The 57,671-nt window shown below is 34.6% G+C and carries 41 protein-coding genes, 1 tRNA gene and 5 pseudogenes (1 of these 47 running past the window's edge); 24 read left to right on the plus strand and 23 right to left on the minus strand.

Going from position 1 to position 57,671, the window contains the following annotated elements; all coding sequences use genetic code 11:
* Window positions 1-745 precede the first annotated feature (745 nt).
* A pseudogene (locus GGR08_RS04615) lies at window positions 746-1,150 on the plus strand (Arm DNA-binding domain-containing protein); the annotation flags it as partial.
* Window positions 1,151-1,648: 498 nt separating this feature from the next.
* Here GGR08_RS04615 and tldD read toward each other — a convergent pair.
* Together tldD and GGR08_RS04625 are read right to left on the minus strand one after the other, a co-directional pair.
* Window positions 1,649-3,073: a metalloprotease TldD gene (gene tldD / locus GGR08_RS04620; protein WP_183194214.1), complete on the minus strand. Its 1,425-nt coding sequence runs from the start codon at window positions 3,071-3,073 to the stop codon at window positions 1,649-1,651.
* A gap of 109 nt (window positions 3,074-3,182) precedes the next feature.
* Window positions 3,183-3,725 carry an invasion associated locus B family protein gene (locus GGR08_RS04625; RefSeq protein ID WP_343050768.1) on the minus strand — a complete coding sequence of 181 codons (543 nt, stop codon included), beginning with the start codon at window positions 3,723-3,725 and terminating at the stop codon, window positions 3,183-3,185.
* A 422-nt stretch (window positions 3,726-4,147) separates the two neighbouring features.
* Between GGR08_RS04625 and GGR08_RS04630 the strand changes: the two genes are divergently transcribed.
* The 4 genes from GGR08_RS04630 (at window position 4,148) to rnhA (ending at window position 7,743) form a co-directional block, all read left to right on the plus strand.
* Window positions 4,148-5,068 carry a heme o synthase gene (locus GGR08_RS04630; RefSeq protein ID WP_183194216.1) on the plus strand — a complete coding sequence of 307 codons (921 nt, stop codon included), beginning with the start codon at window positions 4,148-4,150 and terminating at the stop codon, window positions 5,066-5,068.
* Window positions 5,069-5,248: 180 nt separating this feature from the next.
* Window positions 5,249-6,304: a 4-hydroxy-3-methylbut-2-enyl diphosphate reductase gene (ispH, locus tag GGR08_RS04635; protein ID WP_183194217.1), complete on the plus strand. Its 1,056-nt coding sequence runs from the start codon at window positions 5,249-5,251 to the stop codon at window positions 6,302-6,304.
* A 6-nt stretch (window positions 6,305-6,310) separates the two neighbouring features.
* Window positions 6,311-7,270, plus strand: coding sequence for a homoserine kinase (locus GGR08_RS04640; protein ID WP_183194218.1), 960 nt, complete (start codon window positions 6,311-6,313; stop codon window positions 7,268-7,270).
* 5 nt (window positions 7,271-7,275) lie between these two features.
* Window positions 7,276-7,743: a ribonuclease HI gene (gene rnhA / locus GGR08_RS04645; protein ID WP_183194219.1), complete on the plus strand. Its 468-nt coding sequence runs from the start codon at window positions 7,276-7,278 to the stop codon at window positions 7,741-7,743.
* Between the two features lie 26 nt (window positions 7,744-7,769).
* Here rnhA and GGR08_RS04650 read toward each other — a convergent pair whose 3' ends face one another.
* The gene (locus tag GGR08_RS04650) at window positions 7,770-8,648 is read right to left on the minus strand and encodes a protein-disulfide reductase DsbD domain-containing protein (RefSeq protein WP_183194220.1); all 879 of its coding nucleotides are present in this window, start codon (window positions 8,646-8,648) and stop codon (window positions 7,770-7,772) included.
* A 71-nt stretch (window positions 8,649-8,719) separates the two neighbouring features.
* Between GGR08_RS04650 and GGR08_RS04655 the strand changes: the two genes are divergently transcribed.
* Window positions 8,720-9,304, plus strand: coding sequence for a YqgE/AlgH family protein (locus tag GGR08_RS04655; protein ID WP_183194221.1), 585 nt, complete (start codon window positions 8,720-8,722; stop codon window positions 9,302-9,304).
* Window positions 9,305-9,352: 48 nt separating this feature from the next.
* On the opposite strand, the gene GGR08_RS04660 is transcribed toward GGR08_RS04655, so the two are convergent.
* From GGR08_RS04660 to GGR08_RS04680, 5 genes are all read right to left on the minus strand, one after another.
* Complete coding sequence (locus tag GGR08_RS04660; RefSeq protein WP_183194222.1) at window positions 9,353-12,238, minus strand: EAL domain-containing protein; 2,886 nt, start codon at window positions 12,236-12,238, stop codon at window positions 9,353-9,355.
* A gap of 403 nt (window positions 12,239-12,641) precedes the next feature.
* Window positions 12,642-13,916: a M16 family metallopeptidase gene (locus GGR08_RS04665; protein ID WP_183194223.1), complete on the minus strand. Its 1,275-nt coding sequence runs from the start codon at window positions 13,914-13,916 to the stop codon at window positions 12,642-12,644.
* Window positions 13,917-14,000: 84 nt separating this feature from the next.
* Entirely contained in the window at window positions 14,001-15,398 is a 1,398-nt protein-coding gene (gene thrC, locus GGR08_RS04670) for a threonine synthase (protein WP_183194224.1), read from the minus strand.
* A 1,143-nt stretch (window positions 15,399-16,541) separates the two neighbouring features.
* The gene (locus GGR08_RS04675; RefSeq protein WP_183194225.1) at window positions 16,542-16,886 is read right to left on the minus strand and encodes a hypothetical protein; all 345 of its coding nucleotides are present in this window, start codon (window positions 16,884-16,886) and stop codon (window positions 16,542-16,544) included.
* Window positions 16,887-18,689: 1,803 nt separating this feature from the next.
* On the minus strand, window positions 18,690-19,385 hold the full coding sequence (locus tag GGR08_RS04680; RefSeq protein ID WP_183194226.1) for an HAD family hydrolase: 696 nt from the start codon (window positions 19,383-19,385) through the stop codon (window positions 18,690-18,692).
* 374 nt (window positions 19,386-19,759) lie between these two features.
* On the opposite strand from GGR08_RS04680, the gene GGR08_RS04685 reads away from it, so the two are divergent.
* The gene (locus GGR08_RS04685) at window positions 19,760-20,848 is read left to right on the plus strand and encodes a site-specific DNA-methyltransferase (RefSeq protein ID WP_425485752.1); all 1,089 of its coding nucleotides are present in this window, start codon (window positions 19,760-19,762) and stop codon (window positions 20,846-20,848) included.
* Between the two features lie 4 nt (window positions 20,849-20,852).
* Here GGR08_RS04685 and GGR08_RS08560 read toward each other — a convergent pair.
* From GGR08_RS08560 to GGR08_RS04700, 4 genes and pseudogenes are all read right to left on the minus strand, one after another.
* Window positions 20,853-20,978: pseudogene (locus tag GGR08_RS08560) on the minus strand (integrase); the annotation flags it as partial.
* A gap of 1,405 nt (window positions 20,979-22,383) precedes the next feature.
* Entirely contained in the window at window positions 22,384-25,053 is a 2,670-nt protein-coding gene (ppdK, locus tag GGR08_RS04690) for a pyruvate, phosphate dikinase (protein WP_183194228.1), read from the minus strand.
* Window positions 25,054-25,228: 175 nt separating this feature from the next.
* A complete protein-coding gene (locus GGR08_RS04695) occupies window positions 25,229-25,885 on the minus strand; it encodes a DsbA family protein (protein ID WP_183194229.1) in 657 nt (218 codons plus the stop codon).
* Between the two features lie 80 nt (window positions 25,886-25,965).
* Window positions 25,966-26,466, minus strand: coding sequence for a DUF721 domain-containing protein (locus GGR08_RS04700; protein ID WP_183194230.1), 501 nt, complete (start codon window positions 26,464-26,466; stop codon window positions 25,966-25,968).
* 209 nt (window positions 26,467-26,675) lie between these two features.
* On the opposite strand from GGR08_RS04700, the gene mutY reads away from it, so the two are divergent.
* Together mutY and GGR08_RS08255 are read left to right on the plus strand one after the other, a co-directional pair.
* Window positions 26,676-27,734 carry an A/G-specific adenine glycosylase gene (mutY, locus tag GGR08_RS04705; RefSeq protein ID WP_183194231.1) on the plus strand — a complete coding sequence of 353 codons (1,059 nt, stop codon included), beginning with the start codon at window positions 26,676-26,678 and terminating at the stop codon, window positions 27,732-27,734.
* 675 nt (window positions 27,735-28,409) lie between these two features.
* Window positions 28,410-28,957 (plus strand): annotated as a pseudogene (locus tag GGR08_RS08255) (Arm DNA-binding domain-containing protein); the annotation flags it as partial.
* Window positions 28,958-29,108: 151 nt separating this feature from the next.
* Here the strand turns inward: GGR08_RS08255 and GGR08_RS04720 are convergent.
* Entirely contained in the window at window positions 29,109-29,948 is an 840-nt protein-coding gene (locus GGR08_RS04720; protein WP_183194232.1) for a peptidoglycan-binding domain-containing protein, read from the minus strand.
* A gap of 1,074 nt (window positions 29,949-31,022) precedes the next feature.
* On the opposite strand from GGR08_RS04720, the gene GGR08_RS04725 reads away from it, so the two are divergent.
* Both GGR08_RS04725 and GGR08_RS04730 read left to right on the plus strand, forming a co-directional pair.
* Window positions 31,023-31,397: a DUF5330 domain-containing protein gene (locus GGR08_RS04725; RefSeq protein ID WP_183194233.1), complete on the plus strand. Its 375-nt coding sequence runs from the start codon at window positions 31,023-31,025 to the stop codon at window positions 31,395-31,397.
* 104 nt (window positions 31,398-31,501) lie between these two features.
* Window positions 31,502-31,912: a SufE family protein gene (locus GGR08_RS04730; RefSeq protein ID WP_183194253.1), complete on the plus strand. Its 411-nt coding sequence runs from the start codon at window positions 31,502-31,504 to the stop codon at window positions 31,910-31,912.
* Window positions 31,913-32,009: 97 nt separating this feature from the next.
* On the opposite strand, the gene GGR08_RS04735 is transcribed toward GGR08_RS04730, so the two are convergent.
* Window positions 32,010-32,447 carry a Ros/MucR family transcriptional regulator gene (locus GGR08_RS04735; protein WP_183194234.1) on the minus strand — a complete coding sequence of 146 codons (438 nt, stop codon included), beginning with the start codon at window positions 32,445-32,447 and terminating at the stop codon, window positions 32,010-32,012.
* Between the two features lie 781 nt (window positions 32,448-33,228).
* On the opposite strand from GGR08_RS04735, the gene GGR08_RS04740 reads away from it, so the two are divergent.
* On the plus strand, window positions 33,229-35,328 hold the full coding sequence (locus GGR08_RS04740) for a S9 family peptidase (protein WP_183194235.1): 2,100 nt from the start codon (window positions 33,229-33,231) through the stop codon (window positions 35,326-35,328).
* Window positions 35,329-35,402: 74 nt separating this feature from the next.
* On the opposite strand, the gene GGR08_RS04745 is transcribed toward GGR08_RS04740, so the two are convergent.
* Window positions 35,403-36,005, minus strand: coding sequence for a superoxide dismutase (locus GGR08_RS04745; protein WP_183194236.1), 603 nt, complete (start codon window positions 36,003-36,005; stop codon window positions 35,403-35,405).
* 695 nt (window positions 36,006-36,700) lie between these two features.
* Here GGR08_RS04745 and GGR08_RS04750 point away from each other — a divergent pair.
* Window positions 36,701-36,775, plus strand: a tRNA-Gln gene (locus GGR08_RS04750).
* Between the two features lie 301 nt (window positions 36,776-37,076).
* On the opposite strand, the gene GGR08_RS08260 is transcribed toward GGR08_RS04750, so the two are convergent.
* The 7 genes and pseudogenes from GGR08_RS08260 to GGR08_RS04785 all read right to left on the minus strand — a co-directional run bounded on the left by GGR08_RS08260 (window position 37,077) and on the right by GGR08_RS04785 (window position 45,456).
* A complete protein-coding gene (locus GGR08_RS08260; RefSeq protein ID WP_246350128.1) occupies window positions 37,077-37,193 on the minus strand; it encodes a toxin-activating lysine-acyltransferase in 117 nt (38 codons plus the stop codon).
* 993 nt (window positions 37,194-38,186) lie between these two features.
* Entirely contained in the window at window positions 38,187-38,327 is a 141-nt protein-coding gene (locus GGR08_RS08270; RefSeq protein ID WP_246350130.1) for a hypothetical protein, read from the minus strand.
* 462 nt (window positions 38,328-38,789) lie between these two features.
* Window positions 38,790-39,530 carry an ATP-binding cassette domain-containing protein gene (locus GGR08_RS08275; protein WP_246350132.1) on the minus strand — a complete coding sequence of 247 codons (741 nt, stop codon included), beginning with the start codon at window positions 39,528-39,530 and terminating at the stop codon, window positions 38,790-38,792.
* Window positions 39,531-40,745: 1,215 nt separating this feature from the next.
* On the minus strand, window positions 40,746-41,531 hold the full coding sequence (locus GGR08_RS04770; RefSeq protein WP_183194237.1) for a DUF1499 domain-containing protein: 786 nt from the start codon (window positions 41,529-41,531) through the stop codon (window positions 40,746-40,748).
* 629 nt (window positions 41,532-42,160) lie between these two features.
* Window positions 42,161-42,700 (minus strand): hypothetical protein, encoded by a 540-nt coding sequence (locus GGR08_RS04775; protein WP_183194238.1) that lies wholly within the window; start codon window positions 42,698-42,700, stop codon window positions 42,161-42,163.
* Window positions 42,693-43,289, minus strand: coding sequence for a DUF1214 domain-containing protein (locus GGR08_RS04780; protein ID WP_183194239.1), 597 nt, complete (start codon window positions 43,287-43,289; stop codon window positions 42,693-42,695). The genes GGR08_RS04775 and GGR08_RS04780 overlap by 8 nt, the downstream gene beginning before the upstream one ends.
* A gap of 17 nt (window positions 43,290-43,306) precedes the next feature.
* A pseudogene (locus GGR08_RS04785) lies at window positions 43,307-45,456 on the minus strand (transglycosylase domain-containing protein).
* 342 nt (window positions 45,457-45,798) lie between these two features.
* Between GGR08_RS04785 and GGR08_RS04790 the strand changes: the two are divergent.
* The 10 genes from GGR08_RS04790 to GGR08_RS04835 all read left to right on the plus strand — a co-directional run bounded on the left by GGR08_RS04790 (window position 45,799) and on the right by GGR08_RS04835 (window position 56,255).
* Window positions 45,799-46,035 carry a hypothetical protein gene (locus GGR08_RS04790; RefSeq protein WP_183194241.1) on the plus strand — a complete coding sequence of 79 codons (237 nt, stop codon included), beginning with the start codon at window positions 45,799-45,801 and terminating at the stop codon, window positions 46,033-46,035.
* A gap of 21 nt (window positions 46,036-46,056) precedes the next feature.
* Window positions 46,057-46,722: a response regulator transcription factor gene (locus tag GGR08_RS04795; protein WP_183194242.1), complete on the plus strand. Its 666-nt coding sequence runs from the start codon at window positions 46,057-46,059 to the stop codon at window positions 46,720-46,722.
* Complete coding sequence (locus tag GGR08_RS04800) at window positions 46,722-48,140, plus strand: ATP-binding protein (RefSeq protein ID WP_183194243.1); 1,419 nt, start codon at window positions 46,722-46,724, stop codon at window positions 48,138-48,140. Before GGR08_RS04795 ends, GGR08_RS04800 begins: the two co-directional genes overlap by 1 nt.
* A 447-nt stretch (window positions 48,141-48,587) precedes the next feature.
* Window positions 48,588-49,187, plus strand: a complete 600-nt coding sequence (locus GGR08_RS04805) for a tetratricopeptide repeat protein (RefSeq protein WP_183194244.1) — start codon at window positions 48,588-48,590, stop codon at window positions 49,185-49,187.
* 326 nt (window positions 49,188-49,513) lie between these two features.
* A complete protein-coding gene (gene ccmE / locus GGR08_RS04810) occupies window positions 49,514-49,993 on the plus strand; it encodes a cytochrome c maturation protein CcmE (protein ID WP_183194245.1) in 480 nt (159 codons plus the stop codon).
* 7 nt (window positions 49,994-50,000) lie between these two features.
* Complete coding sequence (locus GGR08_RS04815) at window positions 50,001-51,980, plus strand: heme lyase NrfEFG subunit NrfE (RefSeq protein WP_183194246.1); 1,980 nt, start codon at window positions 50,001-50,003, stop codon at window positions 51,978-51,980.
* A gap of 1 nt (window position 51,981) precedes the next feature.
* The gene (locus GGR08_RS04820) at window positions 51,982-52,413 is read left to right on the plus strand and encodes a cytochrome c-type biogenesis protein (RefSeq protein ID WP_183194247.1); all 432 of its coding nucleotides are present in this window, start codon (window positions 51,982-51,984) and stop codon (window positions 52,411-52,413) included.
* A 192-nt stretch (window positions 52,414-52,605) separates the two neighbouring features.
* Window positions 52,606-54,117 (plus strand): Do family serine endopeptidase, encoded by a 1,512-nt coding sequence (locus GGR08_RS04825; protein ID WP_183194248.1) that lies wholly within the window; start codon window positions 52,606-52,608, stop codon window positions 54,115-54,117.
* Between the two features lie 72 nt (window positions 54,118-54,189).
* Window positions 54,190-54,876 carry a response regulator transcription factor gene (locus GGR08_RS04830; RefSeq protein WP_183194249.1) on the plus strand — a complete coding sequence of 229 codons (687 nt, stop codon included), beginning with the start codon at window positions 54,190-54,192 and terminating at the stop codon, window positions 54,874-54,876.
* Window positions 54,873-56,255, plus strand: coding sequence for a sensor histidine kinase (locus GGR08_RS04835; protein WP_183194250.1), 1,383 nt, complete (start codon window positions 54,873-54,875; stop codon window positions 56,253-56,255). The genes GGR08_RS04830 and GGR08_RS04835 overlap by 4 nt, the downstream gene beginning before the upstream one ends.
* A 198-nt stretch (window positions 56,256-56,453) precedes the next feature.
* On the opposite strand, the pseudogene GGR08_RS04840 reads toward GGR08_RS04835, so the two are convergent.
* Window positions 56,454-56,611, minus strand: a pseudogene (locus GGR08_RS04840) (integrase); the annotation flags it as partial.
* Between the two features lie 552 nt (window positions 56,612-57,163).
* On the opposite strand from GGR08_RS04840, the gene GGR08_RS04845 reads away from it, so the two are divergent.
* Window positions 57,164-57,671: the beginning of an MFS transporter gene (locus GGR08_RS04845; protein WP_246350134.1), read on the plus strand. The gene runs 659 nt beyond the window's last position; the window shows 508 of its 1,167 coding nt (coding positions 1-508); it begins with the start codon at window positions 57,164-57,166; its stop codon lies off the right edge, out of view.

Genomic DNA, 57,671 nt, shown 5'->3' on the forward strand with positions numbered 1-57,671 from the left:
ATTTGCAAAAAAGTTATGTTTGAGTGCAAAATAAAAAGACACTTATGAGAACCTCTTTAAATGCACGTTTAAACGTTTGAAACATAAAATGAGATGATTTTAAGAAACGTTTGAAACTAATGTTTATAAAAGTTTTTAAAGCCTTGCATTTGATAAAAGCGGTTGTTTGTTGTCTTTATGAGAGCTTGTTTTAAAAGCCAACATTTGCAACTGTAAAAAACGGGTTTTGTTAAAGCTATCAAGCGTTTTGATTTGTTTGATAGGTTTGATTTTAGACAATGTGTTCTTTGAATTCACTCAGCTCGAATTTGAGCTTAGTATATTGGAACGATTTAAAAGGAGCATTTTGATCAAGGGCTTTGTTTTATATGAATCTCTTTAAAGATAAAGACGTTATAATTGATAAGTTTTCATATCTTTAAATAAAGTTCTTGCAATAGATACGTTTTGTATATACGCGTTCATTACTCCATGTTGGGTAAGATTATTTTTATCATTAGAATAGCTATTTGAAAGCCGCGTCATATCACTTGGCACGGTTTTCTTTTATGATGTGGTTATCCTATTAGATAAAACATTGATTTATAATGATAATTTAGCATTATTCATATTGAATGAGAGTCCCGAATAACCTAAGATTCTTTCATTTCAAATCTGTTTATCTTGAATCAATCAAAACCACACATTTGCACATCACAAGTAGGATGAGTGTGTGGATCAAATTTATATAAGAAAGGAGTAAAAAATGGCTCTTATGAACCGTCTTAATGCAAGATCTGTCGCAACATTGGGGGCTGGCAAATATAATAATGGTGCCGGCTTGATTCTTCATAAGCGTAAAGATGGAGGTGCTCAATGGATTTTACGGTATACCCTTCATGGGTGCCGTCGTGAAATGGGATTGGGTGCTTTAAGAGATGTTTCTTTAAAACAAGCCCGTGAATTGGCAAACCAATGGCGTGCTGTTTTACGTGAAGGGCGTGATCCCATTAAAGAACGTGAGAAACAAAAGCGTGAGGCAATACGCAATCTTCATTATTTAAAAGATATTGCCGTGGATGCTTTTGAAAGTCGTAAAGCTGAATTAAAAGGTAACGGTAAAGATGGACATTGGTTTTTACCATTACGCCTTCATATTCTCCCTAAATTAGAGAGAAAAGATTGGAAGTTTTAGCTTGAAAATTTCTTTACGCAGTTCATTTGAGTATTATTATAAAATCTCTCCAAAATTTATCTATAATAATAACCTTTTTATTATTATATAAATACAGCTACTCCATCCAAAGACTAATGTATCATGCAAAAGGCATGTTTAAGAGAGGTTACACCACCGTTATATTTGTCAACTCCCAATGTCATTTCAGCTCTTAACATTTGAAACGGTTCATTATAGACATTTTCAGTCTTTTCTTGTACAGTTTTTATTCATATAATCATTTCCCTGTTTGTAATGTACAAACGAAAGATTTTGATTGATTCAACATACACGGATTCGAAATGAGAGAACTTTACAGTATTCAAGATTCTAATTTAGTATGAATTAATCTAGGTTATCTTTATAAATCAATGTACTGTAGAAAATATTTTCCTTTCACAAAACCGTTTCAATAGATGAGAAGGGGAAAATATTAGGAAAAAATGAGCAAGCTTACTCCTTTATAAGTGTAGTTCCACCAATTGTCATATTATTGATTCGTAGATGAGGTTGTCCAACACCAACAGGAACGTTTTGTCCTGCTTTTCCGCACATTCCAATTCCATTATCCAGTTTACTATCATTTCCAATCATTGTGATACGTTTCATAGCATCAGGTCCATTTCCAATAAGAGTTGCACCTTTGATTGGTGCTACAATTTTACCATTTTCTATTCGGTATGCTTCAGTACATTCAAAGACAAATTTACCAGAAGTAATATCAACTTGCCCTCCACCAAATGAAACAGCGTAGATGCCGCGTTTAAGTGAAAAAAGGATTTCTTCAGGTGTTTTATCTCCTCCTAGCATGATTGTATTGGTCATTCGTGGCATTGGGGCATACGCATAGGATTCCCGCCGTCCATTTCCAGTTGATTTACTCCTCATAAGTCGTGCATTAAGTCTATCTTGCATAAAACCAACGAGTTTTCCATCGTCAATGAGAATGTTATATCTTGAAGGGGTTCCTTCATCATCGATAGTGAGAGAGCCTCGGCATTGTGGAATTGTTCCATCATCAACAACAGTAACACCTTTTGCTGCAATTTGTTGTCCTAAAAGTCCAGAAAAGGCAGATGTTTTTTTGCGGTTAAAGTCACCTTCTAAACCATGACCTACAGCTTCATGGAGCATAACGCCAGGCCATCCATTGGCTAAAACAACATCAAAAGATCCTGCTGGTGCTGCTTCTGCTTCTAAATTTGTTAAAGCCATACGCAAGGCTTCATCGGCAGCTTTTTTCCAATTGTCTTCAGAAATAAATTGGTTAAATGTTTGTCGTCCCCCACATCCATAGAAGCCATTTTCACGTCGATTGCCTTCAGCTGCGACTACAGATATAGAAAGTTGCACAAGCGGACGAATATCACGAACTAAAGATCCATCTGCACGTAAAATTTCAACATGTTGTAGCGAGCCGGAAAGAGAAACAGTCACTTGATGCAGTTTATTATTTTTTGTACGTAAATAGGCATCAATTTTTTGCAAAAGAGCACTTTTTTCTTCAAATGATGGAGTATCAAGGGGATTATACGGTTGATAAAGCCTCTTATTTGTTTGTTGAGGTGCTATACTATAAGGCCCTGCATGATTATTATAGGTAACAGCTTTAGCTGCCTCACTAGCACGTTTGAGTGCAGCAGCTGATAGTTCGCTAGAATGTGCATATCCGGTAGCTTCTCCAGCAACGACACGCAAACCAAACCCCATATCTTGATGGAAAGAGCCGTTTTTAAGTTGCCCATTGTCAAATAAAAGAGCTTCGCTTTCTGTATATTCGAGGTAAAGTTCTCCATCATCAGCATGATGGAGCGTTTCCTGTACAAGTGATTGCACTTTGGAAGAAGCAATATCAAAATGATCAATCAGCGATTTCATAAAAAATTATCCTATTTTCATGGAAGCCTAAGAAGATTTTTAGATCTAATTTAGAGAGCTCTCAAAATACACAATGAAATTTTAATCACCTAATATGTGTCAATTTCATTCATGTCGGTAAGGTTGCATAGGCATCGCCAAGACCATGAAGATCAACGAGACCTCCAATTTCTTGCTCGGGGGTTGTAAAGACAAAATAGGTTGCCATTTTTCCTTTTAAAAAGATTTGTAATATGTCTTCTTTAAGAAGGGCTTCAGCAACACAATTATCACCAAGACAACGACGATATTCCATTCTACCCATATTTTTATCGTCAATTTTAATTCCGACACCAGGACGTAATTCAACGCGAATCGGAACAAAAACACGCATCAAAGCACCTTGCTTTTGAGGGAGCTTATAAAATGTAACGCGGAGGTTAATATCATGACGACCTTGTGTATGGACGTTTTGAACAACTTCACACTGTATGTTAGGTGTACCTGGTGGTAAAGCACAAACTTTTGTCCATGCACCATAGGTTTGTGGAGTAGGAACATTTTGCGCATAGGGTGTTTGTGCAAAAGCATGATTAATAAAAAAGCCACTATAAAGTGTGTGAAGAACAGCACCAATAAAAAAAGTTTTTTTGAATAATTTATAAAGTATCACAGAAAATCCTATCCGACTCAACATATACGATCATACATAGATTTGCATAAAAAATAAATTCTCCCTATAAAAATTATATCACGAAACCAGCATTTACCCAATAATATTAATTCATATGCAAAGAAATTAAAGGAAAATGAGAAACAATAGCATTTTATGTAGGAAATAAATTTTAGCATGGTTTTATGATGTTTAGTAGGCTACATTTTTATGGTACAAAAGTACATTTGTAATCTTAAGAGAGAATGTTGATTAAAAAAATGTATTTTTATTTGCAAATGTTTCTATCTATTTTTAGGGGATATATACAAGGGATAGCCCATATTTTTTCAAAAAAATATGATTAGTGTTAATTGATCATTCCCATATGCTAGATGATCTTGGTTTGTGAATGACAGAAATGAAAAAGGGCTTTGAGTGGAATGTCTGCTTCAGGAGAGTTATCGGTTGTGAATGGTAAATCAACGCCACCACAAGCCAATATTGGTGATTATATCACATTATTAAAACCACGTGTTATGTCTCTTGTGGTCTTTACGGCTCTAGTTGGTTTAATAGTATCTCCGGTTCCTATCAATCCTTTAGATGGTTTTTTAGCAATTTTATGTATTGCTGCTGGTGGTGGAGGTGCAGGGGCACTGAATATGTGGTATGATGCTGACATTGATGCCGCAATGGAACGAACCAAAAAGCGTCCCATTCCTATGGGTAAAATCAGCTCCCGAAAGGCATTTATTTTTGGCATGGTTTTGTCTATCTTTTCGGTATTGATTATGGGGAGTTTTATTAATTGGTTTGCGGCGTTTTTTCTTGCTTTCACAATCTTCTTTTATGTTGTTATATATACAATTTGGCTAAAGCGTATCACACCACAAAATATTGTTATTGGTGGTGCTGCTGGGGCTTTCCCACCAATGATTGGATGGGCTGTGACAACAGGGACTGTGAGTATTGATAGCTTTTTATTATTTTTAATCATTTTTATGTGGACTCCCCCTCACTTTTGGGCTCTTTCTCTCTTTTCATCTCTTGATTATGAGGTTGCAGGTGTTCCTATGATGCCTAATGTACGAGGCGAATACTCAACAAAAAAACAGATCTTATTTTATACTATTTTGATGATATTATGCGCTGCCTTTCCTTATTTTACTGGTCTTGGCGGAATTTTTTATGGTATTTTTTCGACAATTTTAAGCATTATCTTTGTTTATTTTTCCTATCGTTTGTGGAAAGCAGATACATATGATGCAACTGTTTTGATGGCAAAAAAACTGTTTTTCTTTTCGTTACTTTATTTGGCTGGTATTTTTGGAGTTCTTTTGATCGAATCTTTTGTCTGGTAGTTTATCGACTTTGAGTCGCGTGAAATATAAAGAGCTTTTCTGCAAAAAAATGTTGTAAGAAGATACTATAAAGTGTGTGCCTTTATGCAAAAATAGTATTGTCAGTTTTTTTACATTACTTATTCATGTATAATGATTGTTTAAATATGAAACTAAATCTATAGAGATTGAGGATGATTTATGTCTGGGCTTCCCCCTTTAACGATCCGTCTTTGTGGACCACGTGGATTTTGTGCAGGGGTTGATCGTGCAATCCAGATTGTTCTTCTTGCATTAAAAAAATATGGTGTTCCAGTGTATGTTCGTCATGAAATTGTACATAACCGCTATGTAGTTGAGGGTTTGCAACAACGGGGGGCTGTTTTTGTTGAAGAACTTAATGAGATCCCAGAGGAATATCGTAGTCAACCGGTTGTTTTTTCTGCCCATGGTGTACCAAAATCTGTATCAGAAGAGGCACGACGCTATAGGTTGTTTTATCTCGATGCAACCTGTCCATTGGTTTCAAAAGTTCACAAACAAGCGATACGGCATCAACGTCATGGTCGTCATGTTATATTGATTGGTCATGCTGGTCATCCTGAGGTGATAGGAACGATGGGGCAGCTTGAAGAAGGGGCTGTGACGCTCATTGAAACGGTCGATGAAGCTTTACATTATCAACCAAATGATCCAGATAAATTAGGATTTGTTACACAAACAACGCTTTCTGTTGAAGATACAGCAGGAATTCTTGATGTATTACAACGGCGTTTTCCTGCATTGGCGGCACCAGCGGCTGAGTCAATTTGTTATGCTACAACGAATCGACAAGATGCAGTTAAGGCTGCAGCAAAGGGTAGCGATCTGTTTTTGATTGTTGGAGCACCAAATTCTTCTAATTCACGACGTTTAGTAGAGGTTGCTGAAAAGTTTGGTGCGCAGCAAGCTATTTTAGTGCAGCGTGCTGATGAAATTAATTTTGAAAACTTAAAAGCTCTTTCTGTTGTCAGTCTTTCCGCAGGAGCTTCGGCTCCTGAAATTATTATTGATGAAATTATTTCAGCGTTTCGTGAGCGTTATGATGTGACAATAGAATTGGCTGAAACAGTGGTAGAAACGGAGAGATTTTTAGTGAGTCGCGAATTACGTGATGTCATTTTAACATCTCAAGATATGGCTTTTGTTAATGGTCAAGAAAATAATGCAAAAAATGAAAATCAAGATACAGCCATGTCTAAAACAAAAGAAGAATGAGGAATAATGGCAGTTTATACAAATATTCATCCAAATGATTTAAAAGCCTTCTTAACACGTTACGCAATAGGTTCACTTTTGTCTTATCAAGGCATCGAGGAGGGAATTGAAAATTCTAATTTTATGTTGGAGACAACACAAGGACGATTTATTCTAACACTTTATGAAAAGCGTATTTCAAAAGATGATTTACCCTTTTTTTGTAATTTGATGCAGCATTTAAGACGGCATGGAATTCCTTGTCCTCAACCCGTTATTCAAAATGATGGAATGATGAGCAGTGAATTAGCAGGACGTCCTGCCGCTATTACTACTTTTCTGAAAGGAATGTGGATTCAACAGCCCGACATGGATCATTGTGGCGAAGTGGGTACAGGGTTGGCTCGATTGCATTTAGCAGGACAGGATTTTACACTCAGTCGTAAAAATACTCTTTCTGTTATGGACTGGCAGTTATTATGGAAACGTTGTCAAACCAGAGAAGATGCATTACTAAAAAAATTTAGACAAAAAATTAAGTGGGAATTGGCTTTTTTACAAGAAAATTGGCCATCAAATTTACCTACAGGTATTATTCATGCGGATTTATTTAAGGATAACGTCTTTTTTGTGAATCATCGTCTTTCTGGTATGATAGACTTCTATTTTGCTTGTAATGATTTTTGGGCTTATGATTTAGCAATTTGTTTAAATGCTTGGTGCTTTGAGCCTGATCATTCCTATAATCTTATCAAAGCACGTAGGTTATTGGAAAATTATCAAAAAATAAGACCGTTGATACCTTTAGAATTGGACAAAATTATTTTATTGACTCGTGGTGCGTCTTTACGTTTTTTACTTACACGCCTTTATGATTGGTTTAATACACCGCTTGATAGCTTTGTTATTAAGAAAGATCCATGGGAGTATTGGCACAAGCTTTGTTTTTTCAGTAATGTAAATTCGCTGAGTGAATTAGGTTTTTAAATTTTATGGCAAATCAACAAAAAGTCGTTGAAATTTATACAGATGGTGCTTGCTCAGGGAATCCTGGAGTTGGAGGTTGGGGAGCAATTTTGCGCTGGAATGGCCATGAACGTGAGCTTTATGGAGGTCAAGTGCATACAACAAATAATCAAATGGAACTTATGGCAGCAATTTGTGCATTAAAGGCGCTTAAAGAGCCTTGTTTGGTCGATCTTTATACAGACTCAGTTTATGTACGTAACGGTATATCTAAGTGGATTAACGATTGGAAAAAGAATAATTGGCGCACTGCATCAAAAAATCTTGTGAAAAATATGGAGCTATGGAAAGCTCTTGAAGGTGCTAGTTCTTGCCATACAGTCAGATGGCATTGGATAAAAGGCCATGCAGGACATTTAGAGAATGAACGTGCCGATGCGCTTGCTCGTAAAGCAATTACTCAATATCGCGAAAATGGATATTTCCCAGCATAATTGCTGCTTGAGAACCTTTCTCTTTATCACGGAGTTGCAAGAGGAGGAAGCTGCGTTTGAAATGTGAATGTTCCACTTAAGGCGTAATCTTTAAAAGAAACTGTATAAAAAATTTTTTGATTTGTTTTCTCTGGTACGAAATAGAGTGGAGCACTAAAGAGTGTATATTCTGCATTATCACTGACTTTTTTTGCTACTCCAATTTGCATTTCTCCTCCATCTAAAAAAAGAGAGGCAGGAGTGTTTTTATTATTATTTTGTATTTTTATAAGGAGGGTATTGTTATTTTTTTCGGCGCTTATTTTTAGTGCATTCTGCATCATACGAGGCAAAGAATCTTGGGCATTTTTTAAGAAGGAAGCAGGAAGTTGTTTGTTTTTAAAAGCAGATGGTGAAAAATCAAAGTTCATAGTAAATGGAATACAGATTTTATTACAGAATCCAAGAGTGAAAGCGCCACGTAAATTTTTTCTTGAACCAAAAAGATTGAAGGGTAATATTACTTTATCTTTATAGCCTAATGACCAATTATTTTCCGTTTCAAAAGCTTGTGGAGTAGGATAAAAGATTTCGTAAGAAACCTGTTGGTTGAAATTAAAAAATGGTGCCATGCCAGAACTACCTGGGTTACGCCAGTAAGTTTTCCATCCCGGTTTAAGCATAATTTCAATAATACCTTGGCTTATTTCAGAAGGAGAAGGTTCAGTGATTGCTAATCGGATACGACCACCATCTGATTCATGCCAAGGTGTTGCGAAAAGCAGGAGTTTTTGTTCTCTTTGAGCATTTACAGGAATGTTAAGTAATTCTAAAATTAGGAATGTTAAGCTTAAAGTAACTAAAAGCTTTTTATAAAAGAAAGCTGCGATATTTTGTAAATTTGTAAATATGTGACTTTTTTTCATTGGAGTTTTATTTTCCTAGTGTACTAAATGAACAAACTTTTATTATGTAAATTATGGAGAATAACAGATTAATGAAGCAGTGTAATGGGTTTTTAGGTGGACAATTGCTCATAGCAATGCCTGGAATGAATGATAAACGCTTTATTCGCTCTGTTATTTATATTTGCGCACATTCTGATGCTGGTGCGATGGGCATTATTCTCAATCAATTACACCATATTGATTTTCCTGAGCTTTTGCTTCATCTTGGAGTAATAGACAGTGGCAAAAAAAAATGTCTTTCTGAATCAATAAAAAAATTTCCAGTCCGTTATGGTGGTCCTGTTGATCCTTCACGTGGTTTTGTCCTTCATTCAGATGATTATGCTTGTGAAGAAACTGTTTTTATTGCAGATAAGGTTTGTTTTACTGCGACAATTGATATATTAAAAGCGATCAGTTGTGAACAAGGTCCACAGCATGCATTGGTCGCATTAGGCTATGCTGGATGGAAAGCAGGGCAACTTGAGGCTGAAATTTCTACGAATGGTTGGTTAATCAGTTCTACATCACCTGGTTTTCTTTTTGAAAGCGATTTAAGCCGCAAGTATGATGAAAGCTTAACACGTATGGGGATCAATCCGACCTTTCTTGCTTCTGAAATGGGACATGCGTAGAGCTCTATTATTTTCTGAGTTTTTGAATTTTACACGTTATTCTATCCATTATGTTTTTATTTTATAAGGGAAATGACTTTGAACAAGAGTGATTAATTCTTCTATGGAAATTGGTTTAGTTACAAGTGTACTTTGAACATATTTACACCCTTCTTGGCGGAGGAAGATAGCTTCTTTTTCATTTTCAACACCTTCTGCGATAATTTGCAAGTTAAGATCTGTTGCCATATTAATGATAGACTTAAGAACAAGTTTCTTTTTAAGAGAATCAATTGAGATAAGTGAACGATCGAGTTTGACCATATCAAATGGATAACGCACAAGATAGGTAAGTGACGAATAACCTGTTCCAAAGTTATCGAGAGCGAGGTTCAGTCCAAGTATTTTAATTTGTTCGAGAAAGTGTGCTGATTGTTCAGGATTTTTTCTTAAGACAAACTCAGATATTTCAATCATCAAGTGCCCTTTGTGAAGCGGATGGCGAATCAAAGCGGCACGTAACTGGCTGATAAAACGAGGATGCAGCATTTCTGCGCTTGGTAAATTAATTGAAATAAAGAAAGCCTGTTGGGAAAACTTTTCTTGTACATTTATAAGATCGATAATGACATTATCGATAATAAATTGTGATAAATCCATAACAATTTGTTCGTTTTCTACGATCTTTATGAAATCAGAGACATTTAAATTTCCATAAGTCGGATGATGCCATTCTACAATTGTTTCAAAACCAATAATATGTCCGTCTGATAAATTAAGAATAGGATGATAGAGGATTTTCATCTCATTACGTCTTACGGCGTAACGAATATCTTTCTCTAGCGTATTATGTTCGAGACCCAAAGTGCGAAAATTAGGGCGAAAAGGTTCAATATGGTTTCCACCCATTTGTTTTGCACGAATCATCGCTAATTCACTATCATTAAAAATGTCTTTAGCAGTTGATCGACTTTCACTCCATGTAACCAATCCGATAGACGTTGAAAGGATTATTTTGTTTTCTGAAAGTGAAATAGGTGCTGAAATTGTTTTGTGCAAATGATCTGCAAATGCTGCAATTTTTTGTGGTTCAGTTTCACTGAGTAAAATAATTGCAAAACGGTCTGCTGAAAGACGTGATAAGGTATCTTGAAAGTTAATGAGACGATTTAAACGACGTGCGATTATAAGGAGTACAGTATCTCCAACAGCTATGCCTAATTTGCGATTAATTTGGCGAAAATTATCAAAATCAATCATGAAGACAGTTGGTCTAATTTTGATATTTGCTTTAGCCAAAGCGGTATAGTTTTGTAGTCTATCAAAGAAAATTTGTTGATTAGGAAGACCGGTTAAGCTGTCGTGGATTGCATCATGCAATAAGCGTTCTTCGGATTTTTTATGATTTGTGATATTGACAATGGTTCCAATAATACGTGTGATTTTCCCATCTTTTTGCATGGCTGGACGTGCGCGAAGAGAAAACCAATGATAATATCCTCCCCCAGAAGAAAGTCGAAAAATTTGATCAACGCGCCCTTTTTTGTTTTTAAGAATGATATCCAAGACGGCTTGAAAGCGCTCACGATCATCATGGTGCAAGGCTGAAATCCAGTTGTGCATAGATCCATTAAGATTATGAATTTCATTTCCAAAAAGGGTTGCCATGTTTGGATGTACAGTAATGCGGTCACGTTCAATATTCCAATCCCAAATAATATTTCCGGCTCCCTTTGCAGCGAGTACTTGTTGTTCAAGATCTGAAAATATTCCTTCATGGAAAGCGCCATTAGAAAAAGTTTGTTGCAAGACAGTAAAGCTGATAAGAAGAACAATGAGCACTAATCCTCCTGCTAATGCTGGATGGATAATATCGTTGTTTAAATGTCCTGCTATGCAGGCATAGGCGCCAATACACCAAAAGCTAATGAGTAACCATGTTGGAATGAGCATAATTGCGCGGTCATAGCTTCTAATTGAAAAATAGATAATTAATATTATACCAAGCACAACGGTAAGGCCAAAAGATAAACGTGCAATTCCAGCTGCTCTAATTGGATCATAAATAGAAAAGGCTCCTAGACTACAAAAGGCTATAGTCCAGGCGATAGCACCATAACTAAAACGATAATGCCAGTGGTTAAGGTTGAGGTAGGTAAAAAGAAAAATGAAGAGTGTAGCAGTAAGTGCTACTTCTGTACCAGCACGCCAGATTGGTTGTGTTGTAAGAGTAACTGCAAAGAATTTATTTAAAAAGTTGAAGTCAATACCAATATAAAAAAGCACCGCCCAAGCGACAGCAGCTGTTGCAGGAAATAGGCCTGTTCCACGGACGACGAAGAGAACAGTTACCAAAAGTGCTAAGAGACCTGATATACCAAGAAGAATCCCATTATAAAGCGTATAAGAATTAATTGCATCCTTATAAGCTTCAGGTTGCCATAAATAGATTTGCGGTAGATTCGCAGAATTAAGTTCAGCCACAAATGTAACAACAGCCCTAGGATTAAGGGTAATACGAAAGATATCAGAGTTTGCACTAGGTTGACGATCAAGAGAAAAACCTTCACTTGGTGTTATGGATTGAACCCTTGCTGATCCGAGGTCTGGCCAAAAAAATCCAGAACGCACCATGCGGTAATGGGGGGCAACAATGAGACGATCGATCTGTTCATCTGTTGGATTTGCAAGAGAAAAAACTGCCCAGTTTCCGGAAAAATTTTCACTTTTCGCCTGCACTTCAATCCGCCATACAATACCATCTGCTCCTGGCGCTGTACTTGTTTGAAAAATAGAGTTCTTTGTCTGATGAATTTCAATTGCTTTTGAGAGATCAAGAGCAGCATCCTGAGAAGAAATTTTAACAGGTTCAATCGCTTGTGCTGATGTAAGATGGATAAAAAAACTAATGATTACAATGGAAATGATGTTAATTATTTTACGCAAACTCTTCACTATGTCCCACTCTCAATATTTTAGGATATTTAATTTTCATTTAGATTTTTGAGAAAAAACGTCCACCTTTCATAATTTATTTATATAATAAATTGTTATTATTTTTTCTTAAGCCATATAATTTTTATATACAAATAGCCCACCTATCCACTTTGTTTCAATGAAGCTTGAAGTAGACGAAATTTTATATTTCAAAAGGGCAAGGCGAAACCATGAAATTCCAGATTTCACAGATATACCTTTACTAATTAGAACCTTTATCACATGAAGTCTGAAGTGGGTAGTTTTTTACACCTTTTTGCCCAATATTTCCAAAACTTATTTAATACGAAGAACCTTTGTGGTAAACACTTTATGGTAAAATGTATGCATGTTATTGTGATGTTGTTTTGAAAAGCATTTTTTATTTTAGCTTATATGAAAGAGTTGATGTTAAGTCATCAAAATTCATGAGGGATCCTACAGGACCGACAGCAGTTAGTGTTGGGGTAGAGTTTGTAAAAAGACGATGCGCTAAATCAGTTAATCTTTTAGGTGTGATAAGATTAAGGCGTTCAATTGTTTCCGATATGGGAATTGGTCGACCGTAAAGGAGCATTTGGCGAGCAATGAGGTGTGCTTGACTAGAGGGACTTTCTTGTGACATTATGAGATTAGCACGATATTGTGTTTGTGCTCGTTGAAGTTCATTGGGGTGAATATTTTTACTGATCTTGGAAAGTTCATCAAGAATCACAGGGAGAAGTTTTTTGAGCCCTTTTTGTCCGGTAGCTGCATGAATACCAAAAAGTCCAGTATCTGAAAATCCCCAATGGAAAGCATAAATAGAATAACATAAGCCATGTTTCTCTCTTACTTCTTGAAAAAGACGTGAGGACATACCACCACCAAGAATGATTGAAAGAATTTGAGCTGTATAAAAATCACGCGCGTGATAAGCACGCCCTTCAAACCCTAGAACAACTTGTGTATCCATTAAATCGCGATATTCACGAAAGTCACCACCGACATAATTTGCAAGATTAGTAAGAGGTGCGGTTGAATAGGAGCGAAAAGTGCCAAGACGCCTTTCAACTTCTTGCAGAAAATTTTCGTGCTTTACAGCTCCTGCTGCAACAACAATCATACGATCTGCACTATATTGTTTATTGATGAACTCATGGAGATCAGCAGATGTAAATGATTGAATAGTTTTAGCTGTTCCTAAAATAGAGCGGCCAAGGGCTTGATGGCGAAAGGCTGTTTCTGTGAAGTGATCAAAAACAATATCATCAGGAGTGTCATGGGCGGCACCAATTTCTTGAAAAATTACTTGTTTTTCTCGTTCTAGTTCATCTTTGTCAAATCTTGAATGCATCAAGATATCAGCTAAAATATCTATAGCAAGCGGGATATCGTTTTTAAGTACACGTGCAACATAAGCTGTTGTTTCAATACTGGTTGTGGCATTGATTTCACCACCAACATCCTCAATATCGGTTGCAATCTGAAAAGCGGTACGGTTTTGGGTTCCTTTAAAAGCCATATGCTCAAGCAGATGAGCAATACCATGCTGTGTGGATGTTTCATTGCGTGAGCCTACTTTAACCCATATCCCAAGAGCGACACTATCAATTTGTTGCATTGTATGTGTAGCGATAGTCAAACCATTACTAAGGCGACAGATATCTACATCCATGTATTTACAACTCCATTAAAAAGCCAAATACCTCATTATTAAGGGTATTAGAATATTTCTGATTTAAATTAAATGCAGCTAACTTTAATAAGATGCACGAGATTTTAAAGAAATATAATCTTTTACTATTTTTTCATCATTAGCAAGACCTATAAAGTGTTCTTCGCGTTCCATTACAGCCTTAAGATGAGATGGGCATGAGACATGAAGTCCACAAGCACTTTTGATAGTTTCAGGAAATTTAGCAGGATGCGCTGTGGCAAGAACGATCATTGGAATATGCGGTTTTTTGTTTTCACGCGCTACTTTTAGGGCGACGGCTGTATGTGGATCAGCAAGATAACCACTTTCCTTATAGATCCTATCAATTGTCTGTGCTGTTTCAGCTATGTTGCTTTTCCCAGCGACAAATAAGGCACGAATATTTTTAAGTTGCTTTTCATCAAGAGTAAAGAAACCTGTTTTTTTTAAGTTTTCCATTGCATTGCGAATCCACATTGGATCACGATTGCTACTTTCAAAAAGTAAACGTTCAAAATTAGAAGAGACTTGAATATCCATAGAAGGTGATGTTGTATGGATTATTGGTTGTATTTCGTAAGTACCGCTGGTCAATGTCCGTGTAAGGATGTCATTATCATTCGTTGCAATGACTAATTGAGCAATGGGTAACCCCATGCGAGCAGCGACATAACCTGCAAAAATATCACCGAAATTTCCAGTAGGAACAGTAAAGGAAACAGCTCTATCAGGAGCACCTAAGGAAAGCGCGGATGAAAAATAGTAAACAGTTTGCGCCATGATACGCGCCCAATTTATAGAATTAACACCTGAAAGTGCTCTTTTTTTACGAAAATTATGATCATTAAACATTGCTTTGACAAGAGCTTGACAATCATCAAAATTTCCTTCAATGGCAATGGCATGAACATTCGTACTTTGATTGGTTGTCATTTGTCGTTGTTGAATAGGTGATACATGTCCTTTAGGAAATAAAATAAAAATATCTGAATGCTCTTTTTGAGCAAAGGCTTGTATCGCTGCCCCTCCTGTATCACCAGATGTTGCAGCTATAATCGTTGCGCATCTATTTTGTTTAGTCAAAATATAATCCATCAGTCGAGAAAGAAACTGCATTGCGACATCTTTAAAAGCTAAAGTGGGGCCATGAAAGAGCTCAAGGATAAATTCATCTGCTCCAGTTTGTCGTAATGGACAGATTGCTGGATGGTGAAAGGTTGCATAAGATTCAGTTATTATATTTTCAAAAGCTGTATATTCAATTTCGTTATTCACAAATGGCCAAAGAATAGTCTTAGCAATTGTTGTATAGGACTGACCACGAAGTGCTCGTAACGCATCAAATGATAGCTGAGGAAATTTATCTGGCAGATAAAGCCCACCATCACTCGCCAATCCTGTCATGATAGTTTCCATAAAGCTTAAAGAAGAAGATTCACCTCTCGTGCTGATATATTTCATAAGTCTTATCCTTTTTATTTCTGGAAAATTGGTGAAGTTATTCATAATATTTATATTATTAAATGAATAGAAGTTTATTTTTTTTCTTTGTGAATCAATAATGCAAAGAACGAGTCTTAAGCATTTTTATTTTTGAGATATAAACGTCAAATTTACACAGAAAAGCTGTTGCAATTGAAGAATTTCCCTCTATTCTCCACTTATTTAAATTTTACAGTGTGTCTCCACATATGTATCTTCCTGAATATAAAATATATAGAATAATAGTTATTGAAGATTTTTTTGTAAAATTCAATTGTTCATGGTTATTTGATGCTTTTATATTTTGTAACAATTAAATATGCTAAAATGAATGTTGATCTGCTACAGCTTAAGATTCACGTTGAAAGATTTAGAAGGTAATTTTATGGCATTCCGTGCGTAAATGTATGTTTTGAATAATCTTTATTTAGCTTAATTTATTGCTTTTTATACGACTGGGTATTATATTTATACTATACGGCGTGGGAATCTAAAGTTCATCTATAAACAGCATAAAGCATCTCACCAAATGGTGTGAAGCAAGCTTTAAGCCGTCCATTTTAAATAGAAAAAATAATTGAATAGCTTTGAATTATTTGCTTTTAATTTTTCCTATTACCTATCCGATTATTGCGGTAAATATGGTCATAACAGATTCTAGTTAAAAATCCAAAATTTGAAGCTCTTACTATCAAAAAACTTTTAGAATAATGGATTAAAATATTTTCTCAAATTTTTCTGCAGTGGCAGATCCACTTTTTGCTTCATGAGTTAAGTTTAGTGCATAGAAAGCCATTATATTGATAACTTTTCTTATTCCATTAGAGAAATAGTTTCTCATTAAAAACCATTTTTCAAATGATTAACATGGACAGTTACAACTTGTAAAAGAACAAGAGAGATGGCTATTAGAGTATTTAGTACGTAATATTTCAGTACTTTAATCATAATTTACATAAAATACTTTATAATATTAAATATATATATTGTAAATTTATATTTTGTTTTTGGGATGTAAGATATATAATTTATATTTATAATAAGATAAATATAAGCTTCATTATGTAATAATTTTATAATAATTAATAAAACATAATGAAGCTATTTGTATATTATATTGAATTATCTAAATATCAATACTAAGTCCTTTATCCAACTTATTAGAGATCCGATAAAACTTATTGCATATCCAGCAACTAATAATCCCACTCCTATAGTTGTAGGATCAACGACTTTTTCAACTTTTCCTTCGCTAACTGTTTCATAACTTACAGATGGGAAATAAAAAGCAGTTCTAGAAACTGCATCAGATTTTATATTCTTTGCTTTTTCCATTAGGGAAACAGAAAATTCCTCTTTTGGAGCATCTTTTCTTGAATAATTTGCATTAACATTTACGATTTGTGAAAGAAAAAAAGTGCTCGCTATAAAAATGCTGAAGACATAAGTTTTAAATATATTTATCATAATTTTCCCTCAAATATTTTTAATTTTGATATGTAAGAATACATACAATATATTCATATAACGTAATTTATATTAATAATATATACAACATTACGTATTTTTAGTAAATATTAAAAATACATATAAAAATCTATTTATAATTTTTTATAAAAATTATTGTAAATAAGTAACAGTAGTAATAAAATTAATTAAATTTTTTATGATTTTAATCTATAAAATATACGTTTACTAATAAGTTAATAATAAAAACATAAAAATTGGATATTTTAATGAAAAAATTATTAACAAATTTAATTCAAATATGAAGGCAAGCGCTGAAATTTTATTCACTGTATGATATAATGCTATTTTTTATTTCAGCTTAGTTATATCTACGTTTATGTTATAGATACTAAAAAATGTACAGTTCTTTCATAGTGTGAAGTAAAGCTCGAGTTGGATAGGGATAAATGATATTATCTTTAATGTGTTTTTCACCAATGTAAGTAGAATTATCACAGTGCAAGACAGTGTATCGAAGAATATCACTTAAGCTACATTTATAGGTGCTGAAAGATCAACATTGGATAATGTTTTTCAACATTTTCTTCTATCCAAACTGAAATGCCACTTTTATTTTTTAGAAAAGGTATTTTTTCGTAAAGTTAGCTTACTTTCTGAGAGATCTGTTTTCATTAATTATTTTAAAAGTCTATTTATTGTTTTCAAAAAATTTTGAGCAGCTGCTAGTATCACTTTATGCTGTTCAATATTATTATATGCCTCATATTTACATGTTTTTTTTAAGAAACCTTTCTCAAGATATTCAAGCCTGTTATATAATGATACGCATGAGTGGTATCAGGAAAAGCCTCATAATATAAAATTCATAGGGTATTACCATCTTGATAGTTATACTTGACGGTTATAAAGGCAAAAGCTGTGATACTATCATACAATTTTCTTGTTCTTAATATTATTACAGTTTTTGGTACTTAAGATAATATATAAAAGGATATTTTTATTCCTATTCTTAATTGATTCAACATAGCTAGATTTGAAATGAGAGAGTTCTGGGATATTCAGTTTTTTTGTTTAATTTAAATAACGCTAGATTATCATTATGAATCAAGATATCGCTTATCAGTTTCTTGATATGGAATGTTTCTATATAGTTGCGTCTTTTGTTAGGATGTATTTTCTTTGTCTTTTGTAACTTCAGAGAGGGCATATTAATTGATGTTGTTAAAATCTTATTTAAGCAGTATGTAAATAAACCTTTAATAATTTTACTATGTTTGAATTGATGCGGTATGGGTTCTCGTACAGCAAAGGTGTTCTTGTTGTTTTCAAAGAATTCCTGTGTTCTATAGGTTCAACGAATTTTAATGTATTGCTCTATGATCAATACGCCCATACCATAAATTTTACTATGGCGTGTGATTTTTTGATCAGATGAAGGAAGCATAGTACTTTTCACATCTTATCAAACAAAGCATCGTAATATTTCTTTCTTGATAAATCTGATAATTTATTATGATGGATTGCTGAAGTTGGGGGTAGAATATCGGATTTGAGCTGGATAAACAGGATCTCTATGCGTTTGCATCTCCGCTTTTTATTTTTTTAAAGTATGTGCAAAGGTTAGTTGACTTCTGCTTGCTCAGAGAGGTGCCATATTTTTCTCTTTCCCATTGAAATGTAATTTATTTATATCGTGAATCACGCATTTATTGAAATTATTACAAGAGGGGAGGAGTAAGAAGGAGAGGACATTTTGGTAAAAATGTCCGTTTATAAAAAGATTTATTCAAGAGATTTTTTTTAGGATAAATCTCGCCATACAGCCATTGCTTTTAAGACTTCTTCTAAATGAGCATGTTTTGCGATAACTGTTTCTGCACCAGCTTCTGCAAGTGCATTAGAGTGTCCGAGATAGCTGTGTGATCCTCCCGTAAATCCGATGACACGCATACCTGCTGCTATGGCAGCATGTACACCATGAAGTGAATCTTCTATAACGATAGTATTTCGGGGCTCCACCTGTAATTGTTTTGCGGCAAAAAGGAAAACATCAGGGGCAGGTTTCGTTTTTTTTGTTCCAACTTCAGGTGCAGAAAATATTTTACCTTCAAAAAGATCATAGAGATCAACAATGGTAAGCATCTCTTTTATATCTAAGCTCTTTGCATTAGAGCAGATACAGTATGGATAGTGTGTTTGAATAATTTCTACAGCTTCTCTTACATCATCAATAGCACGTAATTCAGTCTTTATTTGTGTACGAAAAATATTTGACATCTGATCTATGAGATGGACAGAAATTGGTTTTTCTGTTTCTTGTTCAACTTGTTTAAGAATATCGTAGAAGATAAGCCCTGAAAAACGTTCACTCAGTTCTTCGGGTGATATTTCATATCCCGTTTTTTTTAGCAATTGAGATCCAATTTTTGCTGCAAGGTATTCAGAGTCAACTAAAACTCCGTCACAATCAAAGATAATAAGATCTATCTGAGGCATAAGATATTCCTTTACATGTTATATTGTATGGATAACTTTCATAAAAGCGACATTGAGAAGATCTTATTTCATAAAAATATGCTTTGAAAAAGATTCTTGTTTATTTTACGAAATAAAAGGTATGGAAACAGCTTATTGAAAAAAAGAAAATAAGGATTCCTTCATATGAAAGTTTTTTACTTCAAAAAAAACAAAAATGAAGATCAATTTTTAAGGAATTTTAACGATACGTTTACTCTATTTTGTAAATATGGATTGATAATGCGGGCCTATAAACGCTTTTGGTTGATTATAGGGCAAATTCAGTTCATTTTGTTGGGTTTTTCATGACAGTTATTCAGCTTCAAAAAGATTTCGTTCGTACCTCTTCGCAGATGCCATGGCGCAATAAAATTTTTAAAGGAGATTGTGTTTCCGTTCTAGAAAAACTTCCAAAACATTCCGTTGATATGATTTTTGCAGATCCACCCTATAATTTGCAATTGAATGGTGCTTTATACCGTCCAGATCATTCGCTTGTTGATGCGGTTGATGATGCATGGGATCAATTTGAGAGTTTTGCTGCTTATGATGCTTTTACCCGTGCGTGGTTGCTTGCTTGCCGTCGTGTGTTAAAACCCAATGGAACACTTTGGGTTATCGGATCTTACCATAATATTTTTCGAGTTGGTACAGCATTACAGGATTTAGGTTTTTGGATACTTAATGATATTATTTGGCGTAAAAATAATCCGATGCCTAATTTCCGAGGGCGCCGTTTTCAAAATGCTCATGAGACGCTTATTTGGGCTACGCGAGATCAAAAAGATAAAAAGTACACATTTAATTATGATGCCTTAAAAGCGGCAAATGAAGATCTACAAATGCGTTCAGATTGGCTTTTTCCCCTCTGCACTGGAGCTGAACGTTTAAAGGATGATGCAGGACGTAAATTACATCCAACACAAAAACCACAAGCATTGTTAGCGCGTATTATTATGGCTTCTAGTAAACCTGGTGATGTTATTCTTGATCCATTTTTTGGTTCTGGAACAACAGGTGCTGTTGCCAAGCTTTTAGGGCGTGATTTTGTTGGGATAGAACGCGAGCAAGATTATATTGATGCTGCATGTGAGAGAATTGCGGCGGTTAAAACTTTAGAACAACCAGAACTGGCGATTTTGGATAGAAAAAAAGCGGAACCGCGCGTAGCATTCAACAGTTTGCTTGAAGCAGGTTTACTCTATCCTGGAGAAGTTCTTTATGATCGGAAGAAGAAAGTATCTGCTATTGTCAGAGCTGATGGTACGATCATGCATGGTGGCGAAGCGGGCTCAATTCATGCAATGGGAAGAAAAGCACAAGATTCTCAGAGTTGTAACGGTTGGAACTTTTGGTATTATGAGGAAAATGGACGATTGAAGTCCATAGATCATTTAAGAATGATCATACGTTCACAAATGTTAAAAACGGGTATTTTATGAAGGGATAACGATAAAGCCATTGAGCACCTTCATTTTTACGTTTGTGAAAAAGCAAGTTGGCGCCATTATTATATTTGCCAGCCCCTAATGTTATGACAGATCTTGCATTCAGACGATTCATAAGAACCATTTTTAGTTCTTTCTTCTATAGTTTTTACTCACATGCTAGCCCCGCTTGTAAAGTGCAAGCAAAAGGGTTTGTTTGAGTCAATATAAACAGATTTGAAATGAAAGAATTTTGTGTTATTAGATCTTCTCATTCAACATACAGAACAGTGAATTATAATTATAAATCAATATCTTGATGTTTTTCCTAAAGAGAACCTGTGCTTTTGTTGTTGCTTATAAAAATCAACATTCAAATCTAACTCAACAGCATGTTAGAGACAAATATTAAGGCAGTTCAGTGCTTTTTTGCTGTTGCAACTTTTGTATGTCAAATGGGAGAAAGGATATTGCGTATATCTATTTATGAAATCTTTGAAATGGAAAGGTGGCCTAATTGGAGAAGAATATAAATTTTTAAGAGGTAGAAATCACTTTTCCTTTTAATTCAGTGTTACAATTTTCAAAAGCATCTAAAGCAATGTATTTTTAATAATGAAGATTGCGTATTGACTCACACTTTTGTTTCTCACGTTCTTAATGGGAGAATAGCCTCTTACATAAAACAGAACGCTGCTGAGTTGCACATTTGTGTGCTTTCTTTTAAAGAAACGTATTTCAACGTACCTAAACCCATTTCATGATAATACCTATGAATGGTATAATGGTAAACTCTCTGTATGCTATCAACTTTACACTTATAAATCAATATATTGGTTTATAATGGTAATTCGCTATTTATTATGTTGAATGAAAGTCTCAAATATCATAAAATCCACTCATTTTAACTTTTTTATAATGAAACAATCAAAATCATTTACTTGTAAATAATATTGATGTCTGGAGTAAAACAATTGAAGAAAGCAATAAAAATTCCTATAATGAACACTTTCAAATACTAAGAAGTTTCAGGCAATATCAGGGGAGAACAAATAATATGGTGGTGCTGGTTTTCTCCTTCATAAGTGGAAAAATGATAGCGCACAGTGGGGTTTATAAACTCTAGGGGAGGGCTTTATAAACTAACGGAGAGTTTTACATATCTCCGTTTCACAAACCGACATGGAATGGAGTTTGTATTGAGAAACATTTCGTCAAAACAGCATGTAAATGTGCAAAACAAATACATTTTTTAGAGTGTTCTGCGTTGCGTGAGGAGTCCATAGCCTTTATTAAAAGAATAAATGTATAAATTAACTACATCACAGAACGCTATTCTCTATCAAAAATCTCATCGATCCTGAAAATATCTTAACATTATACCTTGTTCTATCTTGCTTTACCTTTTCTCTCATAAACCTTTTAAAAATACACTCTATCGTGTAATCTAGCTTATAATGCCTAGAAATTTTTATTTTCTTTAAGGAAAAAATAAAATACCATGTTAAGTTTATTTCAGCAGTAAAGATACAACAAAAAATACTAACCCATTACATCCTTTTCGTTGCTATTGCCGCTTGTGCTGCTGCTAAGCGAGCGATTGGTACCCGAAAAGGAGAACATGAAACATAATCCAAGTTATTTTCTTCACAAAAAGCAATAGAGGTAGGATCACCTCCATGTTCACCACAAATTCCCAATTTTATTTTTTTGCGCTTTGAACGTCCACGTTGTGCTGCAATGGTAATAAGTTCTCCTATTCCATCACGGTCAATAGAGATGAAAGGATCTAACTCTAAAAGGCCTTTTTGAAAATAGGTTGCTAAAAAAGGAGTAGCATCATCACGGGAAATTCCAAAAGTGGTTTGTGTCAAATCATTTGTTCCAAATGAGAAAAATTCCGCAGTTTCAGCAATTTCATCCGCTCGAAGTGCTGCCCTTGGAAGCTCAATCATCGTTCCAACCATATATTGAATAATGCTTCCCTTTTCCTTCATTACTTCCTCAGCAATCTGATCAATACGCGCTTTTACGAAATCGAGTTCAGATTTAAGTGCAATAAGTGGTACCATAATTTCAAGCATGACAGGAGAGCCAGATTTTTGGGCTGTTTCTGCTGCTGCTTCAAAAATCGCCCGCGCTTGCATTTCAGCAATTTCAGGATAAGTAATGGCTAAGCGGCATCCTCTTAACCCAAGCATAGGATTAAATTCGTGCAATTGCTGCACACGTTCAGAAAGCACTTCAGTAGAAACTCCCATAGCTTTGGCAACGTCAAGAATTTCTGCATCAGTTTTTGGTAGAAATTCATGAAGTGGAGGATCTAACAAGCGAATGGTAACAGGTAAACCACACATAATTTCAAATAATTCAGCAAAATCTAAACGTTGCATTGGCAAAAGTTTATTCAGTGCTTTACGACGACCATTTTCATCATGACTTAAAATCATTTCACGCATGGCAACAATACGTTCACCAGAAAAAAACATATGCTCGGTACGGCAAAGACCAATACCTTCAGCTCCAAAAGAACGTCCCAGACGTGCATCAGATGGTGTCTCAGCATTGGTGCGAACTCTTATACGTCGCATCCCATCAGCCCATTCCATTAATTTTTCAAAGTCTTCGCAAAGCTCAGGCTGCAACATTGCAACTTCCCCTTTGAAAATTTCCCCACTTCCACCATCAATTGTGATAACATCACCTTTTTTTAAGCTTTCTCCTGAAGCAAACAGCGTATTTGTGTTGTAATCAATCCGCACACTTCCAGCACCAGAAATACATGGCTTTCCCATTCCCCGTGCAACAACAGCAGCGTGGCTTGTCATGCCTCCACGCGTTGTTAAAATTCCTTCTGCAGCGTGCATCCCATGAATATCTTCTGGGCTTGTTTCTACACGTACCAAAATAACTTTGCGACCTTCTGCTGATGCAGTTTCTGCCTCTTCTGAAGTAAAGATAATTTCACCAGTTGCCGCTCCAGGAGAAGCAGGCAAACCACATCCTATAACAAAACGCTCTGCTTTGGGATCAAGTGTTGGATGTAAAAGTTGGTCAAGTGACTTTGCATCAACACGCATCACAGCTTCCTCACGGCTTATTAATCCTTCATCAACCATTTCAATTGCCATCTTGAGAGCTGCACGAGCTGTACGTTTTCCTGAACGAGTTTGCAGCATCCATAATTTACCTTTTTCAATAGTAAATTCGAGATCTTGCATATCCCGATAATGTTGCTCAAGTTTCTGTGCAATCTGGCATAATTTCAAAAAAGCTTCAGGCATAATTTTTTCTAAAGACGGCTTATTTGAACCAGCAACAATACGCGCATTTTCTGTAATATTTTGAGGTGTTCGAATACCTGCTACAACATCTTCCCCTTGCGCATTAACTAAAAATTCACCGTAAAGTTCTTTTTTTCCTGTCGATGGATTACGTGTAAAAGCAACACCTGTTGCCGAATCTTCACCCATGTTGCCAAAAACCATAGCTTGCACATTAACTGCCGTTCCCCAACTTTCAGGAATGCTATGTAAATGGCGATAAGTAACTGCACGGGCTGTCATCCAACTTGAAAAAACAGCTCCAATCGCTCCCCATAATTGCTGTTCAGGATCTTGTGGAAAAGGGGTTTCTAATTTTTCTTCAACATATGCTTTATAAGCAGTAATGACATTTTTCCAATCATCGGCTGTCATTTCTGTATCAATAGTGTAACCATTACGTACTTTTTCCTCATCAAGAATCTCTTCAAAATACGAATGATCTAATCCCAAAACAACGTTAGAATACATTTGAATAAAACGCCGATAACTATCATAAGCAAAACGTTCATTATTAGCTTGTAAAGCAATGGCTTTTACAGTCTCATCATTCATGCCAAGGTTAAGCACTGTATCCATCATCCCGGGCATAGAGGTTCTTGCACCTGAACGAACAGAAAGCAAAAGAGGATTTTGCTCATTACCAAATTCACGTCCTGTTTGTTCACTAACGCGTTTTAGCGCTTGCTTAACAGATTCCTGTAGCTCTTCTGGATATGATTTGTCATGTGCATAATAAAAATTACAAACTTCTGTTGTCAGAGTAAACCCGGGTGGTACGGGCAAACCAAGATTACTCATTTCTGCTAAATTAGCGCCTTTCCCTCCGAGAAGATTCCGCTCGCTTGCACTTCCTTCTGCATTTTTATCGCCAAAATTATAAACCCACTTTTTCATTGTACAAATCCTCCCATCTCACCATTAAAACATCACTCAATCTAGGATCACTAGAAACAATGATTTGATTCAAAATCGGTTAACCAAAAAATATCGCTTCATAAATGTATAATCCAATCTTCCCTCAAAGATAATGACTCCCAATATCACTATCCATCTTTTGAAAGATTAAGATTCAGTTTTTAAGAAAACTATCAATCACTGAAAAAAAGTCTTCTATTTTCATGGCACCTTCATATTTATTACCATTGATAAAGAAAGTAGGTGTTGCTGTAACACCAAGTTCTTTACCACGTTCAAAAGATGCATTCACTTCATCTAAAATAGTCTGATTTTTCAAACACGCAGTAAAACTCTCATCTGTAAAACCCGCCAGTAAGCTAATTTTTTTCAATGGTGTCAGAGCATCTTTTTTCCAAACCCACTCATTTTGTTTTTGAAATAAAACTTCTATCAAAGGAAAATAACGATCTTCTGGTGCACAGCGCGCTAACATGAAGCCTGCTGTTGCTCGAGGATCAAAAGCATAATCACGGAAAATCAGTTTTACTTTTCCTGTTTTGATATATTTTTTGCGAATTTGAGGAAGGATATCATTATAAAAATACGCACAATGAACACATGTTAACGAAGCATACTCAATAATGACGACTGGTGCATCCGCTTTTCCCTCAAAGCGATCTTTTACTTTACCCGATTGAAGAAGTTCAGCTAGATCAACCGTTACAACTGGCTTTAGACCAAGAGCTAAAGAAACTGTTACACTGTTTTGTACAATCGTTATGAAGAGAAAAATTACCCCAAAAGATAAAAAAGAACGAAATTTTAACATAAATAATACTTTTCTGTTGTTATTAAACGAATAGGAATTCAATGCTTTCTCATATATTAAAAAATATACAAAATATCTTGCTATTTATTATTTTTTTCCGAGAAAATGCAACAGCCAAGTTCATAAAGTGATTGGCGTAAGTTTTTATCTTCAATTCCTCCAAGCATCTTTCCCATGTATTTTTTGTCCTGTTTACTCAAAGCCGACTTTAGAGGCAAATGTTTTGTAAAAACCGACAAATTTCTTTGCTCAATCTTAATGCGATCGATGGCAATATAGCCAAAAAATCCATTAATTCTATGAAGTAATTCCTCTGTTTCATGCATCAATTTTAACGCAGAAAATCCTTCACATGCTACAACAAGTGTTGCTGGTTGAAAAACTTCATTCTGATCTCTACGATGTTTCCAAATAATTTTAAGCGGTATTGTATGTTTACTGATATCACCGCCGACAATTTGTGGCCAATGCTCTATAAGCTCTACATTTAACCCTGTCCGTTTTCGTAAAACTGGATCAAGTATTTTAAATATCGTCTCAGAAAGAGAATAAAAAGAATGTTTTTTAAGTTTTTTCCTCATTTTTAGATCATTATTCAACCGGTAATTCAATTACAATCACTTGTTTCATTTAAAAAGCGATAGCTTTCCTAATTTATAAAATATCAACAAAATAGAAACGCTCTCTTCACTAGTGTCTCAACAAGATCAATATGAAAGAGCAAAAATATGAATAATAAAATAAATATTTTTCCTTTGCATTTTAGATCTCCTTATGCTTGAAAATAACCATGTATGAAGTTTCTTCGCACCTCCTTTCTTGGTACGATCAAAATCATAGAAATCTTCCATGGCGGATTACCCCTGAAGAGCAAAAACAAGGTATCCGCCCTGATCCTTATCAAGTTTGGCTTTCTGAAATCATGCTCCAACAAACAACCGTTGAAACAGTTAAGCCTTATTTTAAAAAGTTTTTGAAACTTTGGCCTAATCTTTCTTCTTTAGAAATAGCTTCACAAGATGATATTATGAAAGCATGGGCTGGACTTGGTTACTATTCACGCGCACGTAATCTTAAAAAGTGTGCAAGACAACTTGTTGAAGACTATGCAGGCCAATTTCCACAATCTGTAAAAGTATTGCGAACTCTAGCCGGTATTGGAGATTATACTGCTTCAGCCATTGCTGCAATTGCTTTTAACTGCCCTGTTGCAGTAGTTGATGGTAATGTCGAACGTGTGGTAGCACGCCTTTTTGCTATTGATTCAATCTTACCAAAAGCCAAAGCTGAAATTAAAGAAAAAACACAAAAAATTACTTCTTTAAACCGTCCTGGTGACTTTGCTCAAGCAATGATGGATTTAGGAGCAACAATTTGTACCCCACGCAAACCATCTTGTTATATTTGCCCTCTTCAAAGCTTATGCAAAGCAGCAAAGATGCAAAAAATGGAATCTTTTCCAGTTAAATCTCCTAAAAAAGAACGCCCTTCAAAGATAGGTATTGCTTTCGTAGTTCTTAATAAAAATAAACAAATTTATTTGGAAAAACGACAAGAAAAAAAACTCCTTGGTGGAATGACCCAAATTCCTAACAATATTGGTATAAACAATGAAAATGGACTCCAAAATGCACCCTTTATTGCCAATTGGCAATTCAAAGGGCAAATTACGCATGTTTTTACTCACTTTTCTCTAAAACTCGATGTTTACTATACTGAGGATATCCATGAAATGAATTGTGAAAATGGTTGGTGGTGTAACATTCAACACCTTGCTGAAGAAGCGCTACCTACTGTTATGAAAAAAGCCATTTCCGTAGCACTTCCTAGTTCTTTCAGATTGAAATAACCCTCCTGATTCGTAAAAATATTTGCTAACGGAGATTTTTATATTCCTAGCGACCATTTCTTAAGCTTAAAAAATTAAGGACGTGAAATAACCAATTTTTTTACAGATAAAAATTAAAAAAGGATAGAAAGGCTTAGAAATTTTAGATTTAAATTTTAAGCTCTGTCCTTTGCTTGTTCAGATATAGATATCATATTACCTCAAAAAAGGTACTTGATTATTAATTTGTGAACGAATCTTTTAATTCTGATATTCAGTTTCATATAAGGTGTATTGATTGATAATTTACTGTTTTGGAATTTAAATTAAGAATATACAGTGAAAATTTCTCGTTTTAATTTCTGATACAAGAAACATAAAAATACTCGCTTACTGGTTACAAGCGAGATGAGTATGTAGATAAAAAAACTTTTAGAAAAAGCATAAAATACTCTCTTGTCTATCTCAATTAAGATCAGATATCATCGGTGATTGGTAGAATAAAGCAATCAGTTTATTTCAAACAATATATTGATTTATAAAGATAACCTAGCGTTATTCATATTGAATTAGACTATCAAATATCGTGAGATTTTCTCATTTTAAATCTGTGTCTTGAATCAAACAAATCCATTTGCTTGCATGTCACAAATGGGGCTGACGGATGGATAAAAACTGTATAAGAGAGGGATAAAAATGGTTCTTATGAATCGTCTTAATGCAAAATCTGTCGCAACATTAGAGGGAAAATATAATGATGGTATCGGCTTGCTTTCTTCACAAACATAAAAATGGCGGTGTTCAATGGCTTTATCGTTATATCATTCATTTTATGGTCGATGCCGTAAAATGGGATTGGGAGTCTTAAGCGATATCTCTTTAAAACAAGCCTGTGAAATAACACCATTCAGTTACAAATTCTCCGATAATAGATTGGAACGAAGTGCTGCCTTTTTATAAAACACTTTGCCAAACAACAACCATAATCCAACTGACTTTATGTTTTCTTATTTTTACAGGTGTTCGCACAAATCCTTAGTTTCATATTAATAAAGTGCAAGTTGAGGAGGATATATAGACAATTTTTGGCTTGAGAATATGAAAGGAAAGCGTGATGCTATAACAGAATTTCGTAGCCCCTTATCATTTGAAGCTTTAAAGATTCTGTAGTAAGTGCATCTGCTATCTTGAATAGTTTCCTTTTTTCTGTAATTGACCGTGGTCCCTTTGCTACCAACTGTATGGCTGATGAAATGTGCAGGAAAACTGTTCTGATTGATTTCATATAAAGTCTTAAGCTGGAGAAATATTTTTGTACTCAGGGAAGGCATTAAACAATGCAAATTAAAATACTATTATAAATCAAGAGATTTTTTATAATATAGATGATTAGCTTCAATTTAATAAACCAATTTCACGCATTTTCATTAAAATTGTGTGGTTAATTTTACCTGTTACAGGAAGCTCAAACATTTTTTGAAATTGCTTTAAGGCTTCTATTGTCTTTTGATCTTCTATTCCTGTGATAATGACCTCTTCATTACCAAAAATATGTAAAGCTTTTTGAACCTGTCTAATATCTTCAACAGAGGGCTTTAAAATGGATTTCTTTGAGTGTGTTATATTTCTTGTTGTTTTATTTGCCATTTCTATTTCGCTCTGCTGAATTAATATCGCAATTTCATCTGTTGTGGGATTGGAGAAAACATTGTTTTGCATTTTCTGAGCAGTTTGTTGTTTCCATAAAGCAATAGCACGGCGTGTTCTAGGTCCTTCCAGCCCATCTAAAGGTCCATCATAGAATCCTAATTTTGCTAATTCTTTTTGCTTTTCCAGTATGCTTGCTGATTTAGGGGGAAAAGGTGAGTTGGTATGGTGATGACTTTGAGAATGTACTGAAGTCACACGAGAAAGTTCTTGTGATTTTGCTTTTTTTTCGGATAAAGTCGAGCTCTCTCTTATACTTTGAGTGGAGGAAAACTTCATTTGAGTTGGAATATTTTGATGTATTGTCATTTGCGAAAATAAAGCATTAAATGAAACAAACAAAAAACTAATGCTAAAAAGAAGAGAGCCAACAAAGAATAAAGTATTTTTTCGTATGTAGAAATAAAGAGTTTTTGCTATCCAAAAAATAAAATGAAAGATCATTAAAAGAAATATGATAATGATACTACTATAGTATTTACGCTGTTTTACAGTTTTTTTTCGGGATATCTTTCGTTTTTTTATCATTACTTTTTCAGTTAGTTTTTTTTACAAAGAAACGAATGTAAATTAGTTCTTAATTTTAGATAAAGAGAAATGCATTTACATGATTGTTTTTTCCTTTCAAAAGTCTAAAACAAGCAAATCTATTATACCAATTTATAAATTGATAAATCAATAAGCGCTTTTATAAGCTTTTATTAATTCCATATTTTATAAATCTTTAATATGTATAAAGGGAGCATTAAATGATTAATGTTCAAGACCATTTAAGTGTTTGCAAACTATATTATCACTTATTAACCATCTAAACAATAATACTACATCATGCTTTATTTTTTGCGCATATATTTACCTATTATTTTCAGTAAAGTCGAGAATATTTTCTAGAATGCTCGAAAGAGGTTAGTCATCATATATTCTATATAATTTATGTATATAAGGTTACTTTTCTGTAAATGGTTTGATGGGAATAATTATCTCTTAATGTTATTATATTTTGATATAAATGTCTTCTAATTATATTTAATTATGTTCATAAGTATCAACTAAATTGACATTTAATATATTATAGGAAAAATTTTGTCTTGAAATGAAATCATAAGAGCTTCATCTATTTTTTAATATTTTTATCTACATCTTGATCGTTTTCATGACATGCCAGTAAAATTTTATAGACAATATAGTTAAAATAATAAAAACTAATTGTATTTAGCCTTTTCAGCCAAGTTTAGAATGATAAATTATCCTTTAAAATAAATATGGACACAATATGGAAAAGAAATTGGTTTGTGTGTTTAATCTTTATCCTATGGCGACACTTTACTTGTGGAATAGAAGACGATAAATGTGCGTTGTACATTTTCTAGCCTCTTTACATCATCATGATTATGTTTCTTATTTTTGTATAATTTTAATGTTACTTTTTTCCGAGCAGATAACATATCCCATTTTTATACAACTGTGTTGTATCAGATTTATAAAATAGTCAATGATCTAGGTTCAATTTATAAAAAGTTCATTTTATAAATTTTTTATAAAGAAGCAGTATATAAAATATTCCTTTATTGTATTTCCCCCACTGCAGTACATTGATTGCCTATGATACGTTTTTTAATCAAATTGTCATTTTTTTTGTTTTTTGTTTTTGTTATTAGTTCATTTTTTGTAACAAATCCAAGCAGTAACTATTTTTCTGGCGAAAAAAATAATGAAACAACAACGAGCGATGTGATGATTGCTTTTAAGGAAGCTTTACATGACTTAGGAACATTTTGTGATCGTAATATAGAAACCTGTAAAGTAGGAAAGTCCTTTTTTAGTTTACTTGGAGAACGTGCATATTACGGTGCAAGAGCTGTTTATAAATATTTGGGCAACATATTAGGTAACAAAAATAATACAGAAACCTCTCTTAATATTTCTCGCAAAATGGAAATACAGGAGCCCTTACAAAACTCTACAATTTTAGCTTGAAATAAGAATTTTAAACATTCTTAATGTTTATGTTAGGAAAATGAAAGTTTATCTATCAATAAGTATATTTAATATGATTATTAAAACGAAACAGGATTGAGATGATGGCGGAAACGATCGATAATATTATAGAAAACTTTTCGCTTTTAGATAATTGGGAAGATCGTTATCGTTACGTAATTGAGCTTGGCCATGAATTATCGCCTTTTCCAGAAAAAGCTCGAAATGATGCCCACAAAGTTCGTGGCTGTATTAGTCAAGTGTGGCTTTTATCTTCACGTAATAATTCAGAAGATCCAATATTAACGTTTCAAGGTGATTCTGATTCTCACATTGTGCGTGGACTCATTTATATTCTTCTTGCTTTTTATTCAGGCAAAAAAGCCTCTGAAATTCGCAATACCGATGCTCAATATCTCTTTGAAAAACTTGGATTAAACGAAAACCTTACACCACAAAGATCAAATGGTTTGAAATCAATGATTAAACGGATTCACGACGAAAGTTACATATAATTCTCTTTTTAGAAAGATTGACCACACAAGCTTTATAGAAAACATATACACTAAAAAATCAACGTTATATATAAGACTATTTTTCAGCAAAACATGATTATTTATTTTTTTTCCGTTTGCTTTTGCGTCCCAGTCCCATTTCTTTAGCTAAAGCTGACCGTGTTTTTGCATAATTAGGTGCTACCATAGGATAAGAACTGTCCAACTGCCATTTTTCACGATATTCCTCTGGCAACATTCCATAATGTGTCATAAGATGACGCTTTAAAGATTTAAATTTCTTTCCATCTTCAAGGCAAATAAGATAATCAGGGAATACTGAACGCTTTGGATTAACAGCAGGTCTTTGTTTTTCAACTTCAACTTCTGTTAACTCTAGATTTCCTGCTTTACGAAAAGCAGCATGGACATCAGCAATTAAACTTGGCACTTCAGTCGGTCGAATAGAATTATTACTTACGTAGGCAGCAACAATATCAGCAACTAATGTAATAACTAAATTGCTTTCAGTCTCTAAGACTGGACGATGTTCCATTCTTGTTTCCTTTAATTAAAATCGAGTAATTCAAAATCGAGATCGTAGTGCATATACTCATGATATAAAGATTTCATGCACATGGGTTTCATATTGTACAAAAATCTTTTTTGTCAATTAAATTATTCTATAAAATTGCCAAAACACAAAAAAATCAAATAAATACCTATTTTTTGTCATAATATTCAATAAGAAAAAAGAAATTCTTACATGTTAAAAGATAGTTTTATTCTATAAACTATTCTACATAACATACAATACATTGAAAATATAGTTACGTAAAGTATAACTTTAAATCTTATCTTAAGAATATAAAAATAGGAAATATTAAGTATATAAAGTATAGTATATAAATTTAATATTTTTAAATAAATTTTAAAATTATTTTTATATTTTATAATTTATAAATTTTAATAATAAAAATATTTACATATTATATATAATAATTTACAATTATTTATTAAATGTGACATGTAATATTTTTATTTTCATGATATAATGATAAAAATTTATATATATTTATACTGTTTTAAAAAATCAGTTATTTTTCTTATAATTTAATTATCTTACCAATAACTTCTATTATAAAAGTGGTATTATCTGTCTAAAAAACAATAGCTGTGATATGTAATGAACAGAAAGATGTTCATTGTAAAATTATCATCGCACCATTTTTAAAAATGAGTAGAGCATATAAATTTTTGCACTTGCATCCATAATTATGATTCTAAACATATAAAGGAAGCTATTAACATTAACATATTTTAATATAGGATTGTGTATGACTCGCCCTTTTATAATTCCTCCGAAAGCATCTAGAATCACTCATAAGGAAATATATCACGGTATTTTTCGTGATGATCCCTATCATTGGTTACGTGCGTCTAATTGGCAAGATGTGTTGAAAAATCCTAACTGTCTTGATTCAAAGATTCGATATCATCTCGAAAAAGAAAACGCTTATCAAGCGGCCCAAATGGCTGATACAAAACCATTACAAGATTTGCTTTTTACTGAAATGAAAAACAGGATCCAAGAGAATGATAGTTCCGTTCCTATAAAAAATGGACCTTTTGCTTACGGATTTTCTTATGTTACCGGAGGGCAACAACCACATTATTTTCGTACTCTAAGGAATGGTGAAGAAAAACATGTTTATCTTAATGGTGATCTTTTAGCTGAAGGTAAAGAATATTTCAATTTTGGTTCAGTTCAAGAATCTCCTGATCATAAATATGTTGTATGGACTTATGACGATAAAGGATCAGAATTTTATACAGCTAAAATTCGTAATTTAGAAACATTATCTGATTGTATGGATACTGTTACTGATACATCCGGACAGATTGTGTGGGATGCTCAAGCTGAGGGTTTTTTCTATACAAAAATGGATGAAAATCATCGACCTTCAGAGCTTTATTATCATCGCTTAAATACTGATCAATCGCAAGATAAGCTTATTTTTCGTGAAAATGATCCAGGTTTTTTCTTAGATGTAAGAGGCTCTAAGCTTCATGATGTTATTTATATTGATATTCATGATCATGAAACGTCAGAGATTTGGTTAATTCCTGCTGAAGTACCTCTTAGTGTTCCTCAATGTGTACGCAAACGGCAAAAAGGTGTTAAATATTCACTTACAGAAGGTGGCGATATCTTTTATATTCTTACCAATTTAGATAATGCAAAGGACTTTAAAGTTATGGTTGCTCCGTCTGCAGCTCCGCAATCAGAAAATTGGTCGGAACTTGTGCCACATCAGCTTGGACGCTTGATACTATTCCATGATGCGTATCAAGATTTTCTTATCTGGCTCGAACGCTTTGAGGGGCTTCCTCAGATAAAAATTATGGAGCGTACCACCAAAAAAATTCGTTCCATTTCTTTTCCAGAAGAGGCATATTCTTTAGAATTACAAGGTGCGGCAGAATATGATAGCCCAACTATTCGTTTTTCCTATTCATCTATGACAACACCTGATCAAGTTTTTGATTATGAAATAAAAAGCCGCAAACAAATTCTTTTAAAAACACAAATAATTCCTTCTGGTCATAATAAAGATGAATATATAACGCGACGTATTATGGTTTCTACAGATGATGGTGAGAAAATTCCCATCTCACTTTTATATCATAAAACCACTTCGCTCAATGGTAGTGCACCCTGTCTACTTTATGGTTACGGTGCTTATGGTATCTCTATTCCTGCCAGTTTCAATAGCAATGTACTTTCTTTGGTAAATAGAGGTTTTATTTATGCCATTGCCCATATTCGTGGGGGGAAGGAAAAGGGTGTTGAATGGTATGAAAAAGGAAAACATCTTTTTAAATATAACACATTTACAGATTTTATTGCTTGTGGACGCTATCTGGTCAACAATAAATTTACAGCTCATGATCGGCTTGTTGCGTATGGTGGTTCGGCAGGAGGTATGTTGATGGGTACTATTGCTAACATAGCTCCACAGGATTTTGCTGGAATTGTAGCCAATGTGCCTTTTGTTGATGTTTTAACCACGATGTTAGACGCTTCCTTACCACTAACACCCCCTGAATGGTCCGAATGGGGAAATCCTCTTGAATCACAAGAAGATTATAATCTTATAGCTTCTTATTCTCCTTATGATAATATCAGAGCGCAAAAATACCCCCCTATGCTTGTGATAGCAGGATTAACCGATCCTCGTGTAACCTATTGGGAGCCTGCAAAATGGGTAGCCAAATTGCGTGAATTTAAAACAGATGATAATGCGATTTTATTACGTATTAATATGGATTCAGGCCATGCTGGTGCGGCTGGACGTTTTTCAAAGCTAAAAGAAGCTGCCTATATCTATGCATATATTCTAAAGATAATAAGAAAAACCGCGGTTAATCTATAATACCTCTATTTTAAAGTCCCTATAATTCATTGGATTATAGGGACTTTTAGATATTTAAAAATCATTTAGTTAGCTTACAATCCACAATCTTCATAAAGTTCCAAAACATAATCCCAATTAATCAAATGATCCACGAAAGCTTCAAGATATTTTTGGCGAGCATTGCGGTAATCAATGTAATAGGAATGTTCCCATACATCAACACCTAGAATAGCTTGTGCATCATGAACCAAAGGATTCTCACCATTAGGTGTTTTCATAATTTTAAGTTTGCCATCTTTGACAACAACCCACGTCCACCCAGAACCAAATTGAGCACTAGCAGTAGCAATAAAATTAGCACGGAATTTGTCATAGCCACCTAAATCAGATTCAATAGCTTTTGCTAGTTTTTCAGGCAGTTTTTGACCACCCCCATTTTTTTTCATCCAAAGCCAAAAATGATTATGGTTGTAGCATTGCGCAGCATTATTAAACAAACCAATATTTTTTCCAAAACTTTTTTTAACAATCTCTTCAAGGCTTTCGTTTTCCAATCCTAGGTCTTTTATAAAGTTGTTGGTATTAGTAAGATAAGCAAGATGATGCTTATCATGATGATATTCAAGCGTTTCTCGTGACATGTAGGGTGAAAGAGCATCGTAATCATAAGGCAATGCAGCCAATTCAAAAGCCATTTAAAATCTCCTCGATTCGAATTATTAAGCACCCAATTTGCCATTTACAACACCTAAAAGCAAATGTTGAATGTTCATTTGTAATAATTAATTTTAGTGGCTCTACTTTTAAAAAGGAGCTTTAGAATTTTTACATCTATGAATGGGTAAAGATATTGTTACCTTTTGAATAAAAAATAAATGGAGATGGTTATCATTCCTTGTTTTTTGTGATTCAGAATGTTTTTAAAATATGACACAAGTTGTTATTAATTTTTGCAAAACTTTTCCAATCTATTGGTATGGTACATCATAGTGTTTGTCACAGAATGTTGAGGGACAATTTTCTATGCACTTAATTCTATTTCATAAACGCATAAGGTTTTCTGCTCTTTCTATTTTAATTGAGTAAAATGAGATTTGAATATACCAAGAAAAGTGAAGCAGATGCTAAGTTATTAAAAATAGAATAAACTACAAGTCTTTCATTTTATGTTCCTAGAAAATTAATAAAAGGGCAAAATAACTGATGGATAGTTGCTAATTTTGTTATAAGATGTAATTGTATTTCAGTTTTTTCTGCGAATTTGGATCGAGGCAATACTATATAAGATTCAGAAACTTTATGATAAAAAAGTAAGCTCTTTGATTTTCAGATGTTGCGTCCAGTCGCAGGAATCGCTATAAGAGGCAAAAACCTTTGAAAGGTGTGTTTTTGGGGTATAGCCAAGCGGTAAGGCACCGGTTTTTGGTACCGGCATTCCCTGGTTCGAATCCAGGTACCCCAGCCAGTGTTTAGTAAAATTAGTCAATTAGCAACTTGAGAGTGGGTTAAGACTCTTAATACTGTTTAAGGAGGTGATTCTTGTTGGATTTTGTAATCCGGAAAATGTTCCTCCGTAGCTAGAGTGACTCTAAAATGTAAGGTTTTCTTTTATTATCATTAATAAAATAATCATTTTTAGAAGTTTTTCTCTATTTCAATGAGTTTACAAAAATTATATTAGATAGTTTTTGTGCTCTATAGCAACACCAGCGGGTAATTTTTCTGATCTCACCGTCTTTATTGCGTCAGCCAGCATAACAATAATGTTAATAAGGAAATACATGTTGTTGCATAGCATGTACAATATGAGCAATATGGCCATAGGGTGCTACATAATCAATGAACCACATGTACTTTCCACTCTGCCAATCAACATTGGACAAAAGTTCTCCTTTTTCAAGCATAGATTGGTAATTTTTTTCATCTAAAAAAACTCATGTGGTAAAGGCGCAAAATTCTCCATGCTCATTTTATAAAGCTTGTGTTGCCCAGTCTATAAGGCTGGTTTTAAGTTTTGTTCAATATCCCAAATTTGCCAGCGACGGTGTAGAGGAGCTTGAAGCATTAAAACGACCATGGGGACCCCAAAGCCGTAATTGAATCTAAGAGAGATGGTGCTGGATTTTCATTTATAGACATTATCTTTTCTTTAAAGATTGTTCTAAAATTTTTGTAATAGGTTCAAAGAAATAAGGCGTCGTTTTGAAGGAATGATATCAGCTGTCATGGTTATGACAGGGATAAATTTAAGTTCTTGATGATTAAAAGTGATATGATCTTAGTCTATTTTGATTAAAACAGCATAAGCACCATTAATTTCTTGCTCATAGCGAGCTGTTGCACTTACATTTAAATTGTATTGTATATAACGCCATAGCGTTTAGGTGGAAAGGCAGAAAATTTTACGTAAACACGTTGGCCTTTTTTTTAAAACCAATATCTCGATTATTAAAAAACGTTTCAACAATGAGTCCCCTTGAGCCCCGGATAATACGCATGAGTGTTTTCCCAGCTTCTACAAAGCTACCCAACATGTGAATACTTAAATCGTCAATGCGTCTATCAACAGGTGCGTACAGTGATAAATGGTCAAGACGATATTGGCCGCTGTCAAGTTTGGCTTTTAATCTTTGCAAAGAGAGTTCTGTTTCACGAGAAAGCTGCCGATTGTGGGTGTTTTCATCAGAAATAAGACTTTGTCTTTGCTGGCGGAGTGTTTCTATTCCAGCGTTGTTTTCTTCCCAACGTCTTTTCTTGGCTAAAATTTCATGTTTTACATTTTTTTAAGTCATGTAAACGTTCTGAAATTAAAGAAAGTTGCTGATGACTTTTGTTTCCATCAGGTTTTGGGCAGCTTTGAGTTTTTCTTAGCTTAATTATGGATCATTTTGTAATTTGTCCAATTGCGCATATAGAATCGCACCGCTGTGTGCAATGCGGTCAGCCTGAGTTTTCAGTGTTTTTACTTTATCTTGTAGCGATTGAAGAGGTGCACTGATGAATTTTTCTTTATCCATTTCGTTGTATTGCTGCTGGAGGAAGAAATTTGTAAATAAGAAATCCCTTTGGTTACAAAATCCTCATCTAAAGGATCTCGTTCATTCAATGCAGTGAAAATAGCAGTGGCAATTTATACTTGCAGGGTTTGTTGGGCAATATCTGCTTGGGTACGTGCGCACTCATTTAAGGTTTCGCGTGGATCTAATTGAATAAAAAGATCGCTTTGATGAACAAATTGATATTATTTTACAAGAACTTACTCAATGTGTCTTGTCTTTTGCGCTTGCACCAGCTGGATATAGACGGTGGGAATAGTTTCTCCTTGTTTCTGTGCGAAAATCTCTTTTTTTGAGATGAAGTTACTAATTACAATAAAGGGAAATAAGACGATTAAAACAGTATCTACCATATGAAGTGTTGGCGATAAAGGATGCAAATGGGGAGCCTTATCTGCTTTTTTGCCGCCCGATCATAGAAATTTAATACGGTTGCATACTTAAGAAAAAAACGCGTTTGTGCGTAATAACGAAAACAATACGATCTTGCGAAAGCTTGTATAAATGTTCAACAATTTGTGCATTGGTCGTCTCATCCAATGCGGAAGTATGTTTATCCAAGGTAAGAAGTTGCGGCTCTATCAGAAAAAAACAAGCCAATGCTAAGCGTTGGCATTGCCCACCTGATAAAAAGCCACTTTGTTCACCTACTTGAGTATTTAGTCCTAGAGGTAATTGAGAGAACAAATCATGGGAACCACTAACATATAGTGCAGCGCTGATTTCATCTTTAGTGGCATCTGATTTGGCAAGAAGCATATTCTCAAGAATAGTTCTGGAAAAAAGGCAAGGATTTTGGGGAAAATCTGCGATTGTTTTACGAATGTTACGGATATCAAAATTCTGTAAAGATTGGTTGTTAATCAATATTTGTCCACTTGTTAAAAAATAGAGACTACAGATCAGTTGAGCGAAAGTTGATTTTCCATATCCTGGAGGACCAAGAAACATAATAAGTTTACCAGGTTGTAAACAGATATTAAGATGATTGATAATGAACTTATCACCATAAGAAAAACAGATATCTCTAGCTTCAAGATGGGGTATGGTGGTGAGTTGAAGGGATGGCTTTTCTTTTTCCCATTCTGAAGGGGAGTTCAGAATATCACCCAAGCGAAGACGAGAAATTTTTAAATGCTGCCATTCTTTCCATAATAGAAACAAGGCTTAAGATAGGAGCAGAAACATTGTCAGAAAGAAGATAAAAGGCAATAAGTTGCCCTAATGTAATCTGGTTTTGCAGTATTGCTTGAGTCCGAAACAAATATGATAAAAATAGTAAAAAGTTTACTAAAAATATGACTTAATGTTCCATTCAAGAGATGAAATTTACTGATTGTGAGGCTTTGATCTAGATTGCCGACTAAAGTTTCGTGCATACGCATCGTATGCATTGGTTTTTTACATGTGCTTTGATAGCGTCAAGATTGGTAAAGCTTTCTAATAAGGCGTGATTGATGGGCGGATTGCAGGGTAAATGCACGGCGTAGTTGATAGCGTCAAGAGGCGAAAACTAATGCTAAAGAGCTCTTTTGCAAGGGTAAAATTATAAGGACAATGAAGGTAAATTTCAGACTAATGGAAAAGAGTGTTGCGAGATGAATAATGGTAAAAAGAACCTTCAGTACAGTTGTTGCAATGGTTCTCGTTTAAAAAATATGAATTGTATCAACTTCTCCAATACACGTAAATAATTCCCCCATTTGCCAATTGCACAAAACAGACAAAGAAAGACTTAAACAGATGATTATAGCAGCGGGTAGTGGAATTGGTTTTAGTCTTAGTTACGGTGTTGGGGGATTTGTGGAAATAGGTTAAAAGTATAATGCATGCTGTTAATTTATAATATTAATAAATATTTCTATAAATGTTAGTATAATATAATTTATTATATGTTAATTTGAAATTTTATCTTTCATTATTATTTATTTTTACCAATTACAAATATAATATTATATAGATAAAACTAATTTTATATAATTATATTATTTGTATTTTTATTATAAAATGTTTTAGTTATTATTAATATTTATATATTTTAATTTATTGTAAATATAATTTTTTATGAAAAAATTCTATAAATTTAATTTAAATAATAGAATATTAAATATATAAAATTAAATTATAGTAATATTTTAATTATTACAATATATTAAATCTAGTATTTAAAAAATGTTTACTGATTACAGTTAGACAGAGTCTTTAATATCAGCATTAGCATGAAAATTTCTGTTTTTTATTTCCTATTTTTTAATCTTTTTAATTATTTCAAATATGGGCTGTTTTGATATTATTGTCTTTTGTAGAAGAATTATCAGTTTATATTTATTGAAAAATAAGCAATTTTTATGCAATAAAGCGCCTTATCTCTCTTGATTGTTATCCTTCATCTTGTGAGAGAGGAAGGGAAGCGAGTTCCGTATCAAGGGCATCCATAAAATCGATAATAAAAGCAGCATTGCTTCCCAAATCTCTTGGCAAATAGCGGGAAGCAGAACGCATATCAACAAAGGTGGTATCACCTTCATTAGTTAAGCGTATCACGATATCTGAAGTGAAACCAAGGTAAAAAGTTTTAGCTCTTGTTTCAATATAAATCTCATTTTCTTCGCCTTTGAATTCTCGCTGTGCTATAATAGGCCAATCATATGCAGCTAAAACATTAAGAACGGATTCACGAATGCGGTCAGGCGAACCATCGTAACGGCGCCCTGACATTTCTGGCCATTGTGAATTCTGTAATGTTGCTTGTTCGAACAAAACACTTTTGAGTGGTAAAGCATCACTAGGACGTATTGTGCGAAAAAAAGCTGGTGGTCTTTGTGTATCGGTAGAAACGTCGTAAAGAGCGGGTAAAGTAAACCAAAGTCCCCAAAATAATACCAATGGTGTTGCAGTTATTAACGAATAAACGATCCCTTTTAAAGCTTTCATTCCCCCTAGAGCTCCATAGATCCACAAACTATGAAGTGCTTTAAGAGCAAGAAAAAGAGAAATAATTACACAGAAATTAGAGATTCCTATTAAAATTATGAAGTCGCTTACATTAAGTACAGAAGAACGTTGTAAGATGACCGAAAATAATAAAATAAAGAAAGCTAATCCACCAAATCGAGGGGACCATACTGCTGCTCTTGAAATTAATCGAATATATTTCTTCTTCATGAATTTTTCCCCCTCAGCTGTAAACTATAAGCCAAGTTTTCTCAGAGTGCATATCTTTAAAAGTTTATGCTCATAAAAAAGTAAAGCACTTATTCTTGAGGTCAAGGACGCATAATGTCTTATAAGTTTCCAGTGATTATTTTTAGCATTTCATTGAAAAAACAGTATTTATTCTATAGTTTATCATGTCATTGATGTCGATTTTATGGGAATATTTTTAAATCAATATAAATCACTTCAAATAACAAGTTTTATGGTTGTTAGCAGCATATTTTTTTAGAACTTGACTCTTGATTTTTTCTTCTAATTGCGGAAAGTTTTTTTATCAGATCATACTTATTGAATACATAATGAGCGTCTACGATAAAGATTTCATTGTACCTTATATTGCTAATTAATTTACTGTTTTTTCTGTATACATGGGTGGTAGGTTTGTATTTCAATAAAAGATTATTGTGAGAGGATTGAAAATATTTTCTATCTCAATAAAAAATTTAGGGATCTAAATTCAGATGTATTTGAATTATAATCTACTACAATTAATAGAGAAAAAAGATGTTCATTTTGACAGGTTTTGTTTAGTTTTTATAGAAAATAAATTGTTGTACAAGTGAGAGGTAAGGATATTTTTATCCGTAAAATATGTGGCAGGTAGCAGATGAAAGGAAAGTTTCACTTTCTTTTCTTTTAAGCGAAGAAGGGGTAAAAATACGTAAAATAACAAAACCTTCATTCAAATTTTTAGCAACTAAAACTGAATTGGCATTTTTTTTAGGTCTTGATTTTTTTAGCTCTATTATTTGTATTGGTTTTCCAATGATAAGATCGAGTGTAGCATCAGGGGCTGTTCGGTCATTAAGGCTATAGAAGATAATTCCATCGTGTGTGTAGGCAGCGAGTGACCACAATTGTCGTGTTTTCAAAGCTTTTAAATGAACAGGTCCATTTTCGAGATTAAATCTGCAAACTTTAAGAAGAAAGAGTGGATCAGCAGTCTGCTGAATAGGATTATTAGGAGTAAAATCGACAAACTGATAAGAGTTTCCAGATTTTTTAAGTGCTGTCCATATGTTATTGGGGGCCCAATAGGGGATCAGAAATAAAATGCAAATATGAACAATAATAGCGCCAATGATTGCAAGAAGAGCAGTATAGATAAATTTAGTCACAATTTAGTTGTCCTGATGGAATTTTTTCTATAGAGGGCATCGTGAGCTTTTTTAATGCCGTTGCAGAGATAATTGGGGTATCGTATAAAGTAAGAATAAGCCCGAATTTTTTTTGACTAACTGTTGCAAGCCAATTGCCTGCTTGCGGTGTGGGTGAAATATTAATGTGCAATGATCCATCATGTTCATAGACAATATTGTCAGTGTGGAGTTCAAAAGGTATTTTTTGGGATGAAGTATATGGTTTAAGGGATTTGTCAGCTGCATAAAGAGTAAAAAGACGAGTTTCAGGGATGTAACCTTTGAGCAAATAATGACAGTGAGGGTAGAATGGACGCCCTTGATTATCTTGCCAAATTTGGAATTTAATGCCTTCAGTCCGTCCGAGTGAAATTATGCCTTGTTTGGCGGTGCGGGCTTGGGTATAAGGGTCCATATTGGTAGTTCCCACTTGTGGATAAGCACTCCATTTTCCAATTGTGAAGCGTCCAAAATGAGGAAAGTAATTAAGCACATAATCGACACTCAGTTTTCCACCTAAAATAGAAAAAGCGAAGATAAAAAAGAAAATGGTGATATTAAAAAACATCTTAGAATATCTTGAATTCAAAATATTGAATCTCCAGTTGTTTTCACTTTGAAAGAACTTGCAGCTGTTTTTTCAAATCTTTGTTAATCAATTGCACGATATTTAATGTTTCAGGAGAAAGTGTAGAAGGTGTTGCGGGGGAGAATTCAGAATCTGCATGGGAGGAAGGTATTGAAGGCTGATAGGGAAGGAGGGAATCTTTAACACCATAGAGTTGTTTGAGCATGATATTTTGATGTGCGGCGAGCATGATACGGTGCCATATCATGGCAGGAACTCCACCCCCGAAAGCACGATTCATCGCTGAGAAGTTATCATTTCCCATCCATACTGCTCCAGTATAATTTCCCGTAAAGCCAACAAACCAAGCATCACGATAGGATTGTGATGTTCCAGTTTTCCCAGCGACAAGAGTCATGGGTAGAGCAGCACGCTTGCCGGATCCTCGTGTTGTGACACCCACCATCATTTGGTTCATGTAAGCTGCTGATTGCCTACTAAGAACTCGGTGTAGTTTTTTTCCATTATGCTCAAAATCCCACACGACACGGCCATCGATTGTTCTAATTTGCGTGAATCCATGACGATTACCAGCTATTCCTCCATTCGCAAAGACATTAAAGCCTGTTGCTTGATCCATAGGAGTCATGTTGGAAGTACCAAGAACCATTGTTTTGTGTGATAAAATATGTGCGTTAATCCCCATATTTTTGATGAGTTGTATGATGGGTTGAGTATTACGGTTAAGGTATTGGTAAGTGAGATAAACAGGTATTGTATTAATGGAAAAGGCTAAAGCTGTTGCTAAATCAATTTTCCCTAGATAACGACCAGAATTATTTTTGGGTGTCCAACCTCCCCAATTGATAGGAGCGTCTAAAACGATTGTTGAGGGAGATAGGCCGTGTTCCATTGCGGCTGCATAAACATAAGGTTTGAATGAAGAACCAGGTTGTCTTCCTCCTTGTGTTGCTCTGTTAAATTGGCTCTTTTTATAATCTAGCCCTCCAACAATTGCACATACGGCACCGTTATTATCGAGTATAACGGTAGCAGCTTGTGTTACGCGATATTGTTGACCATATTGATGTAAATGATACGCAATTGATTCTTCTGCGGCTTTTTGAATATTCGGATCAAGGGTTGTTTGAATAATTAAACTACGGCTTAGAAGTTGATCATGCATTTTTTTGACTTCCTCGAATACCCAATCAAGAAAATAATTAGGCTGATTATTGTCTATTTGAGGGAGTGTCCTAGCAGGATGGCGATGCGCATTGATAATCTGACTCTTCGTCATAAAGCCACTATTAACAAGATTAGAAAGGACTACATTGGCACGGGTTTGAGCGGCAAAGATATGACTATGAGGAGCATATTTTGTTGGAGCTTTAAAGAGTCCTGCTAACATAGCAGCTTCACTTAAGGATACATGACGTATATTTTTTCCAAAATAAAATTGTGCAGCTGCTGTAATTCCAAAATTGTTTCCTCCCATATAAGCTCGGTCAAGATAAAGTTGCAAAATCTGTTTTTTGCTAAAATTTGCTTCTAGCCAAAGAGCAAGATAAGCTTCTTTGATTTTACGTGTTATAGTCCGTTCGTTTGTTAAGAATAAATTTTTAGCCAATTGTTGTGTAAGAGTTGAACCACCTTGTACCACACCTTTAGCTTGCATATTTTGTGAAATTGCTCGTGTAATCCCCTGAAAATCAATGCCCCAGTGCTCGAAAAAACGACGGTCTTCTGTTGCGAGAACTGCTTTAATAACATAATCAGGCATTTCTTCAACGGGGACAGAGATAGTTGGCAGTGCACCACGGTATCCAATTGGATTTCCATAGCGATCTAGAAAAAGAATGGAGAAGTTTTTAGGAGAAATCCAGTCTGTTTTAGTAAGTTCAAAAACAGAAATGCCTAAAATGGTGAAAAAAGTAAATCCGAGCAATCCTAATGTCAGTATTTCATCGAGGACTTCAACAATAAAACGTTTCCATCCTTGAAGATGAAAATTTTGTGAGATAATCTTCGTCTTTTTCCAGAAAAAACTGTTAGCAGAATGAATATGATAAAGCGCTGTATCTAATTGTGCATCTAATTCAATGAGAGTTGGGCTGTGAAATAGCTTAAGGTCTTGTCCTTTCTTTTTTTTAAAAAAATTAAACATTTAAAAAGAAAATCTATGGCAAAGAAATACAATCAAACAAATCTATAATAATTATATAGAGTAGAAGTATTTTTTTGCTATAGTGCCACCGGAGAAAAAGTTTGTTTTAGAATTATTCATTTCTTGTAAGCTTGTGTATTAAGATTTTATTATTTTATTAAATAAATTTTCTTCTTAAATTATTAGAAATATTTTATTTTGAATTTTTAAAAATTTGGAGTAATATCTTTTTCTGTAAGATAGAGGATAAATTGTTTTCCATTTGTGATTTTTAAATCAACTCAAAAAAACCATTATTTCTTTTATCCTTTAGAAGGAATAAGAGAGGTTATTAAAGTATCTATGATGAAAAAAGTTTCCTTATTTGTAATGTTAGTAGCTTTTTTAGGAACAGATTCTGTTTTAGCTGCTGGTTGTGCTGAGGTGGGTAAGCAGGTTGCAACGCAAGAAAAAGGAGTATTAGTACGTTCAAAACTGGTTGTTCAGGATGGAAAGGATATGTGTGCAATTGTGGTTGTTGTACCAGCTCGTAATGGTGAAAAGTTACGTCGTGTGAAGTTTTCCCTTCCTGCCGATTAGTTGTTGGCAGATGGTATTGTGATGCGTATCTTAATCGTTGAAGATGATCGAAACCTTCACCATCAATTAACAGAAGCTGTCAGGTGTGCAGGGTATGTTTCCGATAGTGCTTTCGATGGTGAAGAGGCTTATTTTTTAGGCAGTACGGAATCTTATGACGCAGTGATACTTGATATAGGTTTACCGCATATTGATGGTATTCGTGTTGTTGAAAAATGGCGTCAGGAAGGGTACTCTATGCCTGTTTTAATGCTAACGGCGCGAGATCGTTGGTCTGATAAGGTGCTTGGTATTGATGCAGGGGCTGACGATTATGTTGTGAAGCCATTTCATTTAGAGGAAGTGATAGCGCGCTTGCGGGCGTTGATTCGTCGCGCTACGGGACATGCAACAAATGCATTATGTTGCGGAAATGTTTTGCTGGATACGAAGATGTCTCGTGTTTTTGTGGATGGTCAATTGATTAAACTAACATCTTATGAATTCAGACTTCTTTCATATCTCATGCATCATTGTGACAGAGTCATTTCAAGAACAGAGCTTACTGAACATCTTTATGATCAGAACTTTGATAAGGATTCGAATACGGTAGAAGTCTTTATAGGTCGGTTACGGAAAAAGCTAGGAGTGGATTTGATTGAGACTATTCGAGGAATGGGATATCGCGTGAGAATGCTCGGTGATTAATGAATGTTTTCAAAGAGAGTAATTGGTTTAGAAGATTTTTTTTTGTAATTACTAGATCTCTTAGTTTACGTGTTATGATCTTATCAACATTATGGGTTGTTATTTCTCTTTTATCGATTTCTGCAGTGAGTATTTTATTTTATAAACGTTCAACTGAACAAAGTTTAGAGCGTATCCTTTCTGCTCAGCTTTACAGTCTTATTGCTACAGTTACGGTGTCACCGGAAGGCACTTTGAAAGGAGAGGCTGGGATTGATGATATTCGTTATTCTGATTCAACGACGGGATGGTATTGGGAAGTTGTTGCAATATCACATAATTTAAAAGGAAGGTTGACATCTCCCTCATTGGAAAGAGGAGAGATATTTACGCCGAGTGATGTTGATATACCTTTTGACAATAATTTTTTTCGCTCTTATCGGATAAAGGGGAACAATGGTCAAAAGCTACAAGTGATTGAGAGTGATGTCGTTCTTGATAATAAAAATCATATTGCACGTTTTCGGCTTGTTGGGAATATCGATGAAGCTCATGCTCAAGTAAAAGAATTTAAGCGAACTCTACAAATTTTTCTTTGGAGTTTTGGTATCGGTAGTGTTCTTGTTAACATTGCTATTATTTTCTTTAGTTTTCAACCGTTGAAGCTTATTCGACGCGCATTGAATGATATTCGTGAGGGAAAAGTTCACTACGTAAATACGGATTTAGTAAGCGAAGTTATGCCGCTTGCGCAAGAGATGAATGCTCTCATTAATAATAATCAGCGGATTATTGAGCGATTTCGCACGCAGGTTGGTAATCTCGCGCATTCATTGAAGACGCCTCTGTCAGTGATTATGAATGAGACCGATAAAATGTGCGGTGAACAGGCTTTTTTGTTGAGAGAGCAAACGCAAATAATGCAAGCTCAAATCAATCATTATCTTCAACGTGCGCGGATTGCAGCACAATGTGATAGTATTGTCTATCATACGTCTGTTCGTAGTGTCGTTGATCGTTTGGTGCGGGTTATGAAAAAACTTAATCCTGAAAAACAAATTCAATTTATTATGGATGTTGATGATATTGTTTTTTCTGGAGAGAAGGAAGATTTAGAAGAAATTATAGGGAATTTGATTGAAAATGCGACTCAGTGGTCGCGTGCAAAGGTTTTGATCTCTTGTTGTTTAGAAGAAAACATTGAAGAAACAGAATATTTTAGTATTTTTGTAGAAGATGATGGTCCTGGTTTAACAGAAGATAAAATTGATGAAGCATTAAAAAGAGGACGGCGGTTTAGTAAAAGTAAATCGGGGACAGGTTTAGGGTTAGCAATAGTTTCAGACATGATCAATGAATATGGTGGCAAGCTCTTTTTATCGCGTTCTGATTTAGGAGGATTGTATGCAAAAGTTTTATTACCTAAAGTGAGAGAATAACATGCGTTCTCTTTGATTCGGGAAATGTCTACAAATTTTTAAAGCGATATTTTTTAGACAATATAAGAAGAGTGGAGAATCATTTTAGCGTATCAATATTTATAATTAAAATATAAAAAAAGTCTTGTTTTTATTTTATTTACCTAATTGATATAGAGGATAAAAATGAATAATAGATTTTATAATGTATTTCATAAAAAGTGATTTTTTATTATTTCACATCACTCTTCTCATGAAGAGGGGCAAAAGTAACTAAACCATTCTCTGTGTTCGTATTGGAAAAAATAATATGATCTTCCTATATTTTTCAGCATTTTTCTCACTTTTCTGGAAAGTATTCTTTTTCTTTCCCTGTGTTTTGATGATGCGATAAAGTCGGAATGGAAAATTCAAATTATAGATGATTATAGAAATTATATGCATACAGTTAACTTTAATAAGCTTTAGATGCATTATAAAAAAATAAATATTTTTAAAGTTTTAAGTATTTTGTTTGTTCTTCTTATGACATGGGGTATTTATGGATTGACAGGTAATCCAAAAGTAAAAAGTTATTTTTTTAGCGAATTAATGGATAAGGATCCTAAAACTCTCAGTAAGAAAGAAAAGCTTGTTCTTCTACAAGTGCTTTTTTCCCGTTCACCTCATGATGGTAAACTAGCAGATGCATTAGCGTTAGGGTATCTTGAAGAAGGCTATTTTCAAAAGGCTGTAAATACTTATTTAGATGCACTTCGTTTGAATGGAGAAACAGCGCCGAGGCTTGTAGGGTATGGTTTAGCATTGGTTGGTTATGAAGGGGGAATTATAACGCAGGAAGCCCAAGATGCTTTTCAAAAAGCAGCGGATTTAGGGCAAACAGATTTTTATCCGCGTTTATTGTTAGCAGAGGCATTTTATCAAGAAGGAAAAATTGCACAGGCTGTCCAATTTTTACAAAGCTTTCTTGACACAATGCCTGAAAATTTTACAGGACGATTACGTGTTGAAAAAATGATAATTCAGTTACGTGATTTAATGAATGAACATCCAAAGACGAAGGAATAGTCGCTAATTGAAATGATTAAATAAAAGAGAACAGCTGTTTAGAGCGACAAGAGGGGTGATCATTTTAGAAATGAAAGGTAGATGTGAAGGAGATTGAAGAACAGAAATGAAGAATGTAAAGAGAGGACCATTAAGTGGTGATATGTTAAATAAAAAATTGGTGGAAAAGCTAAAAAAGTAAGAAAGATATTGATTAAGTTTCTTGGTAAAGGTGAAGTATTGGATAAAAAATTACACCTATATAAAAGGTGTGCAAAGTTTTTAAAAAATAAAATATAGAAATGGATGCTTATATAAGGTGTTTAAAATTTTTTTGTAGAGTGTCTATGAACAAGCAATCTTTAAAGAATTCTACTTCGTTGCAGATTATTTTAAGGCAGCAAAAAAAAAAGCGCTTGCTGGTCATCTTATTGTGTTGTTTGGTTATGGCAATTGCGGCAAGTCTCATAGTGTACGCAATGCGTAATACAGTCGGTTTTTTTAGAATGCCCTCTGAAATTACAAGCGAAGATATTTTAACAGGGCGCCCTTTGCGTTTAGGTGGCTTTGTTGAAAAAGGAACCGTTAAATATGTTGGAGAAATAGGAGTTATTTTTTTTATAAGAGATAGTGCAAAGCGTAAAAAAGTGGTTTTCAATGGTATATTACCAGATCTCTTTCGTGAAGGCCAGGAGGTGATTGTAGAAGGACATTTCGATAAACAAGGTTTTTTTATAGGTAGGCGTATTTTAGCAAAACATGATGAAACTTATATGCCTAAAGAAACAGTTGATCGTTTGAAAAAACATTACCGCGTGGAGAAATAATTCGATTGTGTTTGTCGAACTGGGTCATATTTTTTTAGCTGCTGCATTTGCAATAAGCTTATTAGAGGCTTTTTTACCTGCTTTAGGTTTTTGGTGGGGAGAACGTTTGTTAATGCAAACAGCTGTTCCTCTAACATATATCACTTTTACATTATTGCTCTTATCTTTTTTAGTGCTAATTTATGCTCATGTCTTATCTGATTTTTCTGTTGTGAATGTTGTTGAGAATTCTCATTCAGAAGAACCGATGCTCTATAAAATCACTGGTGTTTGGGGGAACCATGAAGGTTCTATGTTATTATGGGTTTTAAGTCTTTCTTTTTTTAGTGCATTGATAACATTATTTAGCCAACATTTGCCAGAAGATTTTAAGACGCTCGTTTTAATTTGCCAAAGTTGGCTTATAAGTGCTTTTCTTTTATTTATTCTTTTTGTATCCAACCCATTTTTACGTGTGAATCCACCAGCATTGCAAGGAAATGGTCTCAATCCTTTTTTACAAGATGTTGCGTTGGCAATTCATCCACCGCTGCTCTATTTAGGTTATGTTGGTTTTTCACTTTGTTTTTCTTTCGCAGTTTCTGCGTTGATTATGGGGCACGTTGATAGAATTTGGGCGCGTTGGCTTCGTCCTTGGATTTTACTTTCTTGGTGTTTCTTGACATTGGGAATTATGGTTGGCTCTTATTGGGCCTATTATGAGATAGGGTGGGGGGGATATTGGTTTTGGGATCCTGTTGAAAATGTTTCGTTTATGCCGTGGCTTTCAGGAACAGCTCTTTTACACTCTATTCTTGTTCTCGAAAAACGCGGGATATTGAAAAGTTGGACTTTATTTTTGGCGCTGCTTACTTTTTTCCTTTCTCTGATGGGAATTTTTCTTGTTCGTTCAGGACTTTTAGTTTCTGTTCATAGTTTTGCTCTTGATCCAGCACGGGGACAAGCAATTTTTGTACTTTTATTTTTCTTTACAGGAGCGGCTTTTCTTCTTTTTGCTTTGCGCATCCCTATTTTAAAAACAAAAAGATTTTTTCAACCAATTTCGCGTGAAGGATTTATTATTTTAAATAACTTGTTACTTACAACAATAACAGCAACAGTCTTGATTGGTACGCTCTATCCTTATTTTATTGAGATGTTAACAGGAAAAAAAATTTCTGTAGGAGCTGCTTTTTTTAATCTTACCTGTGGTCCGCTAATGCTTTTGCTGTTATTGCTCATTCCGTTTGGGTCAATGATGGCGTGGAAACGCGGTGATTTTCTTGCAGTTTTTGAGCGGTTGTGGTTTATTTTTATATTGGTTGGTATCGTCTGTTTTATAATATTTTATGCAGCATCTTTGCATGATATTTTTGCTGTTTTAGGTATTGGGCTTTCGGCGTTTATTTTTTTAGGAAGTTTAGCGGATCTGTGGGGAAAGAGTGGATATGGCAAGAGAGCTTTTTCAGTCCGCGTTAAGAGATTTCTTGGATTGCCATGGTCGGTTTTTGGTGCGGCAATGGCACATATGGGATTAGGTGTTACATTATTTGGTATTGTCTGTGTGGCAAGTTTTGGGCAAGAACGCATTTTAACCATGAACATAGGAGATAGAGTAACTATAGCAGATAAAACTCTTCATTTTGATGCAGTGCGTGATGGCATTGGTTCGAATTATTCGGCAATGGAGTTTTATTTTAAAGTATCTGAAAATCAGAACGTTATTGGTTATGTAATAGCCTCAAAGCGATTTTATTCAAACCAAAATACATCAACAACAGAAGTTGGTCTTCGAAATCATGGCTTATCGCAGCTATATATTGTGCCAGGACGTCTCGATGATCGGGGGCTTGTTGTGCATATATGGTGGAAACCTTATGTAAGATGTATTTGGTTAGGAGCATTCATAATGGCTATAGGCGGATGTCTTTCTCTTCTGGGCTCTTGGTTTCATATCGACGTGTACAACAGGATGCTGCTTGCTTTAAATTTTTGGAGAAAACATTGAGATGAAAAAAAATCTTTGGATTTTATTTTTTTTAATTGCAATGTGTCCTTTTCGATTAGCTAGAGCAGTAGAGCCAGATGAGATTTTAAAGGATAAGGTTCTTGAGTCGCGAGCACGAGATATTTCATCGCATTTACGTTGTCCTGTTTGCCAGAATCAATCAATTGATGATTCAGATGCTCCTTTGGCGCGTGATTTACGACTTTTGGTTCGTAAAAGATTAAAAATGGGTTATAGCGATCAGCAAGTCATTGATTTTCTTGTTGAACGATATGGTGAATTTATTCTCTTGAAACCATCATTGAGTAAAACAACTTGGTTTTTATGGTTTTCACCTTTGATAATTGTCATTATTGGAGCAAGTATTATGTTTTCCCAATTAAGGTGGTATAATCGTGAAAAGATAATGATTGATGTGGATGAAAAAAAATAGTCAAAAATACCATTGCATTAAAAAAATAAAATTCAGATTATCTGCATGGGCGTTCAACCTTATCGTAATCATATTAGGTAATACTGCGACCTTACAAAACTTTAACAATTTAGACAGAAAACGGTAAGGTACGGTCCTTTATAAGGAATCAGAATTAAAATAAAAGCATGATTAAATAGGAGCATAGAGTAAATGTTAAAAAAAACTTTTCTTAAAACATTTGTCGCAGTAAGTTTTTCCACAGTATTAGAGAGTGCCCTGTTTTTTAGTGGATGTGCATCAAGCTTGTGGACGACAGAGGTTCATGCAAATTCTGTATTTTCTTCATTAATGCCACAACAAGGATTTGCAGATATTGTTGCTCAAGTGAAGCCAGCTGTTGTTGCAGTGCAAGTGAAGAGTAATAAAAAGAAAAAAGATTGGTTCTTTAACAACTTTTTTAGTGGTCCGGATCTTGATCAATTACCAGATCAACATCCTTTAAAAAGGCTTTTTAAAGAATTTTATGATTTTGATAAGCCTAAAAATAAATTTCCTCCTCATTCGCAGAGACTTCGTCCTGTCGCTTTTGGATCGGGTTTTTTTATTTCGTCTGATGGCTACATTGTGACCAATAATCATGTGATTTCTGAGGGAACAAGTTATTCTGTTGTTCTTGATGATGGTACAAAATTAAATGCAACGCTCATTGGGAAGGATCCCAAAACTGATCTTGCTGTACTAAAAGTGAATGATAAAAGGAAATTTTCCTATGTTGATTTTGGTGATGATTCAAAGCTTCGTGTTGGAGATTGGGTTGTTGCTATTGGAAATCCATTTGACCTCGGTGGAACTGTAACAGCAGGTATTGTTTCGGCACGCGGACGTGATATTGGCACAGGTGTTTATGATGATTTTATTCAGATTGATGCCGCTGTTAATAGAGGAAACTCTGGTGGGCCAACATTTGATCTTAATGGAAAAGTTGTTGGCGTTAATACAGCAATTTTTTCTCCTTCTGGAGGAAATGTTGGGATTGCTTTTGCTATTCCGGCAACCACTGTAAAACAGGTTGTACAACAACTTATCGAAACAGGCTCAGTTCAGCGTGGTTGGCTAGGAGTTCAGATTCAGCCAGTAACAAAAGAGATTTCTGATTCAATAGGTTTGAAAGAAGCAAAAGGTGCTTTGGTTACTGATCCATTAAAGGGGCCAGCAGAAAAGGCTGGTATTAAGGCTGGTGATGTAATTATTTCGGTGAATAATGGAAAGGTTGCAGATGCGCGTGAGCTGGCGAAACGTATTGCAAATATTAAACCAGGAGAAACAATCACCATAGGTATTTGGAGAGCAGGTAAAGAGGAGAATATCAAAGTCAAACTTGCTTCAATGTCTGAAGATGAAAATAAAGAAGAGAGTTCAAAATATTCAAAGGAACGTAGTGATTTAGATGAAACATTAGAAGATTACGGTTTGATTGTTACTCCTTCTGATGATGGTGTAGGGGTAGTCGTAACGGATGTGGATCCCGATTCAGATGCTGCAGATAAAGGGATACGCCCTGGAGATCTCATTGTGACAGTGAATAATAAACCGGTTAAAAAAGTTTCTGATATTATAAATACAATCGAAAATGCTCAGCAGTTAGGACGAAAAGCTATACTTTTACAAGTGCGAACGAATGATCAAAATCGTTTTGTTGCTCTTCCAATTTTCAAAAAATAAAACTTTAGTTTTGGGGTAAAGGTTAATTAAATATTTTTCCTACAACACAATAGAATAATGGAGATACGTTTTATGAAGATACTCGTTATTGAAGATGATCATGAGACGGGGCGTTATCTCGAAAAAGCTTTTTTGGAAGTAGGGCATTCTGTTGATGTTGCTTATGATGGGGATATGGGATATGATTTAGCGACCACGGAAAATTATGACGTTATAGTTATTGATCGAATGCTTTTGCATCGCGATGGTCTTTCTATTATTGCTGAATTGCGTGCTCAAGGCAATGAAACACCGGTTCTTATCTTGTCAGCTTTAGGTCAAGTTGATGATCGTGTAACAGGGTTACGTACAGGGGCGGATGATTATTTGACAAAGCCTTATGCGTTTTCTGAACTTCTTGCGCGTGTTGAAGTATTACAACGGCGCAAGAATCCTAAAGAGGCAGAAACTGTCTATTGCGTAAGTAATCTTGAACTTGATCGGTTGGCACACACGGTAAAACGGGGTGATAGAAATATCCTATTGCAACCACGAGAGTTTCGTTTACTTGAATATTTAATGCGATATGCGGGACAAGTTGTTACACGCACTATGCTTTTGGAAAATGTTTGGGATTACCATTTTGATCCACAAACAAATGTCATCGATGTTCATATATCCCGTTTGAGAGCCAAAATTGAAAAAGATTTTGATGTTCCACTTCTTCATACTGTGCGTGGAGCTGGATATATGCTGAAAGCACCAGATAACGAAGTATGAATCGTTTGGTTAATATAATGCGCACTACAGCCTTAAGGCTTTCGGCACTTTACATTTTATTGTTTGGATTGGTGGCAATAGGACTTTCGATTTATATGATGGCATTTTCTGTCTCGTTGTTAACAGAGCAAACTGAACAGGCTTTACACGAAGAATTAAAGTATATTGAAAATGCTTATCATTATGGCGGACTGCCTTTATTAATGCGCACTATTAATTATCGTTCAAGACAACCAGGAGCATTTCTTTATCTTGTCACAGATCCTATGGGGCGTATTTTGGCAGGAAATGTAGCACGTATTGAATTAGGTCTTTTGAATCAAAGTGGTTTTATTTCTACCTCTTTTTTATATTCCCGTTTTGGAGAACACGGCAAAACAAGTGAACATCGTGCTTTGGCAGTTATTGTTGATTTGCCTAATGCTATGAAGATTCTTATAGGACGCGATTTGGATGAGCCGGAACGTTTTGCTACGGTTATTCGTAAAGCTCTGATCATTGCACTTGCTGCAATGGTTGGAGGAGCTTTACTCATATGGTTTTTTATTGGCAGAAGAGCTTTGCAAAGGATTGATCAAGTGACAGCTGCGTCACAGCGTTTAATGGCTGGTGATTTCAGTGGGCGTTTACCAGTTTCTGGGGTGGGGGATGAGTTTGATCGATTGTCAACTAATCTTAATGTTATGTTAGACCGCATTGAAGAGTTAAATATTGGTTTGCGTCAGGTCTCAGATAATATTGCTCATGATCTAAAAACACCGTTAACGCGTCTTAGAAATCGTGCTGAAGAAGCACTTTCGGGAAATAAGACAAAGCTTGAATATCGTCAGGTACTTGATAGTGTTATAGCTGAATCAGATCAGCTTATTCGTACATTTAATGCAATTTTAATGATTTCACGCATTGAAGCCAGCAGTGCAATTGAGCATCTTGAGATGATGAATATGAAATTGATCCTTGAAGATGCTGTTGAGCTTTATGAACCTTTTGCTGAAGAGTCAGGTGTTTTACTTCAGTTGGGAGATATATTTAATAAAGAGCTTAAGTTGAATCGTGAGCTTGTTGCACAATCAATTTTTAATCTTATAGATAACGCAATTAAATATGCCTCTAAAAGTGGCAGGAAAGCGAAGGTTTGTTTATCAATGGAATATCGTGATGAACATTTATTAGTTGTTGTGAGAGATAATGGCCCAGGAATAGCAGAGGATAAACTTGAAAAAGTAACAGAACGATTTGTTCGCCTTGAAGAAAGTCGTACACAATCTGGTTTTGGGATTGGTTTAAGTATAGCAAAAGCAGTTATGAAGCTTCACGGGGGGGAATTGTTACTTGAAAATGCGAATCCAGGGCTTAGAGCTGTTTTATTATTTCCCTAAAGATATTTTCTTCATTTTCCTCTTTTCATATGTAACGATTATTTTAAAAGTATAATGGAATAAAAAGGAAAGCAAAATGTTTTTCAAGGAAGAGCAGACGAAACAAGCTTTTTTAAAACACAACTTCTTTCTTGATGTCCTCTCAATAAAAGAGGTCCAAATCTATAATCAGCATGATATCATTAGATCTTAAAGGGCTAATCCCATTTCACGACGGCGCCCGTGAATGATATAGCGATAAAGCCATTGAGCACCTCCATCTTTACGCTTATGAAGTAATAAGCTAGCACCATCATTATATTTTCTAGCGCCCAAGTTGCGACAGATCTTGTATTAAGACGGTTCATAAGAGCTATTTTAGTCTTTTTTCTATAGTTCTTACCTACACGCTAGCTCTGCTTGTGATGTGCAAATGAGAGGTTTTGATTGATTCAAGATAAATAGATTTGAAATGAGAGAATCTTATGTTATTCGGGATTCTAATTCAATATGAGTAATGTTATACTATCATTATAAATCAATATGTTATGCAGGTTATAATATGTTATTCGTTAAATTTTAAAATTATTTTTAGAGTGTGCTATCTATCGTCTCAAAATAAGGCGTTCACTGTAAAGTTGGAACAGTTAAAAAGAGGAGATAAAGTTTACTATCTGACAGAGCTGCTAGAATATTTGAATACATCTATAGCCTTTAGGCTTTCAAAGATATTTCATTAAAGAATCTTGCTTAAAATTTCATAAAATGCTTTATATATCAAAATATTTCTGAAACTTTATTGAGGATTATTAGTTCTGTATGTAACGGTGTTTTGAATTTTTGTTTCTGTGTATTACAAATATCTATAGTTAAAATTCCTATTTAGAAATGATGGTATGAAGGATTCTTAGCAACAAAAGGTTCTTGCATTGGTTAGTGATTTGAAAATACAGCGTTTAGTAATTTTAGCTCTGGTTGCAGGGAGTTTTGCTATTGGTACTGCAGAGTTTGTTGCAATAGGGCTACTACCAGAGATGGCACGAAATTCGTATGTTGATATTCCTACTGCCGGTCAATATATTTCTGCTTATGCATTAGGTGTTGTGATTGGAGCACCTCTTTTAGCTGTTGCGACAGCTCAGGCATCACGCAAAACTGTTTTGATAGGATTGATGTTTTTTTATGCTTTAGCAAATATTGCCAGTGCCTTTTTTTCAGATTTTAGCATATTAGTAGTATTGCGTTTTCTCAGTGGTTTTCCCCATGGGATCTATTTGGGACTTGCGGCTATGGTTGCCTCTTCAATGGTGGAAATGAATGAACGTTCTAAGGCGGTTGGGTATGTTATGCTTGGCTTAACAATTGCAACTGTTGTGGGAGCACCAGGTGCTACTTGGATAGGGCAACTTATTGGTTGGCAGATTGCTTTTATCCTTG

Source organism: Bartonella fuyuanensis, from assembly GCF_014197255.1.
Classification (GTDB): Bacteria; Pseudomonadota; Alphaproteobacteria; order Rhizobiales; family Rhizobiaceae; genus Bartonella; species Bartonella fuyuanensis.

Excerpts from the sequence above, each read along its gene's own strand:
- ccmE (WP_183194245.1), top strand. The coding sequence starts at position 49,514 with ATGAACAAGCAATCTTTAAAGAATTCTACTTCGTTGCAGATTATTTTA.
- GGR08_RS04780 (WP_183194239.1), bottom strand. The coding sequence starts at position 43,289 with ATGTTTTTTAATATCACCATTTTCTTTTTTATCTTCGCTTTTTCTATT.
- GGR08_RS08270 (WP_246350130.1), bottom strand. The coding sequence starts at position 38,327 with ATGGATAAAGAAAAATTCATCAGTGCACCTCTTCAATCGCTACAAGAT.
- GGR08_RS04665 (WP_183194223.1), bottom strand. The coding sequence starts at position 13,916 with ATGGATGTAGATATCTGTCGCCTTAGTAATGGTTTGACTATCGCTACA.
- GGR08_RS04740 (WP_183194235.1), top strand. The coding sequence starts at position 33,229 with ATGACTCGCCCTTTTATAATTCCTCCGAAAGCATCTAGAATCACTCAT.
- GGR08_RS04800 (WP_183194243.1), top strand. The coding sequence starts at position 46,722 with ATGAATGTTTTCAAAGAGAGTAATTGGTTTAGAAGATTTTTTTTTGTA.
- GGR08_RS04730 (WP_183194253.1), top strand. The coding sequence starts at position 31,502 with ATGGCGGAAACGATCGATAATATTATAGAAAACTTTTCGCTTTTAGAT.
- rnhA (WP_183194219.1), top strand. The coding sequence starts at position 7,276 with ATGGCAAATCAACAAAAAGTCGTTGAAATTTATACAGATGGTGCTTGC.
- tldD (WP_183194214.1), bottom strand. The coding sequence starts at position 3,073 with ATGAAATCGCTGATTGATCATTTTGATATTGCTTCTTCCAAAGTGCAA.
- GGR08_RS04805 (WP_183194244.1), top strand. The coding sequence starts at position 48,588 with ATGCATTATAAAAAAATAAATATTTTTAAAGTTTTAAGTATTTTGTTT.
- ispH (WP_183194217.1), top strand. The coding sequence starts at position 5,249 with ATGTCTGGGCTTCCCCCTTTAACGATCCGTCTTTGTGGACCACGTGGA.
- GGR08_RS04720 (WP_183194232.1), bottom strand. The coding sequence starts at position 29,948 with ATGATAAAAAAACGAAAGATATCCCGAAAAAAAACTGTAAAACAGCGT.
- GGR08_RS04725 (WP_183194233.1), top strand. The coding sequence starts at position 31,023 with ATGATACGTTTTTTAATCAAATTGTCATTTTTTTTGTTTTTTGTTTTT.
- GGR08_RS04700 (WP_183194230.1), bottom strand. The coding sequence starts at position 26,466 with ATGAGGAAAAAACTTAAAAAACATTCTTTTTATTCTCTTTCTGAGACG.
- GGR08_RS04680 (WP_183194226.1), bottom strand. The coding sequence starts at position 19,385 with ATGCCTCAGATAGATCTTATTATCTTTGATTGTGACGGAGTTTTAGTT.
- GGR08_RS04640 (WP_183194218.1), top strand. The coding sequence starts at position 6,311 with ATGGCAGTTTATACAAATATTCATCCAAATGATTTAAAAGCCTTCTTA.
- GGR08_RS04830 (WP_183194249.1), top strand. The coding sequence starts at position 54,190 with ATGAAGATACTCGTTATTGAAGATGATCATGAGACGGGGCGTTATCTC.
- GGR08_RS04770 (WP_183194237.1), bottom strand. The coding sequence starts at position 41,531 with ATGAAGAAGAAATATATTCGATTAATTTCAAGAGCAGCAGTATGGTCC.
- GGR08_RS04825 (WP_183194248.1), top strand. The coding sequence starts at position 52,606 with ATGTTAAAAAAAACTTTTCTTAAAACATTTGTCGCAGTAAGTTTTTCC.
- GGR08_RS04735 (WP_183194234.1), bottom strand. The coding sequence starts at position 32,447 with ATGGAACATCGTCCAGTCTTAGAGACTGAAAGCAATTTAGTTATTACA.
- thrC (WP_183194224.1), bottom strand. The coding sequence starts at position 15,398 with ATGAAATATATCAGCACGAGAGGTGAATCTTCTTCTTTAAGCTTTATG.
- GGR08_RS04835 (WP_183194250.1), top strand. The coding sequence starts at position 54,873 with ATGAATCGTTTGGTTAATATAATGCGCACTACAGCCTTAAGGCTTTCG.
- GGR08_RS04675 (WP_183194225.1), bottom strand. The coding sequence starts at position 16,886 with ATGATAAATATATTTAAAACTTATGTCTTCAGCATTTTTATAGCGAGC.
- GGR08_RS04745 (WP_183194236.1), bottom strand. The coding sequence starts at position 36,005 with ATGGCTTTTGAATTGGCTGCATTGCCTTATGATTACGATGCTCTTTCA.
- mutY (WP_183194231.1), top strand. The coding sequence starts at position 26,676 with ATGTATGAAGTTTCTTCGCACCTCCTTTCTTGGTACGATCAAAATCAT.
- GGR08_RS04655 (WP_183194221.1), top strand. The coding sequence starts at position 8,720 with ATGAAGCAGTGTAATGGGTTTTTAGGTGGACAATTGCTCATAGCAATG.
- GGR08_RS04795 (WP_183194242.1), top strand. The coding sequence starts at position 46,057 with ATGCGTATCTTAATCGTTGAAGATGATCGAAACCTTCACCATCAATTA.
- ppdK (WP_183194228.1), bottom strand. The coding sequence starts at position 25,053 with ATGAAAAAGTGGGTTTATAATTTTGGCGATAAAAATGCAGAAGGAAGT.
- GGR08_RS04685 (WP_425485752.1), top strand. The coding sequence starts at position 19,760 with ATGCCATGGCGCAATAAAATTTTTAAAGGAGATTGTGTTTCCGTTCTA.
- GGR08_RS04650 (WP_183194220.1), bottom strand. The coding sequence starts at position 8,648 with ATGAAAAAAAGTCACATATTTACAAATTTACAAAATATCGCAGCTTTC.
- GGR08_RS04790 (WP_183194241.1), top strand. The coding sequence starts at position 45,799 with ATGATGAAAAAAGTTTCCTTATTTGTAATGTTAGTAGCTTTTTTAGGA.
- GGR08_RS04630 (WP_183194216.1), top strand. The coding sequence starts at position 4,148 with ATGTCTGCTTCAGGAGAGTTATCGGTTGTGAATGGTAAATCAACGCCA.
- GGR08_RS04820 (WP_183194247.1), top strand. The coding sequence starts at position 51,982 with ATGAAAAAAAATCTTTGGATTTTATTTTTTTTAATTGCAATGTGTCCT.
- GGR08_RS04695 (WP_183194229.1), bottom strand. The coding sequence starts at position 25,885 with ATGTTAAAATTTCGTTCTTTTTTATCTTTTGGGGTAATTTTTCTCTTC.